Raw genomic sequence first — 56,906 nt, 5'->3', positions numbered from 1 at the left:
TGCTGCCAGGTGACGGGGATGACGCCTGCCTGAACCATGCGGTCCATCGCATACTTGTGGGCGTCGGACGTGGTGCCGCCGGAGGCGTCTGCCACCATGTAGATTTCGAAGTCGGAACGGTCGTTCATTGCAGACAGGGCGAAGGTCGTGTTGCAGACTTCGGTCCACAGGCCCGAAACGACGATCTTCTTGGCGCCATTCGCTGCGTTCTTGTCGAGTGCATCGCGAACATTCTGGTCGTCCCAGGAGTTCATCGAGGTGCGCTCGAGGATATCGTTTTCAGGGAAGACCGACAGCAGTTCCGGGAACGTGTGGCCGGAGAAGGAAAGGGTCTCGACCGTGGTGATGGTGGTGGGAACGCTGAAGATCTTGGCAGCCTTGGCGAGGCCGACGACATTGTTCTTCAGCACCTGGCGGTCCATGGACTGGACGCCGAAAGCCATCTGCGGCTGCTGGTCGATGAAGATAAGCTGGCTGTTCTTCGGGGTCAGGACTTCGAGCTTGGACATTTCAGGTTCCTCTTGGCGTTTGTTGAACCGCTGATGCGGCAGGTTTTGACTTGGCAGCAGCACCCCGCCGGGCGCCGGGGTGTCGGCGCTCGTTTCAGGAGTTCTCAAGTTTTCGGAGCCTTTCAGGCTTTGCCGCTCCGTTCACTCTCGTTCATCTTGGCTGCTGAGAAGGAACCTAAAGCGATTTTGAAATTCACGGAATTGCAATATTAATTACGAATGAATTACGATTTTCGAAACAATGTAGTTGCACCTTCTCTACAGCTCGCATCGTTGGCCGTCACCAAACACTCATTCGGCAGCTCTGCGGAAAATTGCTTAATTGCCGGCAAGGGTCTTGTCTTAAAGTCCTGCGGATTGAACGTAAGGAACGTTAGTTTGACAGACGGCAAAAACGGCCGCGGGGCTGCAAACCTCAGCGCCGGCGGACTATAGCGTTTAAATCAGCGGCTTCCGCTCAGGCGTTCCGCCGCCAGTGCCCAGGTGTTGTTCCCACGACATTGGTGAAAACGCGGGTAAAGTGGCTCTGGTCAGCGAAACCGCAAGCGATTGCCACTTCGGACAGCGGAGCTTCCGAACCCTTCAACAGTTCGCGTGCACGCATTATCCGCTCATTGAGGAGCCATTGATAGGGTGTCACACCGGTGGTTTCGCGAAAGGCGCGGATAAAATAGCCGCGCGAGAGATTGCAGGCACGCGAGACATCCAGAATGGATATGTCTCCATCGAGGTTTTCGAGCAGGAGGTTTTTGGCCAGCGCCTCGTGTGAACGCGACAGTTTCCTCGACCGCAGCGAACTTGCCGGGGTCCTGCTGCCGTAACGCTGGACCAGATGCGTTCCGATCGCCGCTGCTAACTGATCGACAAACAGCTTGCTCGCTTCCTCGGGACGCTCCAACGCTGGGATGAGCGCGCGCACCAGGTTGGCAAGCACCGGGTCGATCGACGCAGTTTCCGCCTCCAGCATCGTGACGCCGGAAAAATCGGATTCTTGCGCGATCTTTCTCAGCGACGCAGGGGAAATCTCAAGCAGGAGCATGTCGAATGCCCCGACGAGATCGGCCCTGTAGGGCTCGGCGAGATTGCGGATGTAGAGCGAATTTTCTTCAAACGCGTGGGTGGTCGAATGATGTTCGTGGAAGATCCGGCGTGTGTGACCGGCAAGCGTAGATATGCCGATGGCAAAACCACGATCGCTGGCAGGCGTTACGACCTGCTCGATCCTGTTCTCACGCGTGCCCTTGCGGAAAAAAGAGATATCCGCCCCCTGGAGAGATTGATCCTTGTAGAGTTTGTCGAAAGGGCATCCGAAACTGTCGGTTTTCTGGCCGGCAGAATATTTCGACCCGCTAATGGATTTACGGAGCAAGGGGCACTACTTTCTCTTTCAACCGCTTATGGGTGACACGCTATTTGATGCCATGGCTGCGAGATTTAGTCTATTCCGTTCTATACCGCACATGATTGTCGATTATGATTGATTACGCCATACCGCTTCAGTCGAAATGGCTAACTGGACCCTGCAACCTTTCTCAATACCCGCCACGAACGGCACAGAAGCTGCCGATACGGGAACAAGCGAGACGCATGTGAGTGAAGCATTGCCGGTCGGCGAGAGGATTGCTGAATATTTCGGGACAGACAATGCCCGATTGATGATGACGAGACCGCTGCGGCGAGCGGAGCTTTCGATTACTCATCTCTGGCGGAATTATGAGGATGGTGACCAGCCGGTTATCCTGCCGGCTGACGATGCCTTTCTCGTCGTTCTCTATCTGACCGATGTCGAGCATCGCGATGTCTGGCCGGACAGGCCTGCGGCACCGATAAAGTCTTATCCGAAAGGCTCCATCTGCCTGATCAGCCTGAGACAGGGAGCGGGCATTGCGATACGCGGCGGCTTCGAAGCGCTTGTCTTCCATATTCCACGTCAGCACCTGGTGGAACTTGCCGACGAGGCGGGCGAACCGCGCGTCGAAGATCTGTTGATCTGTCGGGGGATCGAGGACCGGACGGTGCAGAATATCGGCGCGGCCCTGATGCCGCTTTTCGATATGGCCGACGATGTGCGAGACCGGCTGCTTGTGCATGTGGCGCTGGCGTTCAACGCCCATATTGCCAAGCGCTACGGACGCTCCCGGCATAAACATTGAAACGCCGCGGTCACTGGGACACGCGGCGTCTCAATTTTTGTTGTTCTACCAGCCGTTACGCGGCCAACGGCTCAAGATTGGCCTCAATGCGGTCGCGGAAGGGCTCGTACTGGGTCGGCAGCTTCAGCACTTCGCCGAGATGAGCCGTGTCTTCGTCACGGTTGAAGCCAGGCTCGTTCGTGGCAATCTCGAACAGCACGCCGCCCGGCGTGCGGAAGTAGATCGCCCAGAAATAGTCACGGTCGATGACCGGCGTCACCTGATATCCAGTATCCATCAGCGCCTTCCTGACTTTGAGCTGCTTTTCGCGATTGTCGACGGCAAAGGCGATATGATGCACCGATCCTGCACCCTGACGGGCAAATGGCGTCTTCGGCAGGGAGACGAGATCGATCGTATCGGCACCGTTGCCACCGGGGATGATGAAGCGCGTAACATCGCCTTCCGTCTCGGCACGCTGATAGCCCATGAAGCCGATCAGTTCTTCCGTCGCCGCCGTGTCATGCAGGTTGAAACGTGCACCGGCAAAACCGCGGATCGCCGCATCATCGGGGATCCCTTCCGCAAGCCAGGGCTTACGGCTGTCATCGGCCGATTCGATCAATGCCAGCGCATCGCCATCCGGCCCCATGAAGCGCAACCGGTTGGAACCGAAGACGGTATCGGTTTCAAGCCCGCCGACGCCCTGTGCAGCAAAACGCTCCTGCCAGAATTTCAATCCGCCCTTGGGGATCGAAAACTGGGTTTCGCCGACTTCGCCGACGCCCGGGCGGCCAAGCATCATGTGCTGGAACGGGAAATAAGTCATGACCGTGCCGGCCGAGCCTTTTTCGTCACCGTAATAGAGATGGTAGACGCTCGGGTCGTCGAAATTGACGGTCTGCTTCACCCGGCGCAGGCCGAGCGTTTCGGTGAAGAAGCGGTTGTTCTGACGGGCATCCGACGCCATAGACGTGACGTGGTGCAGTCCCTTGATATCCTTGATCATCTGAGTGCCTTTCTTTCTGGGCGTTCGTCTGTGTTCGTGGACAGAGATTTAGGCCGATTGATCAGCGTGCGGAATTGCAATATTGCTTTCGATTGAGTTGCAATTTTTGAAATAATCAGATGAACGATTACAAAGCCCTCAGGATCTTTCTGCTTGCCGCCGAAAAGCGAAATTTCGCCCAGGTGGCCCGCGAACTCGACATGACGCCGGCGGCGGTGACGCGCGCCATTGCGGCACTGGAAACCGATCTCGGCGTTCAGCTTTTCGTCAGAACCACAAGGCAGGTTTCACTGACGACGGACGGCGCGGTTTTTGCGGCGCAGGTCCAGCCGGCCATAGAGTCGCTTGAAAATGCCCGCCGGGATGTGATGAACGCCCACAAGACCGATGAGGGACGACTGCGGATCAGCGCGCCCACATGGTTCGGCAAGGCAGTGCTGCCGCCGATCCTCTCCGGTTTCAAGGAACGGTATCCGAAGATGAGCTTCGAGATCTCGCTCTCCGATGGTCTCGTCAACATCGTCGACGACGATTACGATCTGGCGATCCGTATCTCGTCGCAACCGTCAGACAAATTCACCATCTGGCGCAAAATCCGCGTCGTGCCGCGCATTCTGGTCGCGGCCCCCGGCAGCCGGTTTGTCGACATGCAGCATCCGAGCGAGCTTTCGCCTGACGATTGTCTTGCCTATAGCGGCGAGAGCCGGCGGGAGAACTGGGTTCTGTCGGATGGCGGGTCGAGCATGACGATCTCAGCCGGTCGGGCTTTCAGCGCCAATAATGGCGAAGTGCTTGCAGACATGGCGGCCGATGGCGCCGGTGTTGCGATGCTGCCCGGCTTCCATATTGCCGAACATCTGAGAACCGGTCGCCTCGTTCATGTGCTGCAGGGCTGGGCACCGCCGGAACTTTGGCTGACGCTTTATTATCCGCCCTATCAAGCCCTGCCACCGCGCATCGCCTCCTTCTCGAAATTCTTCGAGGAGCAGGTTGCGTCCTACATGGTCATGCTCGATTGAGGATCGACCTGCGACCGGGCTAAATTCCCAATCCGGCCGCACGGGTGCGATGCACGCCTTGCGGCGCGAAGGCGAATTGGTCCTTGAGGCCGAGAAGATCGGCGGCCAGATGCAGGGTCGAAAGCCACATTTCGGTGCCCTGCAGGCCGGCCTGCTGACCATCCGCGAAGGCGAAACCCGTTCCCGCCTGCCAGCGCTCCGGCGCACGCAGGATGATGGTTTCCGCAATGGCTTCCGCCTGGGCGCGCATGAAATCCGTTTGTTTCAGGCAAAGCCAGAGCGGGTGGATCGTATCGAGCAGGTTGCAGGCGTTGTAGTTTTCGGCGGAAAAGCCCTCATAATTCCGATAATGGGCCAGAACCGAATTGATCGCAGCCTCCGGATGCGGAACAGGCAAACCGAATTGCGCATAGCTTCCGCGTGTGAGGCGATAGAAACCGTTGATCGGCTGGAGAAGCCCCTGCTCCGCAGTCGGCCCGCCCCAAAGGCCGGTGGCGCGGTCGACATGGGTTGCCAGCCATCCGAACAGAACCTCTCGTCCCCTGCCTCGCCCCTTGCCACTTTCGAAATAGCGCGCATTGAAATAGAGCGCCGTCGCGATGCCATCGATGCGATCGCCACAGCGCCAGGCTCGGTTCTTCCACGGCAATGCGTCCAGCCAATCACATAGGGAAACCACATCCATCTCAGCACTGGCGATCGGATATTGCGGTTTGGACCCAAGAATTTCGAGGGCGTAGCCGACTGCCAGCACGTTATAGAGTGAGAGGTTATCCTCCAGAACCGGCAGAGACGGATCGGCGGGTGTGTAGGGATCGGGAAACAACCCGGTCTGCGAGTCCTGCATCGATTGCAGGCGATCGAGGATCGCCTTTGCCTCGTCGCCGGAAGGCGGAGTACCAAAACCTGCGGCAATTTCGATCGCGTCGCATTGATGCCGCGCACTCTCGCTGGCGACACCGCTGGCATCCGGCGAGACATAACCTTCAGGCCGGCGATAGTGGCTCAGAACGTCCCGCCACTGGCTTTCCGCCATGTCGCTGATCGAACGAAGTGCTTTTTCCACCTCGCTCCGGCGGGATTTCGCAGATACCGGCTTTTCCCCACGACGGCGGACAAGCTTTGCGGGCACGCCGGCCATGATCGCCAGCGGCGGCACATCCTTGTTGACGACAGCACCCGCCGCGATCACCGCTCCATTGCCGATCGTCACGCCATCGAGAACGACTGCATTGGCGCCGATCCATACATCGTCGCCGATGACGATACCCTTGATCTCGTGCGGCTGGTCATTGATGGGCGTATCCGGGTCATCGAAGCCGTGATTGAAGCCGACGATCGAGACTAGCGAGGCAATACGTACGCCGTCCCCGAAACGAACCTTTCCCGAAATGCAGACATAGGCATTGACCGAGCAGTTCGAGCCGAGTTCGATATCTCCGCGAACGAGCGCATTGGCCGCAATCCAGGACCGGTGGCCGACGGTGAGCGACGTGGTGAAGATGCGGGCGTCTTTGGCTATATAAGCCGTGTCGGCAATCTGCGCATTGGCGGAGCGCGCAAGCTTCTGCTTCAACGCCCTTTGGTCGGCACTGTCGGTTTCGGCCGGTTGGCGCTCCCAGGTCATGAATTCCAGCCGCGCCTTGCGCTTCAGAACCCCCTCGTCAGCATCAGGATCTGCGTGCGTTGCGTGGTTCATCCGATTTTCCTATTCATGCCTGCAGCATCAAGTTCAGTCTGCCGGAGCAACAAGTGTCAGCCCAGGATCACCTGCGGCTCGCTCACTCCGCGCACCGAGACTTTGCGCTCGAAGGTCATGCCGGCCAGCGGCTCGGCCTCGCGCGCTTCGGCGCTCATGCCCTGACAGGCCGATGTGGCAAAAAGGCTCTGCATATCCGCACCGCCGAAAGCCGGGCACGATATGCGCGTCGCCTCGAAATATTCGGCAGCGATCTCCTCTCCGCTGTCCCATGCGTAACAGGCAACGCGGCGCCCGCCCCACTGGGCACTCCACAGATTGCCGGCGGCATCGATCACCGCGCCATCCGGATTGAGACCGGCCCCGGTCAGGTCGACGAACAGATCCGGCTCGCCCGACGGCCAACCCTGCTCATCCAGCCGGACGCGCCAGATCTTTTTCAGGCGGGTATCGGAGAAATAGGCGAGCGAGCGCTCTGCGTCGAAGCAGATGGCATTGGTGATGCTGATCCTGTCGAAGACAATGCGGAACTCGCCGCGCCAGTAGCGCCAGATTGCCCCGGCTTCCTGTTCCGAGCGCTTGCCCATCGTGCCGATCCAGAAACCGCCATAGGGGTCTGCTCGCCCGTCATTGGAGCGCAGGCTTGGATCATGCGGGAATGCAGCCACAGACGCGCGCTTTCCCGACACGAGATTGAAGCTCGAAAGGCCGCTCTCTCCCGCAATCAGCAATTCATCGGTGGAAAGCCAGCCGGCCGCCGACACGTTTTCACCGAATGCCCATTCAAGCGGCTTGTCGCCGTCCCGGCTCAGGAGCAGATTGTTGACGATATCGAACCAGAAAAACTGCTGACGCTGCGGATGCCAGAAGGCACCCTCCCCGAGTTCGCAACGACGCTGATCGAAAATGTCATTCATGGCCATGACGCCTGCATCCTCCCGAAATGCTGCCGCGCATGTCATCATATGACTAAAATGGCTGCGCTCGATTTCGAGAGATACAGCAGACAAATACCTGCGTCCAGCTTTCGTTTCCCTCAACTTAAAAGCGTCAATTGGACGCAAAACCTCTGGAGATCATCTTTCTGCGATTGATAATAATTGAAATTTGTCATACCTATTTAGGAAGCATGCGGATATGTCGGAAATCGGTTCGACCTATCCGCGGTATCGCGAGGAACAGCTGTGACGGTCCAGACCAAGGTTCGGCAAAAGGGACCGGGATCACTGGTTTCAAAAGTGGGGGCAAGCCTACGGCACGCCATTTCGAGCGGGCAGTATTCGCCCGGGCAGAAATTGCCGAGCGAGGTGGAGCTGACCGAAACCCACAAGGTGAGCCGCACGGTCATTCGTGAGGCCGTTGCCGCGCTCAAATCGGATGGCATTGTCGAGGTCAGGCAAGGTGCAGGTATTTTCGTGCTCGATCCGGCCTTTCAGATGACACCGGCCCGAATTGTCGACAAGGCACGCGTATCGTCCGATCTCGAAGTGCTGGAAGTCCGCGCACCTTTGGAAATCGAGGCGGCCGGCCTTGCCGCTGCGCGTCGCTCGCCCGCGCAGGAAGAGGCGATCTTCGAATGTCACAGGCAGGTCCTGCGCTGCATCGAGGAAGATGAATCGATCCGTGAGGCCGATCTGGCGCTTCACGTTGCAATCGCCGAGGCGACCAACAATCCGCTGTTTCGCCAGCATCTGGAATTTCATGGCACCGCCGTCATCCCTCAATCACGCCCGCTGCCGGACCCGGATTTTGCCGAGCAGACCGCCTATCGCCGCCTGATACACAAGGAACACGAAGCTATCGTCATGGCGATTTCAGATCGCGACGAAGAGGCCGCACGCAACGCCATGCGCGACCACCTGAGAGGCAGCCAGGCCCGCTATCGCGAACTGCTACGCAACTCGCGTGCCATCCCCGGCTGACCCTCGCTGACCAACCGGGACTAACGATAGGCTCAGCCTATATCGCGACCCCATACTTCGATCTGCGTCAATGCCGGGAAGGGCGACGGGTCCTCGGCCTTGATCAGGCTATGCAGCTTGACCCACTCCACCTGCTGTTCTTCGATCCTGAAACTCTGCGCATTGCCGGTTTTCACCAGAGGAAAGCTGTGTACCTGTCCGCTCGAGAGCGTGACGCTGGCATTTTTCCACCAGGCATCATGCGGGAAATCGGCACGCAGATAGAGTACGATCTCGTCCACCTTGACGGGCCGGCCGAACTCGACCGTCAGTTCCGCTGCCGGGTCCATGTTGATGCCCCAGCTGGTATAGGGCCAGCGGCCATGGTCATCATTGGCCTTTTCGCCATCGATGGCATTTCGGGCGGCAAACTGGGTCTCGCCGCGGGTCTGGACGTTTGCTTCTGCATGCGGAAACAGCGTTTTATTGCCCTTGTCATCCCACGGATTGAGCGCGAGATTGCGGCGCTGCGCCACCTCTTCCGGGCGCGCCTTGCGGACATGCAGGCGATGTAGCTCGCCATCGAAAGCGCGGGGCGAATAGGGCGCACGGCGGATATCGAAGGGAACAGCGAGAGCGTAATCCCTGCCCTTCAGGTAGACGAGTGTCGGGCTCATCGCATCATCGAGCGCAAGCACGACATGCCCCGCTTCCGAGGCTTCGACAACCACATAATCCCCATCTTCGTAGGCGCCGCGAAAGATCAGAAACGCTTCGTCGCCATTTGCCGCCTCAGCGCGTACCACGCCGCTCGCGCCGATCACCTTCAGTCTCAGTTCCATTCCGTCCTCCTCAGACGATCTGCAATTTCAGCTGCTTGCCGATAAGCGGAATGCGCAGCCGATAAATTTTCGAGGGCCATGAAATCGCCAGGCGAGCATCGTCGATCTCGATCGCCTCGATCTCGACTTCTCCGCCTCCCTCGATCTCGATGCGGCCCAATTCGCCCACATGAACCGAATCGCCACGAAGAACCGGCTCATCGCAGGTCATCAGCGACAGGACAGCGGGCAAGTCTCCATCGTGGACATCGGCGATCTCCACACCATGGCCGCGGCGCAGGGAAACCTTGCGGCGATAGGCGCGCAGCCTTGCCTCTTGCGGATAGGCAGCGGCGATATCGAGCGAGATCTCCGCAACTTCGGCCGAAAATTCCGCCTGCATGTCGCGCGCGGCAAAGGCCGCACCGTCCGACTGCATAACACCACCGAATGTCGGAAGATTGTGGAAGGCGGACTGCATCGTCCAGATCTCGTAACGCCAGGACGAAAACGTCCTCGCCGTATAGGTCTCGACACCGACATCGATCAGGAACGGCTGACCGTCCTTGTAGAGTGTGACGCTGCCGACATCGTTGTGATTGTGGCTTTCGCCATTATTTCCGCCCTTGACCGCAAGCGCAAAACGATCGTCGCGGGCAATATACAGTCCGATACCGGGATAGGCGGCATCGCCAGCAGGCTGCGCCGATGCATCAGGTCTGGCCACATTGGTCAACAGCTCCTGAACGCGATACCAGAGGTTCCATTCTTCCGGCAGATGCGGCGCTACGCTTGTTGCGAGATCCCTTGCTGCAAAGTCCGCAAGCGCATCCGATCCGACAGCCTTGCCGAACAGATATTCGCGAGCTGTGCAGGGATCTATGACGGCAGCGGAATCGGCGAAATTGAAATAATAGCGGCCGTCCACATGCATATGGCGTATGTATTCCGCCATGTTGCGGATCTTCGGTGCACCCCAAAGCAACAACATGGAGCCGGGCGCGACCGTATCCAGGATCGTCATGGCGCCGAACATGCAAAGAGCGGCGTGCCGGTAATAGACCACGCCCTCCTCGCAGGCGCCGTCTTCCGCATAATCCTTGATGAAGCAATCGAGGCTGCCGAGCGCTTTTTCCACGACACGGCGCTTCAATTGATCATCGGTATCGAGACTGAAGGTCGCGAGGAGAACGTTCTGGGTAATCCAGGCCGTCCAGTTGTTCATGCGCTCCGCACCGTTGCCCATCCACCAAAAATGAGTCCCGAGATAGGGGGCGAGAATTCGAACATGCACTTCATGTTCGATGCGGCGTCGGACGATGGGGCTGACCTCATCCAGCGGCCCGCCGAGGAGAGCGGCCACGGTGGCGAGCAAAGCACCGGTTTCGGCGGCGAAAAGATCGATGACCGGACGCTCGACATCCGGCAAGGCATGGCGCACGCCGCCGCGCTCATAGGAATTATGCGCCGGAAGCTGCCAGCCGCTTTCCTCACAGATCAACATGACGCCATCGACGATCGACGGCAAAAAGCGGCCTGCGCCCTCGACCAGTTCGCCAAGCACAAGATCGTTCAGCATCCGCCGACGGGAGAAATACAGCGCCTCGAAATCCGCCCTGTTGCCGGTAATCGAGAATTGCCGGTAGTCCTCGGCCCTGATCACCGACCATCTGCGACCGGATGCCGCTTCGGCATCATTGAGCACATGCGCCTTCAATTCATCGGCGACGCCCCGCCATGCATTTCGATCATCAAATCGAGCACCGGGGAGAAACTCTGGGAAAACCGAAGGGATGTGCGCTGCAGCCTCGCGAAACATCGTTTCCTCCTGCCATCAAAACTGCGTGAGACATCGCCTATCATATGTATTTTGGCTTTTCTACAGAATTCATATTATCCATTTAGAAGTTGTTTGACCAATGTCGTGGATATGATATGTCGATCGTGGGAGGAGGCACGGAAGGCAGATCAATTTTTTGCCGTGCATCTGCGGATAGGCTCACGAAGAAGCGTTGTCTGCGGCATCTTTTCTCGGAGGAGTATGATGGCTAACTCTACCTTTGCCGCCGGCGACACGCCGATCGTGACGAGACGACGCAAGGTCGTGTCCAGACGTCGTCGCAGGGCGCAGGACGCGCTCGTCGCCTATTCCTTCATTGCCCCGAATTTCCTAGGCTTTGCCGTCTTCACGCTTGGCCCGATTCTGTTCGCCTTCGTGCTGGCCTTCATGCACTGGGACGGCAGCAATGCCATGACCTTTGCTGGCCTCGACAATTTCTGGCGCCTTTTCGAGGACAAGGCGTTTATCGCCGCCTTTTGGAACACGATCATCTATACGGTGGTCTCAGTGCCAGCGACGCTTGCCTGCGCGCTCGGCCTTGCCATCCTTCTGAACCAGAAAATCCTCGGTCGCGACTTTTTCCGCACCGCGATGTTTTTCCCCTACGTCGCCTCGCTGGTAGCTGTGGCAGTCGTCTGGAACATGATCTTCAACCCCGAAATGGGGCCGGTGAACATGCTTCTCTACACGCTCGGGCTTGACCCGAAGGATATGCCAGGCTGGGCCGCCGACCGCCACTGGGCGATGGTCACCGTGATCCTGTTCGGCGTGTGGAAGAGCATGGGCTATTTCATGGTCATCTATCTGGCCGGCCTGCAGGGCATCAATTCCGAGCTCTATGAGGCCGCCGATCTCGATGGCGCCAATGCCTGGCAGAAATTCCTTTATGTCACCGTGCCGCAGCTGGGCCCGACGACCTTCTTCGTCACCGTGATGCTGACCATCCAGTCATTCAAGGTGTTCGACCAGATCTACATGATCACGCAGGGCGGTCCCGGCACCTCGACCCTCGTACTCGTCTATCACATCTATAACGAGGCATTCGTCTCCTGGGATCTCGGTTATTCCAGCATGATCGCGCTCGTCCTGTTCTTCCTCGTGCTGGGTATCACCGTCATCCAGTTCCGCCGCCAGAAGGAGGACTGAGCCATGCGTATTGCCGGCCAGAAACTCACCGGGAAACTCGCCGCCATCTATATGACGGTGATCCTGATCACCATAATCATGCTGCTTCCCTTCGCCTGGATGCTGTCGGCCTCGCTGAAACTGAGCAGCGAAGTCTTCGTCTTCCCGATCGAATGGATCCCGTCCAACCCGCAGTGGCAGAACTACGTCGATATCTGGACTAAGATTCCGCTGGCGCTGTTCATCTACAACACATCCAAGCTGACGATCATCGTCACGCTGATGCAGCTGTTCACCTCAAGCTTCGCGGCCTATGCCTTTGCCAAGCTGGACTTCCCCTACAAGAACGCGCTGTTCCTGGGCTATATCGCCACCATCGCCATGCCATGGCAGGTCTACATGGTGCCGCAGTTCCTGCTGATGCGGGAGTTCGGCCTCAACAACACGCACCTGGCGCTGATCTGCCTTCAGGCCTTCACCGCCTTCGGCGTGTTCCTGATGCGCCAGTTCTACATGTCGATCCCGACCGAGCTTTGCGAAGCAGCCCGTATCGACGGCATGAACGAATACCAGATCTGGGCCAAGATCATGCTGCCGCTCTCCAAGCCGGCACTTTCCACGCTGACGATCTTCACCTTCGTCACCACCTGGAACGATTTTCTGGGGCCGATGATCTACCTGACCAAGACCGAGTTGAAGACCATCCAGATCGGCCTGCGCATGTTCATCTCGCAATATTCGGCCGAATACGGGCTGATCATGGCCGCCTCCGTGGTGGCGCTGATCCCGGTCCTGATCGTCTTCCTGTCGCTGCAACGCTTCTTCGTCGAAGGCGTCGCATCCTCCGGTCTGAAGGGTTAAGTTCATGAATGCCGTTTCCTCCATCGCTCCGCAGCCGATTACCGATGAAGAGGTGAAAGCTGCTCTCGACGTCGCTGTGGCGCAGATCCGTCGCAATCTGACGGAATTTACCTACAGCGCCCAGAACCATTCGAGCGTGAACAATTTCTACCCGCCCGTTGCCAACAACCAGTGGACTGCCGGTTTCTGGCCGGGCGAAATCTGGCTGGCCTTCGAGCATACCGGCGACAAGACCTTTCAGTATGCGGCGCAGATCCAGGTGCAGAGCTTTCTGCACCGGATCGAAAACCGCATCGAAACCGACCACCACGACATGGGCTTCCTCTACTCGCCTTCCTGCATCGCCGCATGGAAACTGGTGGGGGATGAGGATGGTCGCAAGGCAGCGCTGCTGGCCGCCGACCAGCTGATCGAGCGTTACCAGCCGATCGGCCAGTTCATTCAGGCCTGGGGCCGCAAGGGCGTGTCGGAGGAATACCGCTACATCATCGATTGCCTGCTGAACCTGCCGCTGCTCTATTGGGCAACCGAACAGACCGGCGACCAGAAATACCGCGATATCGCGCTGATCCATGCTCGCACGACACTGAAAAACTCTGTGCGGCCGGATGATTCCACTTACCACACATTCTATATGGACCCGGTGACCGGCGCGCCGGTGCGCGGCGCCACCAAACAGGGTTATGCAGACGACAGTTTCTGGGCGCGCGGTCAGGCCTGGGGCGTAGCCGGCATGGCGTTTTCCTATCGTTACGAGCGCATCGACGAATATCGCGACACGTTCGACCGGCTTCTGGCTTTCTATCTGAACAAGCTTCCGGCGGACATGGTGCCCTATTGGGACATGGTGTTTTCCGACGGCGACAACGAACCGCGCGACACGTCGGCGGCCTCGATCGTTGCCTGCGGTCTTCTGGAAATGGCGGATCTTGTCGGTGGCGAGGCGGCCGATCGTTACCGCGATCTCGCCCGCCGGATGATCAAAAGCCTTGCCGATCATTACGCCGTGAAAGATCCCGCGATTTCGAACGGGTTGGTCCTGCACGGCACCTATTCCAAAAAATCTCCCTACAACACCTGCCGCGGCGAAGGCGTCGACGAGTGCGTGTCCTGGGGTGACTATTATTACATGGAAGCCCTGACGCGTCTGTCGCGTTCGTGGTCTTCATACTGGTGAGAGAGTAAACCGATGGCCAGCATTTCACTGAAGAAATTGAACAAGACCTACGGTGCACTGACCGTTGTTCATGACATCGATCTGGAAATCGCCGACAAGGAATTCATCATTCTGGTCGGCCCGTCCGGTTGCGGCAAATCCACGACGCTGCGCATGATCGCAGGTCTCGAGGAAATCTCCGGCGGCGAACTGATCATCGGTGGCGATGTGGTCAACGACGTGCCGTCCAAGGACCGCGACATCGCCATGGTGTTCCAGAATTATGCGCTTTACCCGCATATGACGGTCTACAAGAACATGGCGTTCGGCCTTCAGCTCAGGAAAGCCTCGCGTGAGGTCATCGACCAGAAGGTGCAGGAAGCGGCAAAAATCCTCGACATCACGCATCTTCTGAACCGCAAGCCCAAGGCGCTTTCCGGCGGACAGCGGCAGCGCGTGGCGCTGGGCCGCGCCATGGTGCGCAATCCCGAAGTGTTCCTGCTCGACGAGCCGCTCTCCAACCTCGACGCAAAACTGCGCGGCACGATGCGCGCCGAGATCACCAAGCTGCACAAGCGGCTGAACTCGACCTTCATCTATGTGACCCACGACCAGATCGAGGCTATGACCATGGCCGACCGTATCGTCGTCATGGCCGACGGCCATATCCAGCAGGTCGATACGCCGCAGAACCTCTACGACCGCCCGATCAACATGTTCGTGGCCGGCTTCATCGGTGCACCGCAGATGAACATGCTGCCTTCGAAGATCGAGAAGCGCGGCGAAGGTTATGTCGCCGTGTTCGATGGCCGCGTGCTGCCTATCCCGGCAAGCTTCGACAAGGCCCGCATCCCCCCTTATGAAGGCAAGGAAGTCATCGTCGGCATTCGCCCGGAAAACTTTCACGAACTGGCGCCGGGCGACATCAACCCGGACAATATCGCGCCGTTCGACGCCGTGGTCGATCTTGCAGAACCGATGGGGTCCGAGATTCATCTCAACATCACCGCCGGAAACAAGGCGATGACCGTTCGTGTCTCGCCGCGCTTCAAGGCGAAGACGGGCGAAACGGCAAAGCTGATTGTCGATACGACCAATATGCAGCTGTTCGACAAGGAAACGGAACGCTCGATCCTCTATTGAGGAGATCGAGTCTGGAGGAAGGCCATGCAGTGGCTGCGGGACATGTGGACGAAGGAAGGGCCGGGCATTCCGAAGAATGCGCCGCAAAAGACCGGCCTTGCCCTTTTCGGCCAGACATTTGCCCGTGAATGGTGGGAGATGGTCAAGCTGAACATCCTGTTCATTCTGGCTGCCCTTTTTATCATTCCGCTGCCGGCCGCACTCGCAGCCATGGCCTTTGTCTGCGTCGCCTTTGTCGAGGACCGTAACACCTATCTGCTGCGCGATTTTCTCGAGGCGCTGCGCCGCTATTTCTGGCGTGCAACGATCTGGGGCCTGCTGTTTGCTACAGCCATCGGCCTCGGTGGTTATGCCGTTGCCACATACGCATCGGCAGCGCGGGAAAATCTGATGATGGCAGTGCCGCTGGCAATCGCTTTCGTCGTCACCCTCTTCCTCTGCATCACCGCATGCCATCTGCTGGTCCTGATGGTGATGCGCGATATACCCGCCAAAAAACTGCTGCAGCTTTCGGCTGTCGCTTCGATCATCCGGCCACTGCCGGTGATGGCAGCGCTGTTTTTCGTGGCGGGCCTGTGGCTTGCCCATATCGCATTTTATCCGGTGTCGGTGTTCATGCCGGCCACACTCAATTTTTCTCTCGGCATGTTTGCCATCGCCTTTGCCGCGCACAGAGCGGCCGTGATGGTGCTTGCCCTGCCTGTTGCGACACAGCCCAACCTTCAAACAGAGGCGGCAGCCGCAAAGCATATCTGAACCAGAGACAATCCAGGGAAGGAGAAACAGGATGTATTTGGAGACTTTCGGGAGAGGCATGAAGCTCGCTCTGGCGGGCCTGGCCCTTGCGGCTTCCACCGCAGGTGCGGCGCTCGCGCAATCCGGTGACGCCGTCACGCTGCGCTGGGCGCTGTGGGACTGGGACAAGGTTGCCTATTACAAGCCGCTGATCGAAGCCTATCAGGCCAAGAAACCCAATGTGAAGTTCGAGCATATCGACCTCGGCTCGCAGGACTATCAGCAGATGATCGCCACGCAGCTCGCTGGCGGTTCGAAGGACATCGACATCGTCACTGTCAAGGACGTGCCGAATTACACGAACCTCATCCGCGCTGGTTCGATCATGGATCTTTCGGCCTACATGAAGGAAGCCAATATCGACCCGGCCTCCTTCGGCGGTCTGGCCGAAGAAATGACGGTAGACGGCAAGATCTATTCGCTGCCGTTCCGCTCGGACTTCTGGGTCGTCTATTATAACAAGGACATCTTTGACAAAGCCGGCGTGCCCTACCCGACCAATGACATGACCTGGGCACAGTTCGACGAGACGGCAACCAAGCTCGCCGGCGGCATGGGTGTCAACAAGACCTATGGTGCGCTTCTGCATACCTGGCGCTCCACGGTTCAACTGGCCGGTATTCAAGACGGCAAGAACACGCTGGCTGGCCCGGATTATTCATTCCTGAAGCCCTGGTACGAGCGGGCGCTCAAACTGCAGAAGGACGGCGTCGTCCCGTCCTATGCAACGCTGAAGACCTCGAACACCCATTATTCGGGTCCGTTCTTCAACGGCACGATCGGCATGCTGCCGATGGGCACATGGTTCGTCGGCACGCAGATCGCCAAGGTCAAGTCGGGTGAATCGAAGAGCAAGAACTGGGGTATCGTCAAGTTCCCGCATCCGGAAGGTGTTGTTGCCGGCACGACCGCAGCACAGATCTCCGGCCTTTCGGTGAACAGCAATTCCACCCACAAGGAAGCCGTTCTCGATTTCATCAAGTTCGTCACAAGTGCGGAAGGCGCCTCGATCATCGCATCGACCGGCACGATCCCGACGGTGCGTACGCCGGAAGTGACGGCCAAGATCGCCTCGCTCGACGGCTTCCCGCAGGACGCGACCAGCAAGGCGGCGTTGGAACCCGGCAAGTCCTATCTGGAAATGGCCGTGACGCCGAATGCAGCCCGTATCGAGGTCATCCTCAACCGTGCGCATGACTCGTTGATGACCGACAATATCTCGATCGACGACGGTCTGAAGGAAATGACCGATGGCGTGAAGGCCATCAAGTAACACTCCCTGCCCCCGCGGTGACCTTGGTTGCCGCGGGGTTTTCTTTTGCCCGAACACATGCCCGATTGAATGGAAGACCGATGATCTACGATCCCGCCCGCGCCAATCCGCTTCATGGCAATCCCCTCAAGACGCGCGATGACATCGCGAAAGCGGTGATGGATCTGTTCAAGCCGCTGCTTCCCTACTTTTCCGAGGGTGGAGCACGCGTGCGCCTTAGCGCCACCGGCGCCCATTTCGATCGCACTGCGGCCGATCTAGAAGGTTTTGCCCGACCGCTCTGGGGCATCGTGCCGCTCGCCGCAGGCGGATATGACTTTCCACATTGGGAGCTTTATCGGCGCGGTCTGGCAAACGGCACGGATCCCTCCCACCCGGAATATTGGGGCGATGTTTCCCGCACAGACCAGCGGCAGGTGGAACTTGCAGCGATCGGCTTTGCCATCGCCATGGTGCCACAGTTCATCTGGGAGCCTTTGAGCGAGACACAGAAGAAGACGATTGCCGCCTATCTGATTTCGGCGCGCGACAAGGAATTCGTCGACAATAACTGGAAATTCTTCCGCGTTCTGATCGATCTCGGGCTAACACGCGCCGGTATCGATTTCGACCGCTCGCTGACGGAAAAATATCTCGATGAAGTGGAAGCCTTCCGGCTTGGCGAAGGCTGGTATCGCGACGGGCCGGTAAAGCGCGCTGATCATTACGTGCCCTTCGCCCTGCATTTCTATGCGCTGATCTATTCGGTCATTGCCAAGCACGATACCAAACGCGCTGCCGCCTATCGCGAGCGGGCACATGTATTTGCCAAGGATATCCGCCACTGGTTCGGGCCCGACGGCGCGAGCCTCGCCTTCGGCCGCAGCCAGACCTATCGTTTTGCCTGCGGCGGCATCTGGGGGGCGCTTGCCTTTGCCGGTGTCGAGGCGCTGCCCTGGAGCGAGATCAAGGGCTATTACATGCGCCATATCCGCTGGTGGTCCGAGCTGCCGATCACCGAGCGCGACGGTGTGCTTTCCATCGGCTACGGCTATCCGAACCTGATGATGAGCGAGAGCTATAACTCGGCCGGATCTCCCTATTGGGCGCTGAAATTCTTCCTGCCGCTGGCGCTGTCCGCCGATGATCCGTTCTGGGCGGCGGAAGAAACCGATGCGCCCGAATTTACCGATCCGGTGCCGCTGAAGGAAGCCGGCATGGTGGCGATGCATACGACGGGCAACACGGTCATCCTCTCGTCCGGCCAGAGCCATGACAGGATGCTCGGCGCCAACGAGAAATATTCGAAATTCGTCTATTCGACCCGTTACGGCTTCAACATCGAACTCAACGACCGGCATTTTGTCGCCGCAAGCTTCGACGGCATGCTGGGCATTTCCGACGATGGCGTGCATTTCCGCATGCGTGAAACGCTGGAAGAGGCATTGATTGCCGGCGACAAGCTTTATTCCCGCTGGAAACCATGGGGTGATGTCACGGTCGAGACCTGGCTGCTGCCGGCCAATCCCTGGCACATTCGCCTGCACCGGATCGTCACACCGCGCCCGCTGCAGACAAGCGAAGGAGGCTTTGCCATCCCGCGGGCCGATTTCAATATCGATAGTGCCGAACAATCCGGAGGGCGAGCTGTCTGGCACGGCCAGACGGATATAAGCGCCATTTTCGACCTGTCGCCGGCCTTGAAGCGCAACGGTACCGCCATCAGCGCCATTGCCAACAGCAATCTCATCCATGCCAAGACACTGGTTCCCCAGCTTCGCGGCGGGATCGCACCCGGAACGACGGTGCTTGCAACGGCGGCCGTCGCATTGCCGAAGGCGGATTTCGGTGCGGATCTGCTAGAGAACCCGCCGAAATGCCCCGACATCACCGCACTGGAACAGCTGTTCCGCAGCGAAGGAATGGTCGTGCCGGTGTTCGGCGAGTGAACCAGAAACTGGTCTCTCCGGGTTTCCGTCCGGAGAGATCAGCGCGTCGAAAAATCGACGAGCGAGATATCGACGGACCAGTCGTAGTCCTCGGGAGTAATGGTCGCGGGTCTTGGCGGAGCGAAGCCGAGCGGCAGCAGGCCGTGGCAGGTCAGTGCGGCCTGACCCGGCTCGATGATCGTGTCGTCCCGAAGAAAGCCGCGATAGGCGACCGACGAATGGCCCTTTACCCGCCCCAGAAGGCTGAAGGACACCCGCTGAACCGCCGCCTGATTGCCGTTGAGGAATTCGATCACGATGGGTTTTGACGGATCAGAGCAGTTAGCCGGATCGACCGACACCTTTGCCGTCACCGCTTCTCTGGTGTTCTGGCGTGTCGAGGGTTGCAGCGCGGTTGCGATGGCGACGGTAATGCCGATGATCGCAACCAGGCCCAGCGCCGGATAGGCGGCGCGTCGATTGAAGAGAAACAGCAACCCCACCAACAGGATCGCGACGGCAGCCGCCAAAGCCATCACTTCACCTGTGCCATCGAGCCCGTGTATTCGAGATTATCTCCCATATTTCGGAGATAATCATAGCTCGCAAACAGGCAATAGGCTGTCGGCAAATTGGGCTGAATAGCCACACACTTGGGTGTGAACGGCTATCCAGTGATCCTCACTTCAGGCCGCATCCTTGGGCGGTGCGCTGCGCAGGCGTTCCATGAGGTAGGCATGGGTCGCCGGATTGGCGACGATCAGCGTGCCTGTCTTTTCAAAGACTTCCGGGCCGCGTCCCCACCAGTCGGTGACGATCCCTCCGGCTTCCTGGACCAGCAGAATACCGGCTGCCGTATCGACGAAACCCGTCTCCTCGTAATAGCCGGTCAGCCTGCCACAAGCGACATAGGCGCAGGAATTGGCGGCACTTCCGACGATGCGAACCGCACCGATCGGCGCGCGGATTTCATCAAGGCGCTGATAGGCCCCCGGATGCAGCGACAGGTTCGGCGTTGGAAGGCCGGTGCCGACGCACATCAGCGCCACATCGGTCGAGGCGCTGACATTGAGCCGCGTACCGTTGAGATAGGCGCCCTCGCCCTTGATGGCGGTGAACATCTCGTCGGAAACTGGATTGTAGACGAGCCCGCACATCGTTTCGTTGCCACGGCGCAGCGAAATGGTGATCGTGTAATGCTGGCCATAGATGAAGTTCGTCGTGCCATCGATCGGATCGACCAGCCAGCGATGTTCGCTGTCGGAACCTTCGACGGGCGCGAATTCCTCGCCGGTCAGGCCCCAGGGATACTGGCTGAGCAGGCGCTCGCGGATCAGCGTTTCGGATTGCTTGTCGGCGTCCGAGACGAAATCTCCCGGCCCCTTGATGCCGATCTCGATATCGCGAAACCGCTTGAAATGCTCGAGCGTCAGGGCGCCGGCCTCGCGGGCGGTTTCGACCATGTGATCGAGGATCTTGCTGTAATTGACTGTCATGAACTGAATGCCTTGGCTAACCCTTCCGGGTCATCTGTGGTGATCTGGTCGACTTTGAGCTTGAGCAGGCGCTCGACCTGGCGGATGGTTTCAGGGGTGATGTGATTGATCGTCCAGGCATCGACGCGGCGGCCGGCTGCGTGGACTGGGGCAACGAGATCGAAACCGGCCTCTTCGGCGGCAAGGACGATGCGGTAATCCAGATAGATCATCCGGGCATCGGGTGCCGTCTTCAGCGCCTGTTTGATGAAACCGGAATAATCGCCCGTCGCCTTCAGCCGCGCCAGGCTTTCGCCGTAACAGGGATCGTAGCCGGTGGCGATGTCGGGAGCGGCTTTTGCCAGCGCCTGGATGGCGTCGAAATCGCCGCCCGAAAGAATGAGCGACGCGGCAATCGGCGCGGCACCTTCTCCGAAATTGGCGATCGCCTGCGGGGTCAGCGCCTCAAGATTTTCCTTGTAATCGAGCTGCAGCAGCGCATCCGGATGCACGCCCTCGCTTGAGAGAAGCGCGCAGAGATCTTCCAGCAGCAGAACCTTGTCGGTGATAGGCTCGCCGTCATTGCCGCGCAGATGCAGCTCTTGCAGGGCGGCGGCAGATGTGTCGCGCACCTTGCCCTCACCGGTCGTCTCACGCTCCAGCGTCAGGTCATGCAGGACCGCAAAACCGTGATCGCCGTGGACGACGAGATCGACTTCGACGCTTGCACCAAGCCGCATCGCCTCGACGATAAGCCCGCCGGTAAAGACCGGATCGGAAATACGGCGACGGCCGCGATGCCACTTGATGGCCGTGCGATGGCCATCGCGGTCAAGATGGATGGGTGCGCTCACGGGTCAGCTCCGGAAAATCTGCTGGTTGTTGCGATAGGCGGCTACGGCGCGGGGCTTGAGATCGACGCCCTGCCCGGTCCGGAAAAGATCGGGATGGGCTACCATCGACTTCAGCCGCGTGCCATCGGCAAGATCAAGGTCTACCAGACCGTGCGAACCGTAATCGGTCACACGATGCACTGTCGCCTTCGGCGTGTCCGAGGCAGTGAGATCGAGCGCTTCGGGGCGAATGGCAAGCGTTGCCGGACCATCTGCGATCGGCAGCAGCAAGGTGAAATCCGAACGCACGAACTGGCCGTTTGTGACCTCGCCTTCGACGAGGTTCATCGTGCCAATGAAACCTGCGACAAAAGGCGTCTTCGGATCACGATAGACGACATCGGGGCGGCCGATCTGCTCCGTCTTGCCGTTCGCCATGACGACGATGCGATCGGCCATGGAAAGCGCCTCATCCTGGCCGTGGGTGACGAACAGGGTGGTGATGCGGAGCCGCTGCTGGATATCGCGCACTTCTTCCCGCAGTCGCTCGCGCAGATGCTGGTCGAGGCTGGCAAAAGGCTCGTCGAGAAGCAGGATTTTCGGTTCAAGCACCAGCGAGCGGGCAAGCGCCACGCGCTGCTGCTGGCCGCCGGAAAGCTGGTTCGTCATGCGGTCGCCATAACCGGCGAGGCCGACCAGTTCGAGCACGGCCTCGACCTTTCCTCTGATCTCCGCCGCCGGCATGCGGCGCAGCTTGAGACCAAAGGCGAGGTTTTTGAAGACGTTCATATGGGTCCAGAGCGCATGGCTCTGGAACACCATGCCGGTCGGCCGGCGCTCGGGCGGTAGATGGGTGACGTCTTCGCCATCGATAGTGATGCGGCCGCTGGTCGGCTGTTCGAAGCCGCCGACCATGCGCAGAAGCGTCGACTTGCCGGAGCCGGAGGGGCCGAGCAGGCAGACGAGTTCGCCATCGGCGACATCGAGAGAGAAGCTGTTGACGGCATGGGTGCCGCCGGAAAAGGTCTTGGTGACCTCAGCGATATGAAGAACGGACATGATATTTCCTAACCGCCGAAACCGCGGGCAAATGCGCCGCCGCCGATAACGCGACGGGCGAACATGAGGGCGATGAACGAGGGGACCCAAAGAAGCACCGAGAGAACCGCGCCGTACTGGATGACCATCTGGTTGTTGATGTAGCTGATCATCAGAACCGGCATGGTGCGAATGCCGGGAGCACCGATCAGCCACGCGCCTTCGGTTTCATAAAAGGTGCCGACGAAGCTCAACAGCACGGCGGCGAAAATGGTCGGTCCCGCCTGCGGCAGGGTGATCGACCAGAACACCCGCAAGGGGCTCGCGCCGACATCACGGGCCGCCTCTTCCATGCGCCGATCGACCGCCTGGAAGGCCGCAACCGGGATCCAGATCATGAACATCAGCGTGCCGACCAACTGGATCAGCACGACGCCCCAGAAGGTGCCGATGAGATTGAGCTGCAGGAAGATCGCGGCGATCGCCACCAGCAGGCCGAATTTAGGAAAGGCGTGGCCGGCAAGGAAGGAGAAGAAGAGGATATCCCTGCCCGGAAATTTCATGCGCGCGAATGCGTAAGCAGCGGGCAAGCAGATCAGTGCCGAAAGCAGCGTCACCACCGTCGAGAGCTTGAGGCTCAGCGTCAGCGCGTTCCAGACGTCGGGGCGACCCAATGTCTGGCCCCAGAAACGGAAGCCGAATTTCTGCGGGATGATGTTGGGATAACGCCAGACCTCGGTAAAGGCCCAGGTAGCAACGACGACGAGCGGCCCGATGATGACCAGCGTCAGAATGACCGCGAAGGCAATGCCGGACCAGTCGAGGCGCGCGCGTTTGAGGGTAAGCGAGGTCATCTCATTTCCCCCGGTTTCTGGCGACGGAGCGCACATAGAAGAGCCCGAACAGGATGCAGAAGCCAAAGGCGACGACGGCCTGCGTCATGGCGCCGATCGGGTCCTGCACATCGCGCAGGGTGCGCTGCATGAAGGGGCCGAGCATTTCCGGCGAAGCCGGACCGAGCAGATAGGGAAGCGTGAAGGACGAAAAGATACCGAGCACCGAAAAGGAAAGCGCCACGAGGATGGAGTTGGAAATGCGCGGCAGGATGATGTGCCAGAAAACCCGGATGGTATTGGCACCGACATCGCGCGCAGCCTCGATGGACTGGTTGGCGACACTGCCGAGACCCGAAAGCAGGATCAGGACAGTCAGCGGAATATTATCCCACACAAGACCGATGACCGGCCCCCATGGCGTGAGATAGGGCGTGCGGATCTTTGGCAGTCCGACTGCATTCAAGAGGATATCTACCATGCCATTGGGGCCGAGCACGCGGATGAAGGCGAAGGCCAGGATGATCGACGGCACGAACATCGGCAATATGGCGAGGGCCTGCACATAGGCCGGCAGCCGGCCATGCGAAAAACGCAGATACAGCGCGATCGGCAGGCAGATGACCAGCAGCAGGACCGCGCAGACAAGCGTCGTCCAGAGCGTAACGGCCAGATTGTCGAGGCTGTAACGATCGGAAAAGAAGAAGGCGTAGCTCGACAGGTCGAAGCTGGAACTACCGTCGGCATCGGTGCGCCAGATGGTGCGGCTGATCGCATTGATGGCAGGCCAGATGACGAGCCAGATCACCAGATAGACGGGTATGGCGACAAGCAGGAGGCCGATGGGCCTCCTGCCTGCTGCGGTTTCGGTGGATACCGAAACCGCTCTTTCGACGAATTCGCTCACGACTTGCGGTCGACGTTCGGAGCCACGTGGCGATACCAGCCGTCATTGATGGCTGCTTCCCACTTGCCGCCCGGGAATGTCGGGATCGACTGCGGAATGATGTCGGCGAACTTCTTGCGCAGGTCTGCCGAGACGTGATCCCAGGAAACGCCCGGGAAGCCGCCGAGTTCGGTGAGGATGGCGCTCTGCATTTCTTCCGAAAGCATGAAATCGGCAAGCTTCAGCGAAGCTTCGTGGTTTGCACCATTCTCGATGACGACGGAGCGGGTAAAACCGCCGCAAAGCGCCAGATCCTGAAGCTGTACCAGACCGGTTTCAGCCGGCAGCACGCCCTGCTCGATCGCCTGCAGAACCTGGTCGGACCAGACCGGGATCATGGTGACGACGCCCTGGGAAAGCAGCTGCAGCGACTGGGTGTTGCCGGAGGAGTAAGCGCCCTTGTCGTAAAGATGCGGCGCGATATCGGCCAGAAGCTTCCAGGCCTTGCCGAGCGCTTCGTCGCCGAATTCCTGGGTATAGTTGTCGACCTTGAATGCCTTCGGGTCGAGGCCGTTTGCCTGATGGATGGCGCGGCGGACGAAATTGCCGCCCGAACCGCCCTTGTCGGGACGGTTATAGACGAACTGGCCCGGATTGGCCTTGATCCAGGTGACGAGCGCGTCCCAGGTTTTCGGCGCATCGGCCGGCTTCAGCTTGGTCGTGTCATAGGCGAGCAGAACCTGCGAACCGCGGTAAGGCAGGCTGTATTCGCTTTCGATGGCAAGCGGATTGACCTTAGAATAGTTGGAAAGACCGGCAGCCTCGATGTTGGTGTAAACGCCGGCCTTGATGGCGCCGGCCGGCAGAAGAGCGTCGGCGGATTCGAAATAGTCGGCCTGCGGATCGGCATTGGTCTGCTTGGCGGCGATTGCGCGCTCGCCGATCGCGATGATGCCGGCACCATCGCCTGCATCGACGAGGTTGAGCTTGAGGCCCGGATTGGCAGCCTCGAATGCGGGCTTAACAATGTTTGTCCAGAAATCGAGAATGTTGGTGTCCGAGCTGGTGTACCAGTCGATCTGGCCCTTGGCGGCAAAGCTCATGCGCGGAGCCAGAGCAAGACCGGCGGCGGCTCCGGCTGCGGACATCATAAAAGTACGGCGTTTCATCTTTATCTCCGATTCAGTCGGGCGAGTAAAATTGGGAACCGCCAACTCAATCGAAATATGACCGGAGGCGGCGCTGATCGGCGACTGCACAGCCGTGCAAGTGCGAACCAATCGGCGCCGTTTCTACTGTCCTCCCATAACGCTTTCATGACAGGTTTTGACAGGAACACGCATGCACAGGCCCTGTCATGAAACCTTCATCCGACCTGTACTTCCAACTTCTGTCGCGACGCGACCGTCGCCGCCAGCCATTCGAGGGTGCGTGCTTCCGGGTTTTCGTTGAGCAGGATATCGGTCACTACTGCGGCGCTTTCCGCACCCTGCTCAAGCACAAGCGGCGCGCGCTCGGCGGTAATACCGCCGATGGCGACAAGCGGAAGATCGCCGATCCGGCGCTTCCAGTCGGCAACACGCTCGACGCCCTGCGGCTGCCATTTCATCTTTTTGAGGATGGTCGACCAGACGGGGCCGAGCGCGACATAATCCGGCCTTGCGGAAAGAGCCGTATCGAGTTCGGCGATATCATGGGTGGAGACCCCAAGCTTCAGTTCCGCCCGGCGAATGGCTCCGAGATCGGCTTCCGCCAGATCCTCCTGGCCGAGATGGATGAAATCGCAGCCTTCATCGATCGCCAGTTGCCAGTAATCGTTGACAACAAGCTGGCAGCCGTGCGCCGAGCATATCGCCTTCGAGCGGCGAATTTCCCCGCGCAACACGGTGTCGGGCGTTTCCTTGATGCGCAGTTGCACAAGCTTGACACCAAGCGGTACCAGCCGCTCGATACAATCGGCGCTATCGACGATGAGGTAGAAGGGATCGAGCCTCATGAAAATACCGCCTTGCCGATGACCGGAGTCGAGGGCACCGCCATCTCGCGCGGCTCCAGCATGCCGGAAAGGTAAGCGAGACGGCCCGCATCTATCGCCTTGGCGAAAGCCTCGGCCATGGCCGGCGGGTCGCTCGCACCGGCAACCGCCGTGTTGAGCAGCACGGCGTCGTAACCCAGTTCCATGACTGTGGCCGCGTGCGACGGCCGGCCGAGGCCTGCATCGACGATCAGCGGGATTTCGGGAAAGGCAGCCCGCATGGCGACAAGCGCCGATGGATTGCGCGGCCCTGCCGCCGAACCGATCGGCGCGCACCAGGGCATAAGCAACCGGCAGCCCGCGGCCAGCAGCTTTTCGCCGACGACCAGATCGTCCGTCGTATAGGGAAAAACCTCAAATCCTTCGTCGGTGAGGATGCGCGCAGCCTCGACCAGTTCGAAGACATCCGGCTGCAGACTGTCGTGATGGCCGATGACTTCGAGCTTGATCCAATTGGTGCCGAACACTTCCCGCGCCATTTTTGCCGTCAGCACCGCCTCCGATGCGCTGTGGCATCCGGCGGTGTTGGGCAGGATGCGAACACCCAGTTGGCGGATCAGCTCGAAAAACGCGCCGCCCGTCTTGCCGCCGGATGTCTCGCGGCGCAGCGAGACGGTGACGATGCCTGCACCGGAACGCTTGACCGCGTCGGAAAGAATGGCCGGTGACGGATAACGCGCGGTGCCGAGCAGCAGGCGCGATGACAATTCCGCATCATATAGTTTCAGCATGGTTCATCCTCCCTGCATGGGCGACAGGATTTCGATCCGGTCTCCCTCCTGGAGACGCGCATCCGCCCGATCCTCGCGATGGACGAGATCGCCGTTGATGGCGGTAGCCAGCCATTCGCCCTCGTATTCGAGCGCGGCCAGAAGCTCCGCAAGCGTGCGCGTCTCCACGGACTGAGTTTCACCATTGACGATGAGGTTCATAGGGTCAGTTCCTTCTGAATGGCATAGCCGTTGGAAAGCAGGCCAGCAGCCTTTTTCGCCATGGCCGGCGCCAGCAGAAAGCCGTGGCGGTGCATGCCGGCAATCGCCAATCCGCCTTCCATTTCCACCACCCGCGGAACGTTGTCATCAAAGGCAGGACGGATGCCGACACCGGTTTCCACCACCCGCGCCTCGCCGAAGGCAGGATTCAGCGCATAGGCCGCGTTCAGCAATTCCATCAGCGAGCGCGCCGAAATCGGCCCGTCATCCTCCGTCTCGATCATCGTTGCACCGACCATGAAGCGGTGATCGTCGCGTGGCACGACATAGATCGGATGGCGCGGGTGCAGCATCCGGACCGGACGCGATAGAGCCACATCGGGGGTCTCCAGATAAAGCATTTCGCCTCGCACGCCGCGTAGGCCCGGAATATGGGGAATGGCTGCCGGGCCGGTGCAATCGAGAACGGCGGTATAGTTTTTCCTGGGCGGCGGTCCCCAGCCGAGGTGAAACTGTCCGCCATGGTTGCGGATCGCCTTTGCCAGCCCTGCCAATGCCCGGCGCGGATCGAGATGCGCCTCACCTTCGAAGAACAGCGCCTTGTCGAACCGGCCGACAAGCGACGGTTCCAGATCGGCGATTTCGTCTCTGCCAAGCCAGACATGACCGCGTGTGCGCGAAGCAAACCGAGTGAGATCGGCCAAGTCACGCGGCTGCGCCACGACCAGCGTGCCGTTGCGAATGACCGCACCCGGCACCGCCCTGTCCCACCAATCGGCGGCATCGAGCCCGAGTGTCAGCACGATCTCTTCCGCCGCCTCACGCTCGCAATAGGGCGCCAGCATGCCGCCGGCGAAATGCGATGCGCCCTGCCCGATCGTATCCTGATAATCGACGATATCGACATCTTCGCCGCGCCTGAGAAGTTCATAAGCCACCGTGAGGCCGGCAACGCCGGCCCCTTTGACGAGAAACAGAGACATCAGGCCTCACTCCCGGCATTTGCCAATGGGTTTTCCACCGGCATGTAGAGATCACCACCATCGCGATATTTCGCCGCCATCGCCTCAAGCCCCTCCTTCTGCGCCTCGGCGCGGATATCGTGTGAGATCCGCATCGAGCAGAATTTCGGCCCGCACATGGAGCAGAAATGCGCCACCTTGTGTGCGTCCTTGGGAAGCGTCTCGTCGTGGAAATTCCGCGCCGTATCCGGGTCGAGCGACAGATTGAACTGGTCCTCCCAGCGGAACTCGAAACGGGCGCGCGACAGGGCATCGTCGCGCAGCTGCGCCCCCGGATGGCCTTTTGCCAGATCGGCGGCATGGGCTGCTATCTTGTAGGTGATCACACCGGTCTTGACGTCATCGCGATCCGGCAGGCCCAGATGTTCCTTCGGCGTGACGTAGCAGAGCATGGCGGTGCCGAACCAACCGATCATCGCAGCCCCGATGGCGGAGGTGATGTGATCGTAGCCGGGCGCGATATCGGTGGTAAGCGGACCGAGAGTATAGAACGGCGCCTCGCCGCAGGTCTTCAGCTGCTTGTCCATGTTCTCCTTGATCTTGTGCATCGGCACATGGCCGGGGCCTTCGATCATCACCTGGCAATCCTTTTCCCAGGCGATTTTCGTTAGTTCTCCGAGTGTCTCCAGTTCGGCGAACTGCGCGGCATCATTGGCATCGGCAATCGAGCCGGGACGCAGGCCGTCGCCCAGCGAAAAGGTCACGTCATAGGCGCGGGCGATGTCGCAGATCTCGTCGAAATGCTCGTAGAGAAAACTCTCGCGGTGATGATGCAGACACCACTTGGCCATGATCGACCCGCCCCGCGAAACGATGCCGGTGACGCGATTGACGGTGAGGTGGATATAGGAAAGCCGCACGCCGGCATGGATGGTGAAATAATCGACGCCCTGCTCGGCCTGCTCGATCAGCGTATCGCGATAGACCTCCCAGGTGAGATCCTCGGCAATGCCGTTGACCTTTTCCAGCGCCTGATAGAGCGGCACCGTGCCGATCGGCACCGGTGAATTGCGGATGATCCATTCGCGGATATTGTGAATGTTGCGGCCGGTCGAAAGATCCATGACCGTATCGGCGCCCCAGCGGATCGCCCAGACCATCTTTTCCACCTCTTCCGCCATCGACGAGGTGACGGCGGAATTGCCGATATTGGCGTTGATCTTCACCAGAAAATTGCGGCCGATGATCATCGGTTCGCTTTCGGGGTGGTTGATATTTGCCGGAATGACGGCGCGGCCTTCCGCAACTTCGTGGCGTACGAATTCCGGCGTGATGTAATCCGGGATATGCGCACCGAAACTTTCGCCATCCCGCGTCAGGGCTTCCTTCGCAGCCTGCCGGCCGATGTTTTCGCGGATGGCGATGAATTCCATTTCGGGCGTGATGATGCCTGCGCGGGCATAGGCGAGCTGGGTGACGGCCCGGCCTGCATTCGCCTTGAGCGGCATGTTGCGGATGGGGAACTCGGGCGTCAGCCGCTCGCCGGTGGCAAAACCGTTATCCTCCGGCTTGACGTGCCGCCCCTCGTATCGGGCGACATCGCCGCGAGAAAGAACCCAGTTTTCGCGCAGGCGCGGAAGGCCTTGGTCGATCGCGACGATATGGGCAGGATCGGTATAGGGGCCGGAACTGTCATAGACTAGGACTGGCGGCTCGCCGGATGTCGGGTGAAGCGCGATCTCGCGCATCGGCACGCGGAGATCGGGATATTCCCTGCCCGCAACATGGATCTTGGTGGAAGCCGGAAATGCGCCCGAGGTAACGGTCGGGCTTTGATTTTTGGCGGCAATATTCATCGTGAGGCTCCAAGTTTCAAGGTTGGAGACCCAGTCCTAGAGCCGGAAAGATGGAAGAACGCCGATCACGGAATCCGGTTTACGGATTTGAGAATTATCGCAGCGTTTTGCACCGTCCCTACGCCAGTATGAACTGGATCAGGTTCAACGGGTCACTGCGCGCGATAGCAGAATCTCAGCCCCTTGACGGGACACCCCTGGTGAATGCGATGAGGCTATGACAGGCGAGCTAGCGGGTCAAGTAGGTGATGCAAGCACCGCGGGAAATCGGAGGGCTCAATCTCGCGGGCTCGCAGTCGGCTTTACCTCAATCGAGCCGCACTTCACTCGCGGGATCGAAGAAGTGGACTTTGGCGGAACTGATCGACAGACGGATCTCCTCACCGGGCGCAAAATCCACCCGGTCGTTGACGACACAGGTGACTTCCGTGCCGCCGACATCGGCCAGAACATGCGTGTCTGCGCCGGTCGGCTCAACCACCTTGATCGTCGCCTTGGCGCCATCCTGCGTGCCTACGGCAAAGCCTTGCGGACGGATGCCAACCACGACGTCACCACTGCTTCCACCCTTCGGCAGCGATGGCAGCGCCAGTCGCTCTCCGCCCGGAATAAGAAGGGACTGGCCCTCGATCTTGCCGCGCAGAAAATTCATTGAAGGCGATCCGAGGAAGCCGGCCACGAACATGTTATCCGGACGGTCGTACAGCTCCAGCGGGGTGCCGATCTGTTCGACGCAGCCGCCGCGCATGACGACGATTCGATCGGCCATGGTCATCGCCTCGACCTGGTCGTGGGTGACATAGACGATGGTCGACGCCAGTCTCTGGTGAAGCGCCTTGATCTCGGCGCGCATCTGCACACGCAGCTTGGCATCGAGGTTGGAAAGCGGTTCGTCGAACAGGAAGACGTCGGGATCGCGAACGATCGCGCGGCCCATGGCGACGCGCTGGCGCTGGCCGCCGGACAATTGCGACGGCTTGCGCTGCAGGAGCGGGGTCAGTCCGAGAATTTCGGATGCTTCCGCAACCTTCTTGTCGATCTCGGCCTTTTTCATGCCGGAGATTTCCAGCGAGAAGCCCATGTTCTGGGCGACCGTCATCTGCGGATAGAGCGCGTAGTTCTGGAACACCATGGCGATGTTCCGTTCCTTCGGCGACAGCGTGTTGACCACACGCCCGCCGATATCGATACGCCCTGCGGATATGTCCTCGAGGCCGGCGATCATTCTGAGAAGGGTCGACTTGCCGCAGCCTGACGGGCCAACCAGGATGAGGAATTCCCCATCCCGGATGTCGATCGTAACACCCTTGACCACTTCGAGCGCACCAAAGCTCTTGCGCAGATCGGAGACTTGAACCGTCGCCATGATGATACCTCTCTAATGCGTCTTGCGTGGGCGTATGCGCACAGCAAGATATGGCCGGCCCGGCAGCGTCAGCCCGAACGCGGCGGCAAACTGGTTGGTGATATGAGAACCACCGGTAATGCGCTGCGGGTGAACCTTCGGCAGCGGCCCCTTCTCCAGCGGCGTGATGCTCATGTTCCAGACATCGATGAGATCGATTTCCCAGTCGCCATCTTCTTCCGGCAGGCCGAGCGCCCATTCGACCGGCTGATGCTCGCCGAAATAGATGTAACGGACGTCGCCATCCTGAGCCGCGGATACCCGCTTGTAGGTCGTGCCCCGTTCCAGCATGGGGGTCAGGCCATTGACGGCATCCTCCTCGAAGATCTTGCGGAGGAAGTCGATACGCGCCGATGCCTCGCCATGAAGCACGCCGCCCTTTGCCCACCAGAGTTCGTCATTGGCATCGAGGAATGTTTCGCCGTGACCGATATAGCCGCCACGGCAAAGCGTCAGCCAGTAGCGATGAACCAGTTCGTGGCCATCGATATTGCCCCATTCCTTCGGGATATTGCCTTCGTATTCGGGCTCGTCGTTGACGACAGGCTTGCCATAGGCGGCGCGCCAGTCGAGCGTCTTCTTGACGTCCCAGTTCTGGATGCAGACGTGATCCACCCAAGGTTTGCGGTGATCGTAATTCTTGTCCACATCGCCATTGTGGATCGACTTCGGATGGCGCAGCGGATCGCCTTCCTCGATGATCTGGAAGAAGCGGTCCCAGCGCTCCATCGGCTTCGTATCGAGAAGGAAGTCGTATTCGTTGGCGAGCGACCACCAGACATTTCGGTAGGCGGCGATACGCGCGACGATATAACGGAGATATCGGAAATCCTGCTCCTCCGTCATCGTGCAATAGCCCCAGCGGTCATAGGGATGGAAGAGGATGATATCGGCCTCGATCCCCATTTCCATCAGACGGCCGATCTGGTTTTCGAAATGCCGGAAGCATTCGAAATTCGGCCTGTCCATGTCATGGCTGCCATCGGCGCGCTTCTCATAGACGTCGAAGAGCGGCTCGTTGGTGTTGTAGATATAGTCTTTCGGGAATACGCCCATGCGGATCTTGTTGAACGGCGCCGTCTCGAGCGTCCTGAAGGTCTGCTCCTGCAGCTCGACCGTCTGGTGCGTCCAGGCATAGCAGGTCGTGCCGAAGGGCAGGTATGGCTTGCCGTCGGCATAGGCGAAATGAAACTGGTTGCGCACCCGCACCGGGCCGTGAACGCCCGACTTGGCCGGACCAACGGTCAACGAGCCGTTCAGGCCTGCCAGCGCCTTGTCGCTGGCGGTCGTTACGAAGCGCCAGGCACCCTCGGTGGCCGGGCAGAAGCGTACCTTGTAGACGCCGTCACCATCATAGAAACCGGGAACCGTTACGTCGCGATTGCCGAGCGAAAACGTCGCGGCGAAACTGACGTCGAGATAGGGATTGCCGCCTGCGGGACCCTTGGCGGAAAACTCGAAGACATCCCAGCGGCTCACTTTTTCTGACATTTCTAACTCCTGAATATGATTGGATTTTCAGCCCTTGACCGCACCTGAAGTCAGTCCGCTGACGAAGTATCTCTGGAAGATCATGTAAACGAGGATGGCGGGGAACACGGTCATCGCGATCGCCGCATTCAGCTGGCCGTAATCGGTCGAGAACTGCCCCTGGAAGGACATCAGGCCGAGCGGCAGGGTCCACATGTGACGGTCCTGCAGCAGCACCAGCGCCATGGCGAATTCGTTCCAGGTGGAAACGAAATCGAGGATCAGAAGCGCAGCCAGCACCGGCAGCGAGATCGGCAGGAATATCCGGCGAAAAACCGTGACATGCGAGGCCCCGTCGATCAGCGCCGCTTCCGACAACTCCTTCGGCACCGCCTTGAAGAAGCCGTGCAGAATGAAGACCTGATAGGGTACGCCGAAGGCCAGATAAGGCAGGATGACGCCGGGATAGGTATCGATCAGGCCGAAACCGTTCACCAGGGTGAAGATCGGCGCCAGCATGACCTGGAACGGGATCATCGCACCGAAGAGGAAGAACAAAAGCAGCAGTTTGCCGAAACGCAGCCTGATCCTTGCCAGAGCATAGGCGGCCATCGCCGAAAACATCAGGCCGAGCGGCACCTTGATGACGGTGATGATGACGCTGTTCTTGAACGTCGTCTCGAAATTGCCGCGCGCCCAGGCGCCGGAAAAGTTGTTCCAGGCGATGGCTTCCGGCGGCGTGAAAGCGCTTGTTGCCATAACCTCGGCATTCGACTTGAGCGCCGTGAATGCGATCAGAACGACGGGCGCAATCCAGACCAGCGCAAAGGTGACGAGGATTATCCAGAGGATGATCAGAAAAGGGTCCCGGCGCGGCTTGAGCAGCAAGGCGTCGTCTTCCTGGCGGGGTGCTATAGCAGTCATTCGCCTGCTCCTTCATCACGTTGCGACCAGCGCAGGTAGGGAACTACAATGGTCAGCGTGACCAGAAGCAGGATGACCGAAATCGCCGAGCCTCTGCCGAAATCGAAGATCTGCATCGACTGCATGAAGGCCCATAGAGCCAGCATCTGTGTCGACTGGGCCGGGCCACCACCGGTCATGCCGTAGACGATATCGAAGGCCTTGAGGGAGGAAATGGTCGACAGGACGAGGACGATCGCCAACGTTACCCGCAGCGCCGGCAGCGTCACATGCCGGAAAACCTGCCAGCGGCTCGCACCATCGATGCGTGCGGCCTCGACAAGCGAACGATCGACGCTCTGCAGGCCGGCGAGGAAAAGCACCATGGAAAAGCCGACATACTGCCAGGTATAAGCGACGAACATCGAATACAGAGCGATCTCGCGGTCACCCAGCCAGTCGCTGATCAGCGACTGCAGGCCCAGACTGGTGAGGACCTGATTGAACAGGCCGAAGAACGGGTCATACATCCATCGCCAGATCGTCGCGACCGCGATCGGTGCGATGATGACCGGCAAATAATAGACGGCGCGCATCGGTACCCGACCAAAGAGTTGCTGATTGAGGCCGAGCGCCAGCAGCAGGCCGATCGTGGGCGGGAAAATGACGGCAAGAACGGTCCAGGTGATGGTGTTGCGCAGGGCAACCCAGAACACCGCGTCATTCGTCAAAATGTAGCGGTAATTCTCAAGCCCCACCCATTCCCTGTGCGGATCGAGGCCGTTCCAGTGCTGGAAGCTCAGGAACACGACTTCGATCATCGGCCAGATGGCGAAGGTGGCATAAACCGCCAGCGCCGGGCCGATAAGCATCAGGGCTTGCGCCCGTGAGGACTGCATGATTTTCGAATTGAACATTGGAAACCCGTTTATCCCGAGTCCTGACCTGCAACGCAGGTCGACAGTCTCCGCGGCGAAGACGCCGCGGAGAGATCAGGCACAAGCCTGATTTACTTCTTGCGGTTGCCGATAAACGTTTGCATTGCAGCCGCTGCCGCCTGAGGCTCGATCCTTGCTGCCGCGACATCGTTGATGACGCGGAAGTATTCTGTCGTCACATCGAGCGGGAATGCCTGGTCGCCGTTGACGAACGTGCCCTTCGCGTCAGCGAATATCTGCGTCCACTCCTTGTGCATGGCCGACGCATTGTCCTTGAGCTTCACTTCCTTGTTGACGGACAGCGCACCGAACGTGCCGGCAATCTGCGTCTGGAATTCGGTCGAGGTGAACGAGTTGATGAACTCGGCGGCGAGATCCGCCTTGGTGGTCTTCGACGAAATGTAGAAATATTCGGCGAAGCCATAGAGGCGACCGGTGCCGTTGGGGAACGGGAAAACGTCGTAGTCGTCGACGTTGCCGCCTTCCTTGATCTGCGAGACGAGCCAGTCACCTTCGAGCATCATCGCAGCGCGCTTTGCCAGGAACAGGGTGAAGGACTGCTTCTGGTCGACGCCCATGAACGGCGACAGGATATAGTTCTGTCCCCACATCTTCATCTCGGCAAAGGCCTTGGTGGCGCATTCCGTCTTGCTCCAGTCCGCCTTCATCGATTTCAGCTGGTCATGGACATCCGCACCGCAGGTGGTTTCGAGAATTTCGTCCATCAGGCGCATCAGGTGCCAGTTGACCGAGCCACCGAAAGTGAAGGCCGGAATACCGGCTGCCTTCAGCTTCTTTGCAGCCTCGACCAGCTCGTCATAGGTCTTCGGCTCCTGGGTGATGCCCGCCTTTTCGAACATCGCCTTGTTGTAATACAGGCCCTCGCCGGAGAAGCGGAAAGGCACGCCGTGCTGGCCGGAACCGTAGCTCTTGGAAAATGCCAGGGACGGGCCCGTCAGGCGGTCGTTCCAGCCGTATTTGGCGTAATCGGCGGTAATGTCCTTGCTGAGGCCTGCCTTGACATATTCGCCGCCAAGCCCGAGGCCTGCCCAGCTCATATAGACATCCGGCCCTCTGTCTGATCCGGCGGCGACGCGCAGGGCGGTCTTGTGCTCGTCGACGCCGCGCATGACGATTTCGACGTTTACACCGGGATGGGATTTTTCAAAATTCTCGGCCGCAGTCTGAAGCGCCTTCACCTGCGATTCCGCAGAATAGCTGATCGTCCAGACGGTCAGATCCTCTGCATGCGCTGCCGTCGCCACCGTTGCCAGTGCAGAGGCAGCCAAAAGCCTTGCGAACGTTTTCATAAGATCTCCTCCCAAAGATCGCTTGAAGTCCTCATCGAAGACTATCAAGTCATTTTCGTTTCATGTCAAATGTTTTCGAATTCATCCGATTTGTTTGATTTCATAACCAAGTTGCTTTCATTTGAAAGCCACTCGCGGAAGTAGTCGAAACATCCAGCGACATCCCTATGCGATCTTCTGCCAAGCCGACCTGCCATAACAACACTTCAGCAATGAAGCGCTGCCAGCTCCGGACAGGGTTGGTTTTCGCCACCCTAATGCGCAATCAACCTCGTCAGAAGAGCCTGCCAGCCGCGCATTGCTTCCAGCCGCCAACCGTCGGCATCGGCCTGTGGCAGAAACTCGCTCCGGGTTTCATCGGTGCCTGGCGTATCCCCATAAAGGCTGAGCAGCGCCATCATCGCGACTCCGATCGCCCCGACCTCAGCCTGACCGCTCCTCGCGACCGGCCGATCCAGAACATCTGCCTGCATCTGCATCAGGAAATCGTTCGAGGACGCACCGCCATCGGCCAGCAAGCCATCAAGCCTTGCCCCGAGATCCTTTTCCATGGCGGTAAAGACGTCCGCTATCTGCAGGACGATGGCATCGAGCGTAGCGCGCGCCAGATGAGCGCGGGTCGTCGCCAGCGTCATGCCGGAAATCGTGCCCGAAACATTGTCGTTCCAATGCGGTGCACCCAACCCGGCAAGAGCCGGAACGAAGACAACCCCGGCGGCATCCGGAACGCTCTGGGCAAGAGCGGACAGGGCCTTTGCATCCAGCAGGCCAAGCATCTCGGCGGCAAAGGCGGCAGCTTGCGCGGAAACGGTGATATTGCCTTCCAGCGCATAGGCGATGCCGTTCCGGTCGCTCCATGCGATCGTGCTGGAAAGGCCGTTTTTCGACAACACCCGTCCGGGCGTCAGCGTCATCAGCGACGATCCGGTTCCATAGGTTGCCTTGACAAGGCCCGGCGCGCGGACGCGATGGCCATAAAGGGCTGCATGGCTGTCACCCATCATCGCAAGGATCGGGACGCCGGTATCGAGTGCAGTCGCGCCTTCGGCCACTTCGCCGAACCGGCTGTCCGACGAGCGAACTTCGGGCAGGGCCGTGACAGGAACGCCGAACAGATCGCAGAGACCTTCGTCCCATTGCAGCGTGCCGGTATTGAACAGCTGCGTTCGCGATGCATTCGAATGATCGGTGGCGAACTCCTTTCCGCCCGTCAGCTTGTAGAGCAGCCAGCTATCGACCGTGCCTGCACGAAGCAGGCCCTGCGCGGCGAGCGTCTTCGCCTCGGCCACGTTTTCCATCACCCAGGCGAGTTTTGAGGCAGGAAAAAGCGCGTTGATGGAAAGCCCGGTCGCCTCGACCACCATCGGGTCGCGGCCTTCGGCAATCAGCGCCTCGCAGGCCCTTGCCGTGCGGCGGCACTGCCACAGGATGGCCGGCGCGATGGGCCTGCCCGTTTCGGCATTCCAGACGACCAGCGTCTCGCGCTGGTTTGCGATCGCAAGCCCGGCGATCCTGGCATCGGCCCTGCCGACGATAGCGGCGATGACCGCCTGCACCGTCGCCCAGATATCCTCTGCCGATTGCTCCGCCCAACCGGGGCGGGGATAGCTGGATGTCAGGGGAGCAGACGCCTTGGCGACGACATCCCCCGCCGAATTGACCAGGATCGCCTTGGTATTGGTCGTCCCCTGGTCAACGGCAATGATGAATTCTCCCCTCCCGGCTTCACTCATCCCCGCTTGCGCCCGATCGCCTTGCGTGCGGATCTGGCGATCCCGGTGGCCGTCAGGCCGAAATGATCGAACAGCCATTCGACCGAGCCGGTCGGCACGAAGCCCGGAAAGCCCATCCGCTCGATCGGCACCGGAAGATTGGCGGAGGTGTGTTCAGCCACCGCGCCGCCGAGACCGCCGTGTATATTAGCTTCCTCGACCGTAACGATCGCGCCCGTCTCGCTGGCAGCCGCCGAAATCGCAGCCTCATCGAGCGGCGAAATGGTCGCCATGTTGAGGATACGGGCGGAAATGCCTTCCGCTTCGAGTTCTACTGCTGCCTGGACGGCCAGATGTACCATGGTGCCGCAGGCAATGATCGTGACATCATCACCCTTGCGGACAAGTTCGGCCTTGCCGGGCTGGAATTTGCGGTTTTCAACCGCGAGATCCGGCACCGGCATGCGGCTCAGCCTGATATAGACCGGGCCTTCGTATGCTGCCGCCCATTTCACGGCCTCGGCGGTTTCCCAGCTGTCGGCCGGCACCACCACCTTGATATTACTCAGCGGTCTGAGCCAAGCAAAATCCTCGATCGAATGGTGTGTCGGCCCAAGCTCGCCATAAGCGACGCCGGACGATTGACCTACAAGCTTCACGTTGAAACCGGCATAGGCGATATCGGCCTTGACCTGTTCGAGCGCGCGCCCGGTCAAAAAGCAGGAGGCCGCCGAGACGAAGGGGATGCGGCCGCCATTAGCAAGACCGGCACCGACGCCCACCATGTTCTGTTCGGCAATGCCGACATTCACAAGCCGATCCGGGAACTTCTTCTGGAAGCCGCCGAGCTTGGAGGAGCCGACGGAGTCGTTGACGACGGCGACGATGCGCGAATCACTTTCGGCAAGCTCCTCGATCGTGCGCGCCCAGGCATCGCGACAATCGTAAAAACCTTCCTGTTTTGCAGCGGGTGCAGCCATCAGACCAGTTCCTCCATGGCAGTATTATATTGCTCGGCATTCGGCACGCCATGGTGCCAGGACGCCTTGTTTTCCATGAAGGAGACGCCCTTGCCCTTGATGGTATTGGCGATGATGCAGAGCGGTTTCGAACGGCCGCCTGGCGGTTCGGAGAGAGCATTGACGAGCGCGCCGACATCATGCCCGTCGATCACTTCGACATCCCATCCGAAGGCGCGGAACTTGTCGTCGAGCGGATCGAGACCGTTGGTCTCTTCCGTTCCCATGCCCTGCTGCAGCCGGTTGCGGTCCACAATCAAAGTGAACTTGCCGAGCTTGCGGTTGCCGGCACTCATCGCCGCCTCCCAGTTCGACCCTTCCTGCAACTCTCCGTCGCCGGTGAGCACGAAAGTGCGGTAGTCGCTGCCCGTCATCTGCCCGGCGATCGCGATACCGAGTGCCACCGGCAGGCCATGGCCGAGCGGCCCGGTATTGGTTTCCACGCCGGGAAGATAATTGCGGTTGGGATGGCCGTTCAGCTTCGACTGCGGCTGCATATAGGTTTTCAGCCAGTCTTCCGGATAATAACCGGCAGCGGAAAGGGCGGTGTAAAGCGCGCCCGTTGCGTGGCCTTTCGACATGATGAAGCGATCGCGCTCCGGCATATCCGGCTTTTTCGGGTCATACCGCATCACGCCGAAATAGAGCGTCGCAATGATGTCGATCGCCGAAAAATCGCCGCCGGGATGCCCGAGCTGGGCATCATGGACCATCGTGAAGGCCCTGCGGCGCATCCACAATGCTTTCTCGCGAATGGTATCGACGAGGTCATTCTTCAACATGGGTATTGGCCTTTCATTGCCGGATTGGGCCGGACCTGGCTGTTGCCGCAAGGGGCGCCTACATGGCGCCGAACAGGGCCTTCTGCGCAATTTTCAGCGCACCGATCGCATCGTGGCGGCTCTGGGCTTCCTTCAATGCATCGACATCGAGCGCCTCGAGCCCCTTGTCGGCGGCTTTGAGGAAATCGATCGCGTGATTGGCGGTCGCGACACTGTCTTCACGGAACGGGAACTGGTCGAGCTGCCACACGCCTTCCCACTTGTTCTTCCGCAGAACGTAGAAGAACTCGAAGATTTCGATCGGATGCAGGCTGCCAGCGACCAGATCGTCATCCCAGGAACGGTAGTTGTCGTTCACGTCCATGCCGAACAGCCGGCCGTAGTCGATCGCGAGCTGTGCGCTGTCGGCGGCCGATTCACCGCCCATGATGGCGTGGCCGAAATCGAGCAGGATGCCGACATTCGGCAGGCCGATCTTCTCGATGCCGAGAAGCGTGCGGGCAACCGAACCGAAACTCATGCGAACGCGCGGTTCGCGCGGCTTGTATTCGATGACGAATTTCAAATCCGGGTTTTCGCTGGCGAGCTGGCCGACACCATCGAGCGAATGCTTCCACAGCGTGCCGTAATCGACCTGGAACGGATAGTCCCAGCCATCTTGACCCGGCCACAGCTTGACGTAATCGGCACCGAAATAACGGACCTGATCGCAGGCCTCGGTCACCAGTTCATGAGTGCGGCGACGGACGCCCGCATCCGGGTTGGTGAAGGAACCCTTGACGAATTCGCGCGTGTAGATTTCCGGCGTGATGCCGATGACACCGAGCTTATTGCGATCCAGCGCCTCTTTTACCTGCGCATTGGAAAAGTCGCCGCCGAAGAAGGGATAGTTGATATCGACGACCGACAGATCCTTGACCTGGCCGGCCAGATCGATCGCCTCGATGACGCTGCGCGGCCTGCCGTAACCATCCGTCGCGTAACGGTCGAGATAGGTTGCGAAATGCCAGATCCCGGCGCCGAAACGTTGTGCAGTCATGATGTTTCCTCCGATTATTCCGTGTCGCCCCTATCGGATCTCAAGAATGATGCCGCGCGCTCGTGGCGCCGCTATGCGCCCTCCTCCTCAGAATGAGGCGCACATCCCGGACAAACCAACAAAAGACTTTTGATTACTTTCGATCTCTTTCGTTTTGAAGATAACTGACATACGACGGGAGAACATTCAAGTGAATTGTTGGAGCTTCAAGAGGCATGAGGTCTAAAAAATATGCCGCATTGCAACATAAGAGAGAACAAGAAGGCTTGATTGCCACACAAAAGCGCAGCCATCAAAAACATATTGACAATAAACGAAAGTGATCGATAGTTCGCAATAGACGCCACGGGAGGGTGGTATTTTTTCAACGGGAGGTAATCATGAAGCTTACGAAACGTCTTTTGATGTCTGTCGTCGCGCTGGGTATTGCCGGCGCCATGTCAGGCACGGCACTTGCTGCCGATACGATCGCGATCATCACGCCGAGCCATTCCAACCCATTCTTCAAGGCTGAAGCCGATGGCGCTGCGGCAAAGGCGAAGGAACTGGGTTATGCGACCATGGTTCTGGTTCACGACGATGACGCGAACAAGCAAAGCGAACTTTTCGACAGCGCCATCGCAGCTGGCGTGAAGGCCATCATTCTCGACAATGCAGGCGCGGATGCCTCCGTTGCCGCCGTACAGAAGGCCAAGGACAAGGGCATTCCCTCGTTCCTGATCGACCGCGAAATCACCACGGCCGGCGTTGCCGTTTCGCAGATCGTCTCCAACAACTACCAGGGCGCCCAGCTCGGGGCGGAAGAATTCGTCAAGCTGATGGGCGAAAAGGGCAATTATGCAGAACTGCTCGGCAAGGAATCCGACACCAATGCCGGCATTCGCTCGCAGGGCTATCATGATGTCATCGACCAGTATTCGGAGATGAAGCTGGTTGCCAAGCAGACGGCCAACTGGTCACAGACCGAAGCCTACACCGTGATGGAATCGATGCTGCAGGCACATCCGGATATCAAGGGTGTAATCTCGGGCAACGACACGATGGCCATGGGCGCCTATGCGGCACTTGAGGCCGCCGGCCGCAAGGATGTGATCGTCGTCGGCTTCGACGGTTCCAACGACGTCCGCGACTCGATCAAGAAGGGCGGCATCAAGGCGACCGTTCTCCAGCCTGCCTACCAGCAAGCGCAGAACGCCGTCGAACAGGCGGACAAGTTCATCAAGACCGGCAAGACCGGCCTCGATGAAAAGCAGCTGATGGATTGCATTCTCATCAATGCCGCCAATGCCGAAAAGCTCGAGACCTTCGCGCTGAAGCCATAAGACCGCCATCCCCACCCGGGACATGCCATATGTCCCGGGTGCCTCTTGCTTTAAAAGAAGTGCGGGTACCATGAAAATCACGACCCTGTTTGTGGCAAGCCTTCTTGCCGCGTCCGTTTCCGGCTGCAAACTGGTGAAAACCGGTGATAGCGAAGCTGCTGCCGATCCAATCGCCGAGATCGTCGAGACGACATTCGACACCAAGCTGATTCCGGCCCTGACCGAAAAGGCGGCCGAGCTTGCAACGCTGCAAAATGCGATCAAGGGCAGCCTCGACAAGGCGGGCGAAAGCTACGGCGTCCGTGTTGGCGGTGCCGGAGGCGGCTGGAATTTCCCGGTCAAGGGCACGGCCACCGTATTGGAAGATACCCGCGCCAGCACCAAGGCCGGCGTTGCGGAAATCGACGTCGATGGCGACGGAAAGGCTGATGCGACGCTGCAGCTCGGCCCGGTCGTCAAGGGCAGCGCCTTGCGCGACACCACCAATCTCTACGATTTCTCGACATTCCGCGACCAGATCGAATACGCGAAACTCGGGCGCGCGCTGAACGACAAGGCCGTCTCCAAGCTCCCCGCTGCCGATATCGAGCTGAAGGGCAAGAAGGTGAATTTTGTCGGTGCCGTGGTCATCCGTACGGCCAGCGAAAAGCCGCTGATCACGCCGGTATCGATCGAGGTCGCGCCATGACGGAAGCCAATCCCATCGGCCTTTCGATCCGCAATGGCTCGAAAATCTATCCCGGCACCCAGGCGCTGAAAAATGTCGATTTCGACCTGCGCATGGGAGCGGTGAACGTTCTCGTCGGTGAAAATGGCGCCGGAAAATCGACGCTGATGAAGATCATCGCCGGCGTCGAACAGCTGAACGGCGGCACGATCGAAATAGACCGCCAGCAGGTCGTCTTCGCCGACAAGACGGATGCCGCAAAACACGGCGTCGGTATCGTTTTTCAGGAACTCAACCTGTTCCCCAATCTGACCGTGGCGGAAAACATCTTCGTCGGCCATGAAAAGACCCGCGCCGGCATCCATATCGACAGCCAGGCGCAGAGAACGGCCGCAGCGGCGCTGATGAAACGTCTCGAGCAGAATATCGACCCGGATACGCCGCTCGGAAACCTGCGGATCGGCCAGCAGCAGATCGTCGAAATCGCCAAGGCGCTTGCCGAAAACGCCCGCATCCTGATCCTCGACGAGCCAACGTCCGCGCTGTCGGCCACAGAGGTCGAGGTTCTGTTCAGGGTGATCAACGACCTGAAGAAGCAGGGCGTCGGCATTGTCTACATTTCCCATCGGCTGGAAGAGCTGATCCGCATCGGCGACTACATCACCGTTCTGCGAGACGGCGCCATTACCGGATCGCGCTCGATGCAGGGCGTCGATATCCCCTGGATCGTCGCCAACATGATCGGCAGCGCCTCGAAGGAATTTCCGAAGACCGGCGACCATGAACTCGGCAAGGAAGTGTTTCGTGTCGATAATGTCTGCCTTCCAAGCCAAGCGGGCGGCTACGCCGTCGACCACATGTCGCTCTCCGTGCGCGAGGGCGAGATCGTCGGGCTTTACGGCCTGATGGGCGCCGGCCGCTCCGAGCTTCTCGAATGCATCATGGCGCAGCACCCGAATTCCTCGGGCCAGATCTTCATCGGCGGCAAGCCGGTGAAGGAGAAAAGCGTCTCCGGCCGCATCCGTCGCGGCCTTGCACTCATCCCCGAAGATCGCAAGCGCGACGGGCTCGTGCAGATCATGACGATCCGCGAAAACCTGACCATGTCGTCGCTTTACGATTTTACCCGAGGGTTTCATCTATCCCTGAAGGCCGAAGCCGCCAAGGCCGCGGAATTCGTCAAGCGGATGGCGATCAAGATCGCCAGCCTCGAACATCCCGTCTCCAGCCTTTCCGGCGGAAACCAGCAGAAGGTGGTGATCGGCAAGGCGCTGATGACAAGGCCGAAAATCCTGCTGATGGACGAGCCGTCGCGTGGCATCGATATCGGCGCCAAGGCGGAAATCTTTCGCACCATGCGCCGGCTTGCCGCCGATGGCCTCGGCATCCTCTTCGTAACATCCGATCTGGAAGAAGTTCTCGCCCTTTCCGATCGCGTACTCGTCATGGCGAATGGACGGCTGACCGGACAATTCCCGGCCGGCGCAAGCGCTGCGGAGGTCATCTCCGCGGCAACCCCAAATCTGAACAGGGTTGAAACACAATGAGCAGCATCGACGCCTCGGGCAACGCCAAGACCGTCATCGGCGGTCACAAATCCAGAACATCGGCGCTTCTGCTGCTTCTGCACATGCGCACCTTCGTGGCGCTGATCCTGGTCTTCGCCTTCTTCGCCATTGCCGCACCGAACTTCCTGACGACAGGCAACATGCTGATCATTTCCAAGCATGTGGCGCTGAACGCGATCCTCGCAATCGGCATGACCTTCGTCATCATCGCAGGCGGGATCGATCTTTCGGTCGGCTCCATTGTCGGCCTCTGCGCCATGGTCGCCGGCTATCTGGTTCTTTATGGCATCGACCTCGGCTTTATCGGTGTCGCCTACAGCGTCCAGTTCAACACGATCGAGATCTGCCTCATCGTGCTTGTCGTCGGCATATTCATAGGCTGGATAAACGGGATGCTGATAACAAAGCTGAATGTCGCGCCATTCATCGCGACGCTCGGCATCCTTTATGTCGCCCGCGGCTCGGCGCTTCTCTTCTCCGACGGCCGGACCTTTCCCAACCTCGCGGGCAATCCGGAATACGGATCGGACACGTTCCGCATCATCGGCTCGGGTACATTCTTCGGCCTGCCCGTCTCCGTCTGGATCATGGTCGTGGTCGCACTGGGCGCTGCCTATCTTGCAACGCGCACACCGCTTGGCCGGCATATCTATGCTGTCGGCGGCAACGAGCGCGGGGCGGCACTCTCCGGCGTCAATGTCGACCGCACGAAACTGTTCGTCTACATGTTCTCCGGGGTTTGCGCCGCACTTGTCGGCCTGATCATTTCGTCACAGCTGCAGGCCAGCCATCCGGCGACCGGCGAGACATTCGAACTCAACGCCATTGCCGCAGCCGTTCTTGGCGGTACATCCATGTCAGGTGGACGCGGCCGCATCGCCGGCACCATTGTTGGTGCATTCGTGATCGGCATTCTTGCGGATGGGCTTATCATGATGGGCGTTTCGTCCTTCTGGCAGACCGTCATCAAAGGTCTCGTCATCATCGCCGCCGTTGTCGTCGATCAGGTGCAGCAGAAGCTGCAGGCTCGTGTCGTCCTGCAGCAGAACGCGAATTGAGGATTTAAAGCGCAAGGCCATTCCTGTAATGATCCCATAGGAAGTGAATCGAATGGTTTCGATTGTTTGCGATTAAAGGATTAGGCAGGCCGGAATGGAAGCGAGAGAAGAGCAGGATGCTTCGGAGTCGATGATCGGCCTCCTGTCCGAGCCGAGACGGCGCCGTATCCTCGAATGGCTACAGGAAGAAGGGTCGGCGCGGGTGAGAGATCTCGCCGGCGCCTTCCGCGTGTCGGAAGCGACGATCAGGCAGGATCTGGAGCGGCTGGAAAGCGAAGGCTTCATCACCCGTGAACATGGCGGCGCCTACCTCAACACCGCAGCACCCGCGACCGGCACGATGACGCTCCACCACCAGGAGAACATGGACAAGAAGCGCCGCATCGGCGCGCTTGCCGCAAGCCTTGTCAAGGACGGCGAGACGCTGATCCTGGATGCGGGCACGACGACGACCGAAATCGCCACCCGACTGACCAACCGGCGCGACCTGACGCTGATCACCAATGCGCTGAACATCGCGATCATCTTGGGCTCGGTACCGACCTTTGCGGTGCATATGCCGGGCGGCCAGTTCAAATCGCCGACGCTGTCGCTCTCGGGCGACAAGTCGGTCGAGTATTTCCGCAACATCTTCGCCGGCAAGCTGTTTCTCGCCACCGCCGGCGTGGCGCTCGATGCGGGTCTCACCTATCCGAGCTTTGCCGACCTTCAGCTCAAGGAAGCGATGATCAAGGCCGCGGCGCATGTCTATCTCGTCGCCGATAGCACCAAGATCAACCGCTCGTCGTTCACCCGTCTCGGCTCGCTGGACGTGATCAATTCCTTCATCACTGATGACGGGATTTCCGACCGGGATGCGAAAGAATTCGAGAAGCGCGGTATCGAGGTTCTGATAGCAAAATAAAGCGCATCTTCCAGCGATTGCGCAATATTTTCATCCCTATCTGAATTTTCTGGGTGCGTTTGCCTGTTGCAATTCAAGCGTCTGTTGAAATAAACTTGGCCCGTTCTCAGGGCGGGGTGCAACTCCCCACCGGCGGTATCGGGGTCTCCCCCGGAGCCCGCGAGCGCTTCCCAAAAGGAAGGTCAGCAGATCCGGTGAGATGCCGGAGCCGACGGTTATAGTCCGGATGGAAGAGACCAACCCGCGGCGGCCTTTGACCGGGCTGCCCGTGGCGCTTGTTCGCCCAAGGGATAAGTTTTGTCGGCGAAAGCCGATGCAACAGCCTTCACCGGCTTAACCCTTGAAAGACTTGAAATGACGATTTCCAGAATTGAAGATGCAGTAGAAGCCTTCGCCCGCGGCGAAATGGTTGTCGTTGTCGATGACGAGGATCGCGAAAATGAAGGCGATCTGATCTTTGCTGCAGAAGATGCGACAAACGAAAAGATAGCGTTCATGATGAACAAGGCTCGTGGCCTGATCTGCATCGCCATGGACCACAATCGCATCGACGAACTCGAACTTCCCCTCATGGTGCCGAACAACACGGAATCGATGAAAACGGCCTTCACCGTATCCGTCGATTACATTCCGGGCACCACGACCGGCATCTCAGCGGCCGATCGCGCCGCGACCGTCAAGGCGCTTGTCGACCCGAGCGCCCGCCCTGCAGATTTTGCCCGCCCCGGCCATATCTTCCCCTTGCGGGCAAACCCGGAAGGCGTTCTCGGTCGCACCGGTCACACGGAAGCGGCAGTCGATCTTTGCAGGCTGGCCAGAAAATCCCCGGCCGGCGTCATCTGCGAAATTTCCAATGAAGACGGCACGATGGCCCGTCTTCCGCAGCTCGAGATCTTCGCCGAACAGAACGGCCTGCTGGTCATTACCATCGAGGATCTCGTTCGATACCTGAATGACGCGAAAGCCGGAGCGCTGGCAGCAGCCTGATAGCTCGGGATTGAGAAAGTTACGGCGAGCCCCACAGGCTCGCCGTTTTTTATTTGTGCTCCAGAGGCAGGATGATCCGCGCCACGAGCCCATTGGGCTGACGATCCAGCAGGACCAGTTTTCCATGATGCGCCTGGACGATCTCGGCAACGATCGAAAGCCCGAGACCGAAACCTGTTTCCGTGTCCTGGCGCGCTGTATCCACCTTGAAGAAGGGTTCCAGCACGCGCGTGCGATATTGCTCGGGAATTCCCGGCCCGTCATCGCTGATGTCGATAACCGCCTGACCATCGACTGCGCGAAGCTCGACAGTCACATGCGTGCCGAACTTGATCGCGTTTTCGCACAGGTTGGTAATCGCGCGTGTCAGCGCCAGCGGCTTGAAGTTGGTGACCATCCGCGCCGGGCCATCATACTGCACATCATGCCCCATATCGGCGAATTCGTCACAGGTCGTCTGCAGCATGGAAGCGAGATCCGCGCGTTGCGAGACTTCGCGTTGGTGGTTGTCGCGAAGATAACCGAGGCTTTCCTTCAACAGCCTGTCGATCCGCTCGATATCTCCCAGAAGACCTTCCCTGATCTCTTCTTCGCTCACCCTTTCCGCGCGAAGCCGCAGGCGCGTCAGCGGCGTCCGCAGGTCGTGGCTGATGCCACGCAACATCCTTGTTCGCGATTCCACCATGGTCGAGATTCGCCGCTGCATGCCATTCAGCGCCCGGGCGAGTGTGACGATTTCAGAGCTTCCACGTTCTTCGAAGATCGCCGGGCCGAGAGAAATGTCCGCTTTCATCGCCGCGGAAGCGATACGTCGCAAAGGGCTGGTCAGCGCCCGTACTGCAAAAAGCGAAAACAGGATGAGCAGCGTGACTGTTGCCACCAGATAGTTCGAACCGAATATCAGTGCATCGTTGCGAAGGAAGCTTTCGGGCAATTCCATGACGAGAAGTGTATCCTGATCGACTTGCGCGGCAAGCACACGTCTGCCGTCGGCAAATGTCCTCCAGCCACCAAATGGTACGGGGTGGTTTTCTGGAGGAAGTAGGCGATCGAGGATGACTTGGAGGAAAGGCTCGTCAGGCGAGGACGTGGTGAAACGTTCTGAATACGAGAGCGGCTGCAATGTCAGACGCCCGTCTTCGTGATTAGCCGCCGCCAGTATCACATCTCTGTCGCTGGGCGTTGCCGACGCAAACACAGAAGCGATCGCGGTCACGTGGGCCGACATACTTTCCATATCTGGAGCGCTGTATTCCTCCCTGACCCAACTTTCGAGCGTCGAACCGATGATGAAAGCAATGATCAGGCAGGCGAAAATGACTGCGGTGATCTGGCCGTGAATGGTCGAAATCAACCGGGAGACCCGAAATCCCAAAACGCCCCCTTGGGCCGTTCCGCCCGGTACAGATTGCATTGCGGCCCTTATCGCAGGCCCATTGCCCTGAAGATAAGGCCATCCGCTGCAAAACCACATTAAGTTTTGTGTCGATCGCACCCTGCCTTGCACCCAGGCCGTCCAATCCGCCTTGCCCGCAACAAAGCGTAACACAAAGACATGCTGCACCGCATCCATCCGTGACAGGACAGACGTGTTGCATGCACGGCTCGCCCTTGAGGTGGTGCCCGTGTTAAATTCACTGGAGCACCCATGTCTTTTATCCAACGGACCGATCGGCGACTTCTCGCAAGCGCCATATACGTCACGCTCGCGATCGCCGGCACGGTTTCGACCACGCTCGCCGCCGATGCAGGCCTTGCAGGACAGCCGCCGGAACCGCCATTCGACCAGGAGCGGTTCAACAAGGAAAAACCGGAACGCAACTGGAGCCTAATCGTCGGCGCCGGTGGAATTTACGAGCCGGAATATGAAGGTAGCGGCGACTTCAAGGTCCAGCCCGTACCATTCGTCGTCTTCACCTATGGCGAGTGGCTGGAGATCGATCCGCGCGGCGTGACGATCACCGCATTCGAGCACAACGGTTTCGCACTCGCCGCCAAGGTCGGTTACGAAGGCGGACGCGATGAAGACGACGCTGACCGCCTGAGGGGGCTGGGCGATATCGACTTCGCAGCCACCGTCGGCGCCAAGGCCTCCTATAAATGGGACGGCTTCGAGATTTATGCGAGCGTCGACCAGACCATCGAAGGCAGCGAGAGCCTGATCGGCACATTCGGCGCAGAATATCAGGCGCCGGTCAGCGAACGGCTGATCCTCGGCGCAGGCGTCGAGGCGGTGGTGGCCAACGACAAGCACATGCAATCCTATTTCGGCGTCACCGCCGCCCAGGCGGCAAGATCCGGTCTTGCGGAATACAAGGCCGAAGCCGGCCTGAAACGCGTCAACGTTTCGGCATCGGCAATCTACCTGTTGAGCGAAAACTGGCTTATCCGCGGCGAAGCCGGCGTGGGTTTCCTGACAGGAGACGCTGCAGACAGCCCGATCGTGGAAGAAAAGACACAGCCCTCCGCTTCTCTATTTGTCGGCTACAAATTCTGAAGAAGACGGGCGTCAAAGACGATGAAAGCCGGGCATTGCCCCGGCTTTTTTATCGGGTGCATCGCACCCGCGTCTGAGCGCACCGCAGCCATTCAAGCCTGTTCGACATTGGCGGTAAACATGTAGCCGCCGAGCCGCACGGTTTGCAGCAGAACCGGGCTTTTCGGATCGGCCTCGATCTTCTGTCTGAGACGGCTGATATGGACATCAACACTGCGTTCGATCGGACCGGCAAGGCCGGTATGGGTGAGCGAAAGAAGCTCTTCGCGCGTAATCACCCGGCCGGGATTGCGGCAGAAGGCGAGCAGAAGATCAAATTCCGTCGTCGTCACGGAAACCCGGGCATTGCTCGGATCATGCAGTTGTCGGCGCAGGGGGTCTATCTGCCAGCCTTCGAAGCGGAGCTTTCGCTGAACCGCGGTGTTCACCAGCCCGTAGGATGCACGCCGAAGCAGGCTGCGGATACGGGCAACGACTTCGCGGGGGCTGAACGGCTTGGTGACATAGTCATCGGCACCGACCTCCAGCCCGACGATGCGGTCAACCTCTTCACCGAGCGCGGTCAAAAGAATGATCGGCGTCGTCTTTTCCGAGCGGATGCGCCGGCAGATGCTCAGACCATCTTCACCGGGCAACATGACATCCAGGATGATGAGGTCGAATTCGTTGGTGCGTAAGAGGGCGTTCATTACATGCCCGTCTTCGGCAACGGTCGCCACCATGCCGTTTTCCTGAATGGCAAGCGCGAGCAGCTTACCGATTTCGGGATCATCCTCGACAATCAGGATCTTTGCATTGGCTGAGTTTGCTTGCACGGCTGTCGTCCTTGATCGCCTGACTGCACGCGTTTCGCATGCCCGCCGGGGAGCATATGTTTCGCTTTATTAAGTTTTGTTACGAAGCTTGGGAAGAAATCGACAATACAAGCAGTTACGCATTTCTGCATGCCCGAAAAGCCTCCGGGAAGCTTTGTGAGATGGCACGCAACAATACGAAACAAGACAAAATGAACCGGCCATGTCGCCAGGAATAGCTTGCTCCAAAAACCTGGAGCAAACCTATGACGTTACCAGTCTCGCGCAACAAGCAAGCAGGCTTCCACCTTTCGCTCGTCGTCATGGCGACGGTGGTTACGAGTGTCGCATTCTATCTCAATCCATCCATCGACATGACCGTTTCACAGCATTTCTTTGACGGCGAACAATTCCCCCTGAAGCATAATGGATCGCTGCAGACACTGCGGCAGGCGAATTTCTGGGCCGGTACGGTCGTGATAGGTGCGTCAATGCTCCTGCTGCTCTCGCAGCGTCTGAGGAATGCGATTGGTGTCAGTCTCGGCCGCACATTTGTTCCGCTGATCACCTACGGCGTGGGCGTCGGTCTTATCGTGAATATGCTCCTGAAGAACACGTTTGGAAGGGCAAGGCCACGCGACACATTTGGGCTTGGTGGTGAGGATCCCCTGTCCGCTGCCTGGGAATTTTCCCAGGCTTGTGCATCGAACTGTTCGTTCACGTCGGGAGAAGCAGCAGGCGCAATGGCAATGATGTCTCTCGTCTATCTCCTCCCGGCCGGCCAGAGGACAATTCGCAGGATAGTGCAGACCCTGCTCGGCATTTTAGCCGTCTCATTGTCGTTCAACCGCATTCTGTTTGGCGGGCATTATCTCTCCGACGTCGTACTTTCCATGCTCATCGTCACCATCGTGATGCTCTCAGCGGATTTGCTGCTGCGCCAAGTCCAGCGGGTCCGATTTGTTGTCGAGAAGAATGGTGAGGCCTACCCGGTGTGAAAACCACGGCCGACGTCGATATCGCGCATCTGCGCCGTAGCCCGAGCTTTCGGGCTGCGGCCTATTTCATGACAACGCCAAAGAGATTTCACCATGGAAAATTCCCGTCTTACCGGGTCTCACCAGCCCATCACAAAAGACCTGGCGAACAGGGTAAAGAGCATCATCGCGACCTATCTTGATCTTCCCGAAGAGCTTCTCGTCGAAGATGCAAGCCTGTCGCAGGATCTGGGTGCGGACTCGCTCGAGATCACCGAGATGGTGATGGCCTTCGAAGAAGAGTTTGGCTTTACCATCAATGACGACATGGCCGACCGGTTTCTGACGGTCGGCGACATTATCCGACATCTGCAAGCCTCTGAGAACGCCAGGGCGGATCGGCTTTGAGAATTTACGTGCCGGGAAGCAAAGGCCCATGCCTTTCGGCATGGCTCTGTTTTTGCATCCCTTTTCTTCTCACAGCCTCGCCAGGGAATTTGACGTTCATCCGATGCAGGCTGCTTTGAATGCATAGAAGCCCCCTCTCACGTTTGATTTTTCAGGTACTGATATCGGCAGTTCTTGCCGGCGCGCTTCTGGGCGGCCCTGTTATCCTGATGCTTTTGGTGGATCGCAGCTATTGAAGTATCGAGGCCACGCCTCGCCTGCGGCAAGCTCGGAATAGGTGACGCACTAAGCTCCAGTTTGCGGACATCGCATTCCCAAACAATATGCAGAAACGGATGACGGGGCCAGCCTGCGGAAGCTGGCCCCGTCCAGACGCGCCGGGGATCGGCCTGGGGGGCCGTCGGATCATGGCGCGCCTATTTCTGGACCTCTTTCAGGTCCGCTTCGGCCGACTGGAGGAAAGGCCTGAAGATTTGGCCTGCACGATCGCCGCCGGCGGAGACGATCAGGTGCAGGGAGGGGATCACCACCAGCGAGAGGATGGTGGAAACCAGCAGCCCGCCGATCACCGCGATTGCCATCGGAGCCCGAAACTCGCCCCCCTCTCCGATACCGAAAGCCGAGGGCAACATGCCGCCTACCATGGCAAGTGTCGTCATGATGATCGGGCGCGCCCGCTCGCGGCAGGCTTCGACAACCGCCTCTCCGCGCGAAAGCCCATGCGCCTCCCGCTCGACGGCGAAATCCACCAGCATGATCGCATTCTTGGTGACGATACCCATCAGCATCAGGATACCGATCACGACAGGCAGGGATATCGGGTAGCCGCTGAGAAGCAGCGCCGCGACGACCCCGCCGATGGAAAGTGGCAGCGATGCCAGGATGGTGAAAGGCGACAGGACGCTTTTGAAAAGCAGGATCAGGACGATGAGCACCAGCATGATGCCGCCACCCATGGCAACGGCAAAACTCTCGAATATCTCTCCTTCCGTATCCGAATCGCCGGTCGCCTGGACACGCACGCCATCCGGCAGGGTCTTCACGCTTTCGAGCTGCATCAACCGCTCAAGCCCCTGGCCTGATGTGAGGCCATTCGCCATGTCAACGCCGATCTCGATCCGGCGCTGGCGCTCGAAACGATCGATCGCCGCAACTGTCTCATCGAGACTGATCGTGGCGACCGCCGACAGCGGCAATTGTCCACCATTTGCGGCCGGAACGCTCAGCGTCTCGAAGACCCCCAAATTTCCCCGCGCGGCGCGATCGAGAACCACGCGGATCGGGATCTGCCGCGAGCCCTCGATAAAATTCGCCAGGCGCGAATCCACATCGCCGATCGTCGAAATCCGCATCGTGCTGGCAATGGCTGCGGTGGAGACACCGAGCGTCGCCGCCTTTTCGGTATCGACCGTCATGCGCAGCTCCGGCCGCATCGCGACATTGTCACTCGAAGCCCCGACAAAGCTGCTGTCTGATGCCATCTCGCGAAGGATCCGATCGGTCGCGGCCTGAACTGCATCGCCGTCACTGCCCAGCACGGAAAAAGATATGTCGCGACCGCCGCGATCGTTGAGAAAGCGCAGTCGCACATCTGGAATATCGACCAGCGCCTTTTCGAGTTCGGCTTCGATAGCAAAGGAAGACCGGTTACGCTCCGCCTTGTGCACGAGGTCGACGGAGACGACAGCATAACGCACATCCTGCTGGCCGCTCATGCTCGATCCGGCCCGAACCAGCACACCCTCGACTTCGGCGAGCTTACCGATCGTGGCGGCAATCCCGTCGGTGACCTGACGGGTCTCGTCGAGGCTTGTGCCGGGTGGCAATTCGACGGCCAGCGTCAGGCGGCCGGTGTCTTCTTCCGGCAGGAACGTGGTCGGAACCGACATAAGTGACATCATCGCCAGCGCGAACAGGCCGAAGGCGGCTGTGACCGTCAACCATTTCCACCGCAGCGTCAGCCGCAGCAGCCACTCGTAGGCGAGCGACAATTTTCCTTTTCTCGGTTCGACCGGCGGAGCGGCGGTCATGATATAGGCCGCCATGACCGGAGTGATCAGCCGCGCGACGAGAAGCGAAAAGAACACCGCGATAGCCACGGTCAGGCCGAATTCGCGGAAATATAGCCCAACGACACCGCTCATCAGCCCGACAGGCGCAAAGACGGCGATGATCGTTGCCGAGATCGCAATCACTGCCAGACCGATTTCGTCCGATGCATCGAGTGCCGCGCGATAGGCGGATTTTCCCATGTTGCGATGCCGGACAACATTTTCGATCTCGACGATCGCATCATCGACCAGGATGCCGGTCACCAGCGTAATGGCGAGCAGGCTGAGGATGTTGAGCGAAAAGCCGAGCATGTCGATGGCAAAGAATGTCGGGATGATCGACAGCGGCAATGCGACAGCCGCAACCAGCGTCGCGCGCCAATCGCGCAGGAAGAGGAACACGACGATGATCGAAAGTGCCGCCCCTTCGAGCAGGGTATTGATCGCCGAATGATAATTTCCTTCCGTGTATGAAATCGTGTCATCAACAATCTCGAAGCGAAGACCGGGATGGCTGAGACGTAGTTTTTCGACCGCAGCGAATACTCCATTCGCCACGGTGACGGCGCTTGCGCCCTGGGACCGATAGACTGAGAAACCGACGACATCGGAACCGTTCAGAGTCGCAAACGCGCGCGGTTCGGCAAAGGTGTCGCTGACGGTTGCGACATCCGCCAGCCGGACCGAGTTTTCGCCGCCAAGCGACAGGCGGGTTTCCGCCAAGCCGGAAACGGTGCTAGCGGCGGCGGCTGTCGTCAGCACCTGTTCGCGGCCCTCCATATCACTGCGCCCGCCCGAACGGTCGAGCTGGGTTTCCATGATCGTCTCGTTGACCGAGTTGACCGAAAGCGACAATGCCTGCAGCCGGTCGGCATCGAGCTCGACATGGATCTCGCGGTCGGCCCCGCCGATCCGATCGATACGCCCGACGCCGGAGAGCCCCTGCAGGTCGCGTTTTACCGTATCATCGATTAACCAGGATAGTTCGGTCACCGTCATTTCCTGGCTGGAGACGGCATAAGTGACGATCGATTGCGCCTCCTCCTCGATCCGTTCGATGATCGGCTCGTCGATCGCGCTCGGCAGATCACCCCTGATCCTTGTCACGGCATCTCGCACATCGTTCATCGCCCGATCCGGCGAAACCAGGCCGAGTTCGAATTCGACCGTGGTGACCGAACGCCCCTCGCCGATCGTCGACGACAATTCCTTGATCGCCGGAAGCGAGGCGATCGCATTTTCGACAAGCCGCGTCACCTCGGTTTCCAGTTCGACCGGCGTGGCGCCGGATTGCTCGACCGTGACCTTCACGGCCGGCGTTATGATCGTCGGGAGATAGGTGATCGGTAGCCGGGTAAAGCTGTAGATGCCGACAACCGTCAAGATGACGAAAAGCAGGATGGAGGGAAGCGGATTGCGGATCGCCCAGGCGGAAATATTGCCGCTCATCGCGCCATCTCCCTGCTTTCCATGGCAAGGGCCGAGGCCATGTGATCGGAAACAGACCGCTCCGACATGGCCATAACGGGCCGGACCTTTTCCTGGGCTTTCAGAAACCCGCCGGATTTCAGCACGACCATCTCGCCATCGCTGACACCGGCAATTATTTCGACAAAGCCCTCCTGCCGGATGCCGACAGTCACATCGCGACGATCCACGACACCGTCCTTGACGACGAAGACATTGCTTGCGCCGCTTGCGGTATTCACCGCACTGCCGGGTAGAAGAATGTTACGCCGCGCCGGAGCGTTAATGCTTCCGCGGGCAAAGACGCCGGGCTTCAGCCCATCCGCCTCATCCAGTTCGATGCGCACTTCGCCGCTGCGCGTAACCGGATCGACCTGCGCTGCATTCAGCCGCAACCTGCCACCGAGCTGCCCCTCATATCCCGGCAGGCTGATCTGCGCCCGCATGCCTTCATCGAGCCGCAGAAAACTCGTTTCCGTCACCTGCGTGGAAAACTCGATTTCAGCATCCTTGGCGATGACGAATAGCGGATTGGCGGAAGCAGACGTCATCGCCCCGATGCGCGCTGTTCGCTTGAGCACCAGCCCGGCATCGGGCGCACGGACCGTGCTGCGCTTGATCGTCAGCTCGATTTCCTTCCGCTCGCGGGCAATCAGCTCCGCATCGGCTTCCGCCAGCGCAAGCGACTGGCGGGCAAGCCGCAGTTCCGCCACCGCACGGGCATGGGCATTTTCATGTTCGTCCAGAAGCTGCTGCGATACGGCGCCTCTCGGCTGTAGCGCCCGACTGCGCTCCAGGAGCTTGCGCGCCTCCGCCTCGCTGACGGCGGCAACTTCCAGCCTGCTTTCCTCCACTTCAGCGGCGGCTCTTGCCCGCAGCATGCTGACCGAATTCTTGTCGAGCAGCATGCGTGCTTCGGTCGTGTCGATCAGCGCAAGCGGCTGCCCTCTCTCGACCCGCTGCCCGGATTCGGCAAGGATATGTTCGATCACCCGTCCCTCGATGAAAGGACGAACTTCCACCTCTTCCCTGGCAACCAGCGAGCCGACAACGGGGATCTTCTCGGTCACCTCGCCTTTTCGAGCGACGACGACCGTGACCGGCGTCTGGCTTTCAGCCTGTGACGCGGAGAAGAACACCAACCACAGCACCAATGCCGAGACGGCAAGACGCAGTTGCGGCAGCACTGATCGGGATATCCCGTACATGAGGCACCTTTCGGTTTTATCCGCACATGTCTGCGGATGATACGGAAGGAACCGTAGCGATCAGACGCGCGGCCGGTGTGTCGTCACGTTAAGAAAGGTTACACCCGCCGCCAGCGCGGCAATGCTGTCGATCAAAGCCCGATGATCGCCGGCCACCAGCCAAGGCCGACGAAAAGGCTGCCGGCAATGCCCGGAAGCAGAGGCAGAAAGCGCCTGATTGGTGCGACCTGCTGTCGTTCGAGGATCTTTATTCCGAGCCAGACGCTCCACAGCAGCCCCATGAGAAACAGCCCGCCGCGGATCGCGCCCGCGCCGCTTGCACCAAAAGCGGTATATCGCAACGGTTCCAGCAGTTCTGCCCCAAGCCCGATGATCAGGCT

General features: G+C 59.3%; 52 protein-coding genes and 2 riboswitches (2 of these 54 cut by a window edge). Of the genes, 19 read left to right on the top strand and 33 right to left on the bottom strand.

Translation table 11 applies throughout. From position 1 onward, the window contains the following. Positions 1 to 509 carry the 5' portion of a hydrolase gene (locus ACI3K0_RS15300; protein WP_148147001.1) on the bottom strand. It extends 184 nt beyond the left edge of the window, so the window shows 509 of its 693 coding nt (coding positions 1–509); its start codon is at positions 507 to 509; its stop codon lies beyond the left edge, outside the window. 457 nt (positions 510 to 966) lie between these two features. After that, complete coding sequence (locus ACI3K0_RS15295) at positions 967 to 1,878, bottom strand: helix-turn-helix domain-containing protein (protein WP_210349063.1); 912 nt, start codon at positions 1,876 to 1,878, stop codon at positions 967 to 969. A gap of 220 nt (positions 1,879 to 2,098) precedes the next feature. Here ACI3K0_RS15295 and ACI3K0_RS15290 point away from each other — a divergent pair, with 220 nt between their 5' ends. After that, the gene (locus ACI3K0_RS15290) at positions 2,099 to 2,662 is read left to right on the top strand and encodes a hypothetical protein (RefSeq protein ID WP_206826707.1); all 564 of its coding nucleotides are present in this window, start codon (positions 2,099 to 2,101) and stop codon (positions 2,660 to 2,662) included. Between the two features lie 55 nt (positions 2,663 to 2,717). Here ACI3K0_RS15290 and ACI3K0_RS15285 read toward each other — a convergent pair whose 3' ends face one another. Further along, on the bottom strand, positions 2,718 to 3,650 hold the full coding sequence (locus tag ACI3K0_RS15285; RefSeq protein ID WP_404945562.1) for a VOC family protein: 933 nt from the start codon (positions 3,648 to 3,650) through the stop codon (positions 2,718 to 2,720). A 119-nt stretch (positions 3,651 to 3,769) separates the two neighbouring features. Here ACI3K0_RS15285 and ACI3K0_RS15280 point away from each other — a divergent pair, with 119 nt between their 5' ends. Further along, positions 3,770 to 4,669: a LysR family transcriptional regulator gene (locus ACI3K0_RS15280; protein WP_148146996.1), complete on the top strand. Its 900-nt coding sequence runs from the start codon at positions 3,770 to 3,772 to the stop codon at positions 4,667 to 4,669. Positions 4,670 to 4,688: 19 nt separating this feature from the next. Here ACI3K0_RS15280 and ACI3K0_RS15275 read toward each other — a convergent pair whose 3' ends face one another. Together ACI3K0_RS15275 and ACI3K0_RS15270 are read right to left on the bottom strand one after the other, a co-directional pair. Then, positions 4,689 to 6,368, bottom strand: coding sequence for an acyltransferase (locus ACI3K0_RS15275; protein ID WP_404945561.1), 1,680 nt, complete (start codon positions 6,366 to 6,368; stop codon positions 4,689 to 4,691). 56 nt (positions 6,369 to 6,424) lie between these two features. Next, the gene (locus tag ACI3K0_RS15270) at positions 6,425 to 7,291 is read right to left on the bottom strand and encodes an SMP-30/gluconolactonase/LRE family protein (protein ID WP_286194741.1); all 867 of its coding nucleotides are present in this window, start codon (positions 7,289 to 7,291) and stop codon (positions 6,425 to 6,427) included. A gap of 261 nt (positions 7,292 to 7,552) precedes the next feature. On the opposite strand from ACI3K0_RS15270, the gene ACI3K0_RS15265 reads away from it, so the two are divergent. Next, positions 7,553 to 8,290, top strand: a complete 738-nt coding sequence (locus ACI3K0_RS15265; protein ID WP_206826705.1) for an FCD domain-containing protein — start codon at positions 7,553 to 7,555, stop codon at positions 8,288 to 8,290. Positions 8,291 to 8,322: 32 nt separating this feature from the next. Here ACI3K0_RS15265 and ACI3K0_RS15260 read toward each other — a convergent pair whose 3' ends face one another. Both ACI3K0_RS15260 and ACI3K0_RS15255 read right to left on the bottom strand, forming a co-directional pair. Next, complete coding sequence (locus tag ACI3K0_RS15260; RefSeq protein ID WP_206826704.1) at positions 8,323 to 9,111, bottom strand: carbohydrate-binding protein; 789 nt, start codon at positions 9,109 to 9,111, stop codon at positions 8,323 to 8,325. Between the two features lie 10 nt (positions 9,112 to 9,121). Next, positions 9,122 to 10,909, bottom strand: a complete 1,788-nt coding sequence (locus ACI3K0_RS15255) for a heparinase II/III family protein (protein ID WP_404945560.1) — start codon at positions 10,907 to 10,909, stop codon at positions 9,122 to 9,124. A gap of 222 nt (positions 10,910 to 11,131) precedes the next feature. On the opposite strand from ACI3K0_RS15255, the gene ACI3K0_RS15250 reads away from it, so the two are divergent. The 7 genes from ACI3K0_RS15250 (at position 11,132) to ACI3K0_RS15220 (ending at position 19,211) form a co-directional block, all read left to right on the top strand. Further along, positions 11,132 to 12,076, top strand: a complete 945-nt coding sequence (locus ACI3K0_RS15250) for a carbohydrate ABC transporter permease (protein ID WP_404945559.1) — start codon at positions 11,132 to 11,134, stop codon at positions 12,074 to 12,076. Positions 12,077 to 12,079: 3 nt separating this feature from the next. Further along, a complete protein-coding gene (locus ACI3K0_RS15245) occupies positions 12,080 to 12,916 on the top strand; it encodes a carbohydrate ABC transporter permease (RefSeq protein WP_148146983.1) in 837 nt (278 codons plus the stop codon). A 4-nt stretch (positions 12,917 to 12,920) separates the two neighbouring features. Further along, positions 12,921 to 14,093 (top strand): glycoside hydrolase family 88 protein, encoded by a 1,173-nt coding sequence (locus tag ACI3K0_RS15240; protein WP_206826700.1) that lies wholly within the window; start codon positions 12,921 to 12,923, stop codon positions 14,091 to 14,093. Positions 14,094 to 14,105: 12 nt separating this feature from the next. Next, positions 14,106 to 15,215, top strand: coding sequence for an ABC transporter ATP-binding protein (locus tag ACI3K0_RS15235; RefSeq protein WP_404945558.1), 1,110 nt, complete (start codon positions 14,106 to 14,108; stop codon positions 15,213 to 15,215). Positions 15,216 to 15,239: 24 nt separating this feature from the next. After that, positions 15,240 to 15,971 carry a DUF624 domain-containing protein gene (locus tag ACI3K0_RS15230; protein WP_206826699.1) on the top strand — a complete coding sequence of 244 codons (732 nt, stop codon included), beginning with the start codon at positions 15,240 to 15,242 and terminating at the stop codon, positions 15,969 to 15,971. Between the two features lie 31 nt (positions 15,972 to 16,002). Beyond that, positions 16,003 to 17,283 carry a sugar ABC transporter substrate-binding protein gene (locus ACI3K0_RS15225; RefSeq protein WP_183685625.1) on the top strand — a complete coding sequence of 427 codons (1,281 nt, stop codon included), beginning with the start codon at positions 16,003 to 16,005 and terminating at the stop codon, positions 17,281 to 17,283. 80 nt (positions 17,284 to 17,363) lie between these two features. Beyond that, complete coding sequence (locus ACI3K0_RS15220; RefSeq protein WP_404945557.1) at positions 17,364 to 19,211, top strand: DUF2264 domain-containing protein; 1,848 nt, start codon at positions 17,364 to 17,366, stop codon at positions 19,209 to 19,211. Positions 19,212 to 19,249: 38 nt separating this feature from the next. On the opposite strand, the gene ACI3K0_RS15215 is transcribed toward ACI3K0_RS15220, so the two are convergent. The 21 genes from ACI3K0_RS15215 to ACI3K0_RS15115 form a co-directional block, all read right to left on the bottom strand. Then, positions 19,250 to 19,726 (bottom strand): hypothetical protein, encoded by a 477-nt coding sequence (locus ACI3K0_RS15215; protein ID WP_404945556.1) that lies wholly within the window; start codon positions 19,724 to 19,726, stop codon positions 19,250 to 19,252. A gap of 150 nt (positions 19,727 to 19,876) precedes the next feature. After that, a complete protein-coding gene (locus ACI3K0_RS15210) occupies positions 19,877 to 20,686 on the bottom strand; it encodes an inositol monophosphatase (protein ID WP_206826696.1) in 810 nt (269 codons plus the stop codon). Further along, on the bottom strand, positions 20,683 to 21,519 hold the full coding sequence (locus ACI3K0_RS15205; RefSeq protein WP_404945555.1) for a glycerophosphodiester phosphodiesterase: 837 nt from the start codon (positions 21,517 to 21,519) through the stop codon (positions 20,683 to 20,685). The genes ACI3K0_RS15210 and ACI3K0_RS15205 overlap by 4 nt, the downstream gene beginning before the upstream one ends. Before the next feature lie 3 nt (positions 21,520 to 21,522). Then, positions 21,523 to 22,557 (bottom strand): ABC transporter ATP-binding protein, encoded by a 1,035-nt coding sequence (locus ACI3K0_RS15200; protein ID WP_206826694.1) that lies wholly within the window; start codon positions 22,555 to 22,557, stop codon positions 21,523 to 21,525. A gap of 8 nt (positions 22,558 to 22,565) precedes the next feature. Then, entirely contained in the window at positions 22,566 to 23,390 is an 825-nt protein-coding gene (locus tag ACI3K0_RS15195; protein ID WP_206826693.1) for an ABC transporter permease, read from the bottom strand. A gap of 1 nt (position 23,391) precedes the next feature. Continuing rightward, positions 23,392 to 24,213 carry an ABC transporter permease subunit gene (locus ACI3K0_RS15190; RefSeq protein ID WP_353654203.1) on the bottom strand — a complete coding sequence of 274 codons (822 nt, stop codon included), beginning with the start codon at positions 24,211 to 24,213 and terminating at the stop codon, positions 23,392 to 23,394. A gap of 59 nt (positions 24,214 to 24,272) precedes the next feature. Next, positions 24,273 to 25,424 (bottom strand): extracellular solute-binding protein, encoded by a 1,152-nt coding sequence (locus ACI3K0_RS15185; protein ID WP_206826690.1) that lies wholly within the window; start codon positions 25,422 to 25,424, stop codon positions 24,273 to 24,275. 197 nt (positions 25,425 to 25,621) lie between these two features. Continuing rightward, positions 25,622 to 26,251, bottom strand: coding sequence for a thiamine phosphate synthase (locus tag ACI3K0_RS15180; protein WP_206826689.1), 630 nt, complete (start codon positions 26,249 to 26,251; stop codon positions 25,622 to 25,624). After that, positions 26,248 to 27,021 (bottom strand): thiazole synthase, encoded by a 774-nt coding sequence (locus tag ACI3K0_RS15175; RefSeq protein WP_206826688.1) that lies wholly within the window; start codon positions 27,019 to 27,021, stop codon positions 26,248 to 26,250. Before ACI3K0_RS15175 ends, ACI3K0_RS15180 begins: the two co-directional genes overlap by 4 nt. Positions 27,022 to 27,024: 3 nt before the next feature. Continuing rightward, positions 27,025 to 27,222 carry a sulfur carrier protein ThiS gene (gene thiS / locus ACI3K0_RS15170; protein WP_206826687.1) on the bottom strand — a complete coding sequence of 66 codons (198 nt, stop codon included), beginning with the start codon at positions 27,220 to 27,222 and terminating at the stop codon, positions 27,025 to 27,027. Then, on the bottom strand, positions 27,219 to 28,205 hold the full coding sequence (gene thiO, locus ACI3K0_RS15165; RefSeq protein WP_206826686.1) for a glycine oxidase ThiO: 987 nt from the start codon (positions 28,203 to 28,205) through the stop codon (positions 27,219 to 27,221). Before thiO ends, thiS begins: the two co-directional genes overlap by 4 nt. Continuing rightward, a complete protein-coding gene (gene thiC / locus ACI3K0_RS15160; protein WP_206826685.1) occupies positions 28,205 to 30,040 on the bottom strand; it encodes a phosphomethylpyrimidine synthase ThiC in 1,836 nt (611 codons plus the stop codon). Before thiC ends, thiO begins: the two co-directional genes overlap by 1 nt. A 97-nt stretch (positions 30,041 to 30,137) precedes the next feature. Further along, positions 30,138 to 30,249: riboswitch (TPP riboswitch) on the bottom strand. Between the two features lie 98 nt (positions 30,250 to 30,347). Then, positions 30,348 to 31,406, bottom strand: coding sequence for an ABC transporter ATP-binding protein (locus ACI3K0_RS15155; protein WP_404945554.1), 1,059 nt, complete (start codon positions 31,404 to 31,406; stop codon positions 30,348 to 30,350). 12 nt (positions 31,407 to 31,418) lie between these two features. Beyond that, complete coding sequence (locus ACI3K0_RS15150; protein WP_404945553.1) at positions 31,419 to 32,936, bottom strand: DUF5060 domain-containing protein; 1,518 nt, start codon at positions 32,934 to 32,936, stop codon at positions 31,419 to 31,421. Between the two features lie 27 nt (positions 32,937 to 32,963). Continuing rightward, positions 32,964 to 33,839, bottom strand: a complete 876-nt coding sequence (locus ACI3K0_RS15145; protein WP_206826679.1) for a carbohydrate ABC transporter permease — start codon at positions 33,837 to 33,839, stop codon at positions 32,964 to 32,966. Next, positions 33,836 to 34,735, bottom strand: coding sequence for a carbohydrate ABC transporter permease (locus tag ACI3K0_RS15140; RefSeq protein ID WP_206826677.1), 900 nt, complete (start codon positions 34,733 to 34,735; stop codon positions 33,836 to 33,838). Before ACI3K0_RS15140 ends, ACI3K0_RS15145 begins: the two co-directional genes overlap by 4 nt. Before the next feature lie 92 nt (positions 34,736 to 34,827). Next, positions 34,828 to 36,066 (bottom strand): ABC transporter substrate-binding protein, encoded by a 1,239-nt coding sequence (locus ACI3K0_RS15135; protein WP_404945552.1) that lies wholly within the window; start codon positions 36,064 to 36,066, stop codon positions 34,828 to 34,830. A gap of 254 nt (positions 36,067 to 36,320) precedes the next feature. Continuing rightward, positions 36,321 to 37,799, bottom strand: coding sequence for an FGGY family carbohydrate kinase (locus ACI3K0_RS15130; RefSeq protein WP_404945551.1), 1,479 nt, complete (start codon positions 37,797 to 37,799; stop codon positions 36,321 to 36,323). Beyond that, a complete protein-coding gene (locus tag ACI3K0_RS15125; RefSeq protein WP_206826671.1) occupies positions 37,796 to 38,758 on the bottom strand; it encodes a transketolase family protein in 963 nt (320 codons plus the stop codon). The genes ACI3K0_RS15130 and ACI3K0_RS15125 overlap by 4 nt, the downstream gene beginning before the upstream one ends. Continuing rightward, positions 38,758 to 39,579, bottom strand: a complete 822-nt coding sequence (locus ACI3K0_RS15120; protein WP_206826669.1) for a transketolase — start codon at positions 39,577 to 39,579, stop codon at positions 38,758 to 38,760. The genes ACI3K0_RS15125 and ACI3K0_RS15120 overlap by 1 nt, the downstream gene beginning before the upstream one ends. Before the next feature lie 58 nt (positions 39,580 to 39,637). Next, positions 39,638 to 40,618 (bottom strand): sugar phosphate isomerase/epimerase, encoded by a 981-nt coding sequence (locus tag ACI3K0_RS15115; RefSeq protein WP_206826667.1) that lies wholly within the window; start codon positions 40,616 to 40,618, stop codon positions 39,638 to 39,640. A gap of 380 nt (positions 40,619 to 40,998) precedes the next feature. Between ACI3K0_RS15115 and ACI3K0_RS15110 the strand changes: the two genes are divergently transcribed. From ACI3K0_RS15110 to ribB, 6 genes are all read left to right on the top strand, one after another. After that, complete coding sequence (locus ACI3K0_RS15110; RefSeq protein WP_148146921.1) at positions 40,999 to 41,940, top strand: D-ribose ABC transporter substrate-binding protein; 942 nt, start codon at positions 40,999 to 41,001, stop codon at positions 41,938 to 41,940. 70 nt (positions 41,941 to 42,010) lie between these two features. Next, positions 42,011 to 42,628, top strand: coding sequence for a DUF2291 family protein (locus ACI3K0_RS15105; RefSeq protein ID WP_404945550.1), 618 nt, complete (start codon positions 42,011 to 42,013; stop codon positions 42,626 to 42,628). Next, positions 42,625 to 44,154 carry a sugar ABC transporter ATP-binding protein gene (locus ACI3K0_RS15100; RefSeq protein ID WP_183685607.1) on the top strand — a complete coding sequence of 510 codons (1,530 nt, stop codon included), beginning with the start codon at positions 42,625 to 42,627 and terminating at the stop codon, positions 44,152 to 44,154. Before ACI3K0_RS15105 ends, ACI3K0_RS15100 begins: the two co-directional genes overlap by 4 nt. An 83-nt stretch (positions 44,155 to 44,237) precedes the next feature. Next, positions 44,238 to 45,233 (top strand): ABC transporter permease, encoded by a 996-nt coding sequence (locus ACI3K0_RS15095; RefSeq protein ID WP_286194780.1) that lies wholly within the window; start codon positions 44,238 to 44,240, stop codon positions 45,231 to 45,233. 94 nt (positions 45,234 to 45,327) lie between these two features. Beyond that, positions 45,328 to 46,137 (top strand): DeoR/GlpR family DNA-binding transcription regulator, encoded by an 810-nt coding sequence (locus ACI3K0_RS15090; protein WP_183826337.1) that lies wholly within the window; start codon positions 45,328 to 45,330, stop codon positions 46,135 to 46,137. A gap of 98 nt (positions 46,138 to 46,235) precedes the next feature. Continuing rightward, a riboswitch (FMN riboswitch) is annotated at positions 46,236 to 46,379 on the top strand. Positions 46,380 to 46,491: 112 nt separating this feature from the next. Next, positions 46,492 to 47,124, top strand: a complete 633-nt coding sequence (ribB, locus tag ACI3K0_RS15085) for a 3,4-dihydroxy-2-butanone-4-phosphate synthase (RefSeq protein WP_148146912.1) — start codon at positions 46,492 to 46,494, stop codon at positions 47,122 to 47,124. A 49-nt stretch (positions 47,125 to 47,173) separates the two neighbouring features. Here ribB and ACI3K0_RS15080 read toward each other — a convergent pair whose 3' ends face one another. Next, on the bottom strand, positions 47,174 to 48,538 hold the full coding sequence (locus ACI3K0_RS15080; protein ID WP_206826665.1) for an ATP-binding protein: 1,365 nt from the start codon (positions 48,536 to 48,538) through the stop codon (positions 47,174 to 47,176). A 234-nt stretch (positions 48,539 to 48,772) separates the two neighbouring features. Here ACI3K0_RS15080 and ACI3K0_RS15075 point away from each other — a divergent pair, with 234 nt between their 5' ends. Beyond that, positions 48,773 to 49,621, top strand: a complete 849-nt coding sequence (locus tag ACI3K0_RS15075) for a MipA/OmpV family protein (protein ID WP_183685601.1) — start codon at positions 48,773 to 48,775, stop codon at positions 49,619 to 49,621. A gap of 92 nt (positions 49,622 to 49,713) precedes the next feature. Here the strand turns inward: ACI3K0_RS15075 and ACI3K0_RS15070 are convergent, their stop codons facing one another. Next, the gene (locus tag ACI3K0_RS15070; RefSeq protein WP_206826663.1) at positions 49,714 to 50,436 is read right to left on the bottom strand and encodes a response regulator; all 723 of its coding nucleotides are present in this window, start codon (positions 50,434 to 50,436) and stop codon (positions 49,714 to 49,716) included. Positions 50,437 to 50,738: 302 nt separating this feature from the next. On the opposite strand from ACI3K0_RS15070, the gene ACI3K0_RS15065 reads away from it, so the two are divergent. Both ACI3K0_RS15065 and ACI3K0_RS15060 read left to right on the top strand, forming a co-directional pair. Then, positions 50,739 to 51,413, top strand: a complete 675-nt coding sequence (locus ACI3K0_RS15065) for a phosphatase PAP2 family protein (RefSeq protein ID WP_404945549.1) — start codon at positions 50,739 to 50,741, stop codon at positions 51,411 to 51,413. 93 nt (positions 51,414 to 51,506) lie between these two features. Continuing rightward, on the top strand, positions 51,507 to 51,800 hold the full coding sequence (locus ACI3K0_RS15060; protein WP_206826661.1) for an acyl carrier protein: 294 nt from the start codon (positions 51,507 to 51,509) through the stop codon (positions 51,798 to 51,800). 416 nt (positions 51,801 to 52,216) lie between these two features. On the opposite strand, the gene ACI3K0_RS15055 is transcribed toward ACI3K0_RS15060, so the two are convergent. The 3 genes from ACI3K0_RS15055 to ACI3K0_RS15045 all read right to left on the bottom strand — a co-directional run. Further along, a complete protein-coding gene (locus tag ACI3K0_RS15055) occupies positions 52,217 to 55,300 on the bottom strand; it encodes an efflux RND transporter permease subunit (RefSeq protein WP_206826660.1) in 3,084 nt (1,027 codons plus the stop codon). Further along, complete coding sequence (locus ACI3K0_RS15050) at positions 55,297 to 56,526, bottom strand: efflux RND transporter periplasmic adaptor subunit (protein WP_404945548.1); 1,230 nt, start codon at positions 56,524 to 56,526, stop codon at positions 55,297 to 55,299. The genes ACI3K0_RS15055 and ACI3K0_RS15050 overlap by 4 nt, the downstream gene beginning before the upstream one ends. 131 nt (positions 56,527 to 56,657) lie before the next feature. After that, on the bottom strand, positions 56,658 to 56,906 hold the end of the coding sequence (locus ACI3K0_RS15045; protein WP_404945547.1) for a 4Fe-4S binding protein. The gene runs 1,212 nt beyond the window's last position; the window shows 249 of its 1,461 coding nt (coding positions 1,213–1,461); its start codon lies beyond the right edge, outside the window — the gene reads right to left on this strand; the stop codon is at positions 56,658 to 56,660.

It is taken from the genome of Rhizobium sp. ZW T2_16, from assembly GCF_044987325.1.
GTDB lineage: Bacteria > Pseudomonadota > Alphaproteobacteria > Rhizobiales > Rhizobiaceae > Neorhizobium > Neorhizobium cellulosilyticum.
This window is presented reverse-complemented; position numbering and strand designations above follow the sequence as displayed.

Excerpts from the sequence above, each read along its gene's own strand:
- ACI3K0_RS15200 (WP_206826694.1), bottom strand. The coding sequence starts at position 22,557 with ATGTCCGTTCTTCATATCGCTGAGGTCACCAAGACCTTTTCCGGCGGC.
- ACI3K0_RS15235 (WP_404945558.1), top strand. The coding sequence starts at position 14,106 with ATGGCCAGCATTTCACTGAAGAAATTGAACAAGACCTACGGTGCACTG.
- thiO (WP_206826686.1), bottom strand. The coding sequence starts at position 28,205 with ATGTCTCTGTTTCTCGTCAAAGGGGCCGGCGTTGCCGGCCTCACGGTG.
- ACI3K0_RS15185 (WP_206826690.1), bottom strand. The coding sequence starts at position 25,424 with ATGAAACGCCGTACTTTTATGATGTCCGCAGCCGGAGCCGCCGCCGGT.
- ACI3K0_RS15065 (WP_404945549.1), top strand. The coding sequence starts at position 50,739 with ATGGCGACGGTGGTTACGAGTGTCGCATTCTATCTCAATCCATCCATC.
- ACI3K0_RS15140 (WP_206826677.1), bottom strand. The coding sequence starts at position 34,735 with ATGTTCAATTCGAAAATCATGCAGTCCTCACGGGCGCAAGCCCTGATG.
- ACI3K0_RS15120 (WP_206826669.1), bottom strand. The coding sequence starts at position 39,579 with ATGTTGAAGAATGACCTCGTCGATACCATTCGCGAGAAAGCATTGTGG.
- thiC (WP_206826685.1), bottom strand. The coding sequence starts at position 30,040 with ATGAATATTGCCGCCAAAAATCAAAGCCCGACCGTTACCTCGGGCGCA.
- ACI3K0_RS15240 (WP_206826700.1), top strand. The coding sequence starts at position 12,921 with ATGAATGCCGTTTCCTCCATCGCTCCGCAGCCGATTACCGATGAAGAG.
- ACI3K0_RS15175 (WP_206826688.1), bottom strand. The coding sequence starts at position 27,021 with ATGCTGAAACTATATGATGCGGAATTGTCATCGCGCCTGCTGCTCGGC.
- ACI3K0_RS15090 (WP_183826337.1), top strand. The coding sequence starts at position 45,328 with ATGGAAGCGAGAGAAGAGCAGGATGCTTCGGAGTCGATGATCGGCCTC.
- ACI3K0_RS15115 (WP_206826667.1), bottom strand. The coding sequence starts at position 40,618 with ATGACTGCACAACGTTTCGGCGCCGGGATCTGGCATTTCGCAACCTAT.
- ACI3K0_RS15095 (WP_286194780.1), top strand. The coding sequence starts at position 44,238 with ATGCGCACCTTCGTGGCGCTGATCCTGGTCTTCGCCTTCTTCGCCATT.
- ACI3K0_RS15125 (WP_206826671.1), bottom strand. The coding sequence starts at position 38,758 with ATGGCTGCACCCGCTGCAAAACAGGAAGGTTTTTACGATTGTCGCGAT.
- ACI3K0_RS15145 (WP_206826679.1), bottom strand. The coding sequence starts at position 33,839 with ATGACTGCTATAGCACCCCGCCAGGAAGACGACGCCTTGCTGCTCAAG.
- ACI3K0_RS15155 (WP_404945554.1), bottom strand. The coding sequence starts at position 31,406 with ATGGCGACGGTTCAAGTCTCCGATCTGCGCAAGAGCTTTGGTGCGCTC.
- ACI3K0_RS15050 (WP_404945548.1), bottom strand. The coding sequence starts at position 56,526 with ATGTACGGGATATCCCGATCAGTGCTGCCGCAACTGCGTCTTGCCGTC.
- ACI3K0_RS15150 (WP_404945553.1), bottom strand. The coding sequence starts at position 32,936 with ATGTCAGAAAAAGTGAGCCGCTGGGATGTCTTCGAGTTTTCCGCCAAG.
- ACI3K0_RS15075 (WP_183685601.1), top strand. The coding sequence starts at position 48,773 with ATGTCTTTTATCCAACGGACCGATCGGCGACTTCTCGCAAGCGCCATA.
- ACI3K0_RS15245 (WP_148146983.1), top strand. The coding sequence starts at position 12,080 with ATGCGTATTGCCGGCCAGAAACTCACCGGGAAACTCGCCGCCATCTAT.
- ACI3K0_RS15285 (WP_404945562.1), bottom strand. The coding sequence starts at position 3,650 with ATGATCAAGGATATCAAGGGACTGCACCACGTCACGTCTATGGCGTCG.
- thiS (WP_206826687.1), bottom strand. The coding sequence starts at position 27,222 with ATGAACCTCATCGTCAATGGTGAAACTCAGTCCGTGGAGACGCGCACG.
- ACI3K0_RS15225 (WP_183685625.1), top strand. The coding sequence starts at position 16,003 with ATGTATTTGGAGACTTTCGGGAGAGGCATGAAGCTCGCTCTGGCGGGC.
- ACI3K0_RS15260 (WP_206826704.1), bottom strand. The coding sequence starts at position 9,111 with ATGGAACTGAGACTGAAGGTGATCGGCGCGAGCGGCGTGGTACGCGCT.
- ACI3K0_RS15220 (WP_404945557.1), top strand. The coding sequence starts at position 17,364 with ATGATCTACGATCCCGCCCGCGCCAATCCGCTTCATGGCAATCCCCTC.
- ACI3K0_RS15195 (WP_206826693.1), bottom strand. The coding sequence starts at position 23,390 with ATGACCTCGCTTACCCTCAAACGCGCGCGCCTCGACTGGTCCGGCATT.
- ACI3K0_RS15275 (WP_404945561.1), bottom strand. The coding sequence starts at position 6,368 with ATGAACCACGCAACGCACGCAGATCCTGATGCTGACGAGGGGGTTCTG.
- ACI3K0_RS15215 (WP_404945556.1), bottom strand. The coding sequence starts at position 19,726 with ATGGCTTTGGCGGCTGCCGTCGCGATCCTGTTGGTGGGGTTGCTGTTT.
- ribB (WP_148146912.1), top strand. The coding sequence starts at position 46,492 with ATGACGATTTCCAGAATTGAAGATGCAGTAGAAGCCTTCGCCCGCGGC.
- ACI3K0_RS15250 (WP_404945559.1), top strand. The coding sequence starts at position 11,132 with ATGATGGCTAACTCTACCTTTGCCGCCGGCGACACGCCGATCGTGACG.
- ACI3K0_RS15230 (WP_206826699.1), top strand. The coding sequence starts at position 15,240 with ATGCAGTGGCTGCGGGACATGTGGACGAAGGAAGGGCCGGGCATTCCG.
- ACI3K0_RS15280 (WP_148146996.1), top strand. The coding sequence starts at position 3,770 with ATGAACGATTACAAAGCCCTCAGGATCTTTCTGCTTGCCGCCGAAAAG.
- ACI3K0_RS15100 (WP_183685607.1), top strand. The coding sequence starts at position 42,625 with ATGACGGAAGCCAATCCCATCGGCCTTTCGATCCGCAATGGCTCGAAA.
- ACI3K0_RS15105 (WP_404945550.1), top strand. The coding sequence starts at position 42,011 with ATGAAAATCACGACCCTGTTTGTGGCAAGCCTTCTTGCCGCGTCCGTT.
- ACI3K0_RS15055 (WP_206826660.1), bottom strand. The coding sequence starts at position 55,300 with ATGAGCGGCAATATTTCCGCCTGGGCGATCCGCAATCCGCTTCCCTCC.
- ACI3K0_RS15210 (WP_206826696.1), bottom strand. The coding sequence starts at position 20,686 with ATGACAGTCAATTACAGCAAGATCCTCGATCACATGGTCGAAACCGCC.
- ACI3K0_RS15135 (WP_404945552.1), bottom strand. The coding sequence starts at position 36,066 with ATGAAAACGTTCGCAAGGCTTTTGGCTGCCTCTGCACTGGCAACGGTG.
- ACI3K0_RS15130 (WP_404945551.1), bottom strand. The coding sequence starts at position 37,799 with ATGAGTGAAGCCGGGAGGGGAGAATTCATCATTGCCGTTGACCAGGGG.
- ACI3K0_RS15080 (WP_206826665.1), bottom strand. The coding sequence starts at position 48,538 with ATGCAATCTGTACCGGGCGGAACGGCCCAAGGGGGCGTTTTGGGATTT.
- ACI3K0_RS15180 (WP_206826689.1), bottom strand. The coding sequence starts at position 26,251 with ATGAGGCTCGATCCCTTCTACCTCATCGTCGATAGCGCCGATTGTATC.
- ACI3K0_RS15270 (WP_286194741.1), bottom strand. The coding sequence starts at position 7,291 with ATGGCCATGAATGACATTTTCGATCAGCGTCGTTGCGAACTCGGGGAG.
- ACI3K0_RS15110 (WP_148146921.1), top strand. The coding sequence starts at position 40,999 with ATGAAGCTTACGAAACGTCTTTTGATGTCTGTCGTCGCGCTGGGTATT.
- ACI3K0_RS15255 (WP_404945560.1), bottom strand. The coding sequence starts at position 10,909 with ATGTTTCGCGAGGCTGCAGCGCACATCCCTTCGGTTTTCCCAGAGTTT.
- ACI3K0_RS15060 (WP_206826661.1), top strand. The coding sequence starts at position 51,507 with ATGGAAAATTCCCGTCTTACCGGGTCTCACCAGCCCATCACAAAAGAC.